Source organism: Acidipropionibacterium timonense (genome assembly GCF_900605005.1).
Classification (GTDB): Bacteria; Actinomycetota; Actinomycetes; order Propionibacteriales; family Propionibacteriaceae; genus Cutibacterium; species Cutibacterium timonense.
Window position 1 is genome coordinate 2,463,103 of the sequence record NZ_LR027558.1, and the last position, 57,671, is coordinate 2,520,773.

The window sequence follows — 57,671 nt, forward strand, 5'->3', positions numbered from 1 at the left end:
GTTGTTGGGCCTCCAGCAACCGACGCAAGGTCAAATCATTGTCAACGGGTACGACATCCCCCAGCATCCTCGGGCATGGCGACGCAATGTGTCCGCGGTGTCCCAGTCGGTGTATCTGTGGAACACGTCGCTGCGCGACCTCATCACGTTCGGCGCGCCACCTGACCAGGTGGATCCGAAACGGCTTTCCGAGGCTATCGAGAGAGCTCAGCTCAAGGCTTTCATTGACGAGATGCCTGAGGGCCTTGACACCATCGTCGGAGATGGCGGGACCCGCTTGTCGGGTGGACAGGCACAGCGAGTCGGCATCGCTCGAGCGCTCTACGTCAATCCGAGGGTCCTCATCCTGGATGAGGCGACGAGTGCTCTCGACAACGAGACCGAGCACGAGATCACCCGGACCCTCGACGCACTTCACGGTCAATTGACGATGATCATCATCGCGCACCGGCTCTCGACGGTGAAGAATGCCGACGAGATCCTCTTCTTCTCACGGGGCAGGCTCGCTGGTCGCGGAACGATGGCGACCCTGCAGGCCGAGAATGCCGAGTTCGCTCGACTCGTCGAGTTGGGCAGCCTTGACCTGGATGGGGAGACGAGCAGTGCCTGAAGCCGATCCCGTGGAGCGACCGGACTCGCCACCCCAAAGCTTCGCAGACTTGGGGATCAAGCACGTCGTGTTCGTCGCTCCACGACTTCCGGAGATGAGCGGCGGGTCCACCGCAATCATCAACCTGTCGCGCATCCTCGCTCGCCATGGGTTGCAGGTGGAGCACATCTCCGTCAAGCCAGGAACGCAGCGCCCCGAGTTCCACACCCACGCTCTGCTACCGCACCCGCAATGGCACAACGGTCCCGTGTTCCGAGGGGCCGGACGACTCTGGCGGCGGCTCCCCCTCGTGCTGGCGAAGAGGATCGAGCTTGCTCGGGCCCGCGCATGGCTTCGCCGTCGCCTCGGGGCATGTGGTTCCGACACCGCCATCGTGTACACGCACGTCCTCGCCAAGCGATTTGCTGATGAAGCCGGCGTCGCCCACCGTCAGGGCAAAGCGCTGGTCATTGGTCAGCATCACTCGCAATTCGAAAGTATCGACTTCGAACCCGGGCTCGCCGACCTCATCATGACGCATTACCAGGATGTCGACGCTTTCACGGCGCTGACCACCGAGGATGCGGACGAGTTCCGAAGCCTTGTCAGGGCGCCGTGTCTGGCTGCCCCCAATCCCTACTCCGCGCCGGCGTCGCATCCCGCACCCAGATCAAACGTCATGGTCACCGTGTCTCGACTCAGCGCCGAGAAGCAGATTGATCTGGTGGTGCGCGCCTTCGCCGACGCAACACGCGGCGAGAACGAGCCCGGATGGACTCTGGAGATCTACGGCGATGGCGACGAGCACGATGCCATTGCGGCAGCCGTCCTCGACACCGGATGCAGTGATCGGGTCACACTGAGGGGACCGACGACCGACCCGAGCGCCGTCTTCGCACGCAGCCGCCTCAATATTCTGGCCTCCCGCTACGAAGGGTTCGGGATGACCATCCTCGAAGCGGCGTCCTGCGGGACGCCGACCATGGCGTTCAACTGTTCCCCCGGGGTCCGGTCGCTCATCACGTCACCGGACGAGGGTTTCCTCGTAGAGGACCGCACCGAGGCCGGTCTCAGTGCTGCCCTTCGCGCCGTGATGTCCAAGCCGGAGGAACTCGACCGCATCGGCGGCAACGCTCGCCGCACGATCCCGCCTCGATTCTCCCCCGAGAGAATCACCCAGGACTGGTTCAGGATTTTCTCCGCAGCACAAGCGGAAAAGCTCGCACGAGTCCGTCCTTAATCGACTCGATCCTGGGAAGCGGTGACCACTCGGCGACTGCTCGATCCACATCCGCCAGAATGGCATTGGGATCCCGTGGCTCCCGGCGCACGCCGAACGCCGAGTAGTAGTCATCGAACTTGTAGCGGCCACCGTCGACAGACTCCGACGGCTCCATCCACGCATTGGGTACACCGAGGGAATCGGCCACGATGAGGCCATGCAGGCTCGATGACATGACCAGACGGCAGGCGGCGATCCGTGAAACGACCGTCTCGACCGGGGCCAACGGGCTGATGACCTCGACCCCGTGGGCCTGGCGCAAGGTCATGACCCGTGCGCTGTCCAACTCCGTGAAATGAGGAATGAGGCCGACGACCGAGGAGCTGGTAGAACGGCTGACCCCCCCCCGAAGCGCTCGGTCGACCAAGAGCCCCGGGTCGCCGAGCGCGACGGGCCCACGGACCTGGCTGCTCAACCTCTCGTACGACAACATCCCGCGGACCGCTCGCACACGCACCGGCCCGCCGCGCCAATCCTGTCCGGGCCTGATGAAACCGGAACCCCAGATGAACGGACGCTCCTGTGCCAGATCCTCCACCCCTTCCAGCAAGGAACCGACGGCCACGAGATCGGCGGCGTTGATCCCCGAGTGCTTGATCGTCAGGCCGAAGAGCTGGGACACCAGGAGTGGGGAGAGCTGATCTCCGAAATTGGCGTTCGGTGCATCGGCGCCCGCATAGGCGAGGCGCACCCGAGCAAGGCGCCACATGACGTCCCTCGGAAGGTTCTTCCTCAGGGTGGCCTTGAGCACATCAGCTCCCTTCGGCAGCGCGGTCGAGAACATCTGTGAATCGTCGCTGAAATGCGTTCACATCATAGGTGCGGGAATGTTCGACGACTGCCTGCCGGAGGGCCGATGTCTCGTCATCGTCAAGCGCGGCGACACGGCGTGTCTCCGCCATGAGCTCCTCGACCGTCGACCATCTCCTCAATCCCGGGACCCCCAGGGTCACCTCGCGCGGGCCGGCCGTGTCGATGACGACCGGTATGCATCCAGCCGACATCGCCTCGACGGTCGTGATCCCGAAGTGTTCCTGAGTCTGAGGATCCTGATCGGCGGACTCGCCGAATCCTTGGGCGTGCCAGTAGATCGAGGCCTCGCTGTAGCGACGCCGAAGCTCTGCGAACGAAAGATTGGTATCGATGATTGCGGGCAACCCTGCGGCCCGGTCCCGCAGAGACTGCAGGACACCCGCGTTGCTCGGAGGACAAGCCCCGACGATCCGTAGAGCCCACCCCGCCTGGTGCAGGTCGGTCATTCGAGAGAACGTGTCGACAAGGACGTCCAACCGCTTGTTCGGGACCCCCGGAACGACCGGTTCGATCCTTCCGACCGCGAGGATCTCCTTGGATCGAGGGACCCCTGCCTCACTCATGGACTCACACGGCGGGGGCACGACGATCGATGGCAGGCCCCAACGTCGAAGAATGTGCTCGGACGTGAACTCGGAGTTGGCGCAGATGATGTCGTAGCTGCGAAGTATCGCGGTACGGTCGGCACGCGTCCCTCGGATGGCGCTGACGACGTCCATGTACAGGGTCCTCGCCCGACCAGCGTAGGCGACGTCGAGGCGGTGCGGGAAGTGACACACGTAGATGCCGTGGCGTCCCACTGGTGGCATCTCGCTTCGGAAAAGACAATTGACGAAGAGGTCCGGTCTGGAACGGTGCATGAGGTGCCGCCACCATCGTTCCACCACGAGATCGGCCACGGCCCGCGGCAGGATCCGCCGCATCCGCCGGGCCTCCGGCAGCCGGACGAGCTCGATCCCCTGCACGTCCATTCCGAAGTGCGATTCCAGCCATGCGCTACGCACCTCGCCGGTCGACGCCAAGTGGACCGACCATCCCGCGTCCCGCAGGTGGACGGCAACCGCCAGCGCATAGCGTTCGGCTCCTCCGCCGGCGGCCATCGTGGGCATGAAGACCACGGCCGAAGCCACGTTTCGTCGGTCGTCAGTCATCGGCGTCGACTCCTGCCAGCGACGGCGGCGACCCAGTAACGCTCGACCGGGGGCAGACGCTCCGGGTCCGTGAGGCGACCTTGTGGATCCATGATCTGGGTCTGGCTCTCGTAGGCGGCACATCGAGAGGCTTTCCATGGCCTGTCGCTTTCGACCGTGAACGCACGAAATGGCAGACGCCAGCGAGAACAGACGTGACGCACCGCCTCATCTGCCCGATGACTCCACAAGTACGGGAGATCCTCCATGAGGATGACCGTCAATCCTGGATGTCCAGTGGCTACTGAAAGACAGGTGTCCCGCACCGCAACGTGATCAGGATTGACGGCGAGCCCTTTCGCCTGCGCCTTTCGGCGTCGATGCTGATATGACTCGTGTTTGGCTCGACGAAGGATGTCAATCAACGCTGCGCCACCGTTCCATCTCAGGTCTGCCTGATGCTCCATGCGCGGCGCACCCTCTACGGCAAAATCCGAGGAAGCACACGCTTGCTGCATCCCGGACGAGAAACGAAGCCCGTCAAGGACCCGGCGTCCAGCCTTGGCCCGCTCGATCGCGACGTCGAGCACGGTCAATCTCACGCTAACGCCGGCGCAGGCTGGCAGGACGATGATCGGATCCTGTCCCTCATGACTGGAAATCCAGGCCTCCACGGCGTCCGACAAGGACGTCAGGTCGCCCCGCCGTCGTTGTGGCGTCGTGTGGGGACCCTCCAGACAATCCAGATGACGCACCCGAGCGACGTCAGCCAGGGCTTCGATGTCCTCACCCCGCCTGCGCACTGACAGCTCGTGCGAGTTCCGCGCCCCGCAACGACGCTCCCAGTCGGTCGTCTGAGGAGGCTGCGGCTCGCCTGCGAACACCGTCCAGACCTCCGGCCTCGTTCGCCGAATCACCTCCGATGCGCTGAAGACGGCATCGTCCAGATGCGGAGACAGCACAAGGATCGGGCGCCGCACGAAGGAATCCATGGGGTCCTCGGCCGTCAGTCCGACCCCCAGGCGAGGGGCGAGCGGCCTCCGCCGCGCGACGATGTCGACCCAGCCTGCACCCTGCCCGAGGCGCACAGCGGCTCGGGTCGTGAAACCACTGCGGGCCACTGCAGACGGCGTCACCATGGCCCTCACCCCGGCCACGGGTAGTCGGGCAAGATCGACCCACCATCGCGGGTGATTCAGGTGAGGTGAACTGTCCCACAGATCATGGCGCTCGCACAGTGCCATGTGCATCCGCCCCGAGTCGAACCCACGACGGAACAGCCCGGCCGACGTCGACCGACCACGCTCGGCCAACCGAATTCCCGGTACGATTGCGACTCGAAATCCGGATCGCACAGCGCGCACCGCGAAGTCATTGTCCTCAGCGCCGGGAAAGAAGGACTGGTCGAATCCCTGCAATGACAGAGCGACATCCCGACGCATGGCGCAGGCACCACCCATGAGTACCGGATAGTTCGGATCCACCGGCACTGGGCTTCGATCGCGCTTCGACTCATCCTCGCCCAGAATCTCCCACACGTGGTCAAGGCCCCGGGCAAACTCGGACTCGGCGACGAGACGGCTTCCACCGGTGGCCACGTCGACGTCATCCAGCGATTGATAGGCCGATGCCAGGAAGTGGGGTCCGACACAGTCGTCAGCATCACACATCGCGACGCGGTTCGCTCGAGCCTCACGCAACCCCACATTTCGGGCGTAGGACGTTCCCGGCTCAGCCATGGCTCGCACCAGTCTCAGCCCGCGAACCCGTCCCGACATCTTGTCGATGATCCTGTCCGGGGGGTCGCTCGACAGATTGTCGACGACAATGACCTCATGGTCTGGAGCCCCGATCTGACGGGACAACGCCTCAAGCTGGAGTTCAAGGGTGCGGTTTCCGTCATGACAGGGGATGACAACCGTCAGGTCAGGCACGAGAATCACCTCGGATCACGGCCGCAACTCGCTCAGCAGGCTCTGTCATGCCGAGATCGAGCTGCGGTGTCGGTTCCTCTCCCCATCGACTCAATCCGTAGCGGCGCCAGAAATCAAGTAGCCACGGGTGCGGGCGTGGATGGTGGACCCAGGCCGGAACACCGTGTTGTGCTGCCTCCAAGGTCCCGGTGGAGAAGATGGACACGACAGGTCGCCCGAGCTCGGCCAGGCCGGTCGCGCCGTCATTGAAGCGCACGCCTCTACGCCGCATGAGGACGTGCTGCGCCTTCGACAGCGCATCGCCCTCGTTCGGGTGCGGACGATACTCCGCACCTGTGCTCCGGCAGAACCCTTCATAGATCACCTGTTTCTCCCACCGAGGTATCTCTATCCCGTGAAGCTGACCAAGCATGACAGGGCGATCTGTCACCAAAGCTGACGGCTGGCGACTTGCATCCCACAGCATCTGGGATCCGCAGACCTCGTAGCTCACCGTCGCTCGGCCGGCCGTCTGGAACTGTCCATCATCCTCGCTCCACGAAAGGAACACGTCGCCATCGACCAGCGGCGGCGCCCAAGGGGTCAGGAGGCCATGCTGCACGACGATGTGCCGGAGATCCCGCTTCGCCACCCAGGGCCGCACGGCTCCCGCCAACGCGTTGTAGGCACCGAGCGTCACCACAGTGTCGACAGAGGCCGGGATTGCCTCTCCGACCTCCCAAGGCACATGATGGGCCACCGGTGAGATCCCTGGAGTGTCGGTGAACGGGGTGAGGATCGCTGTCGTGGACGCATCGAGATAGCGCAGTGGTGACACGAGGGCAGACCGACAGCTGGGCGTCAGCTTGTCGAGGATGACCAGCGCCTTTGGCTCACTCGACGGCAGCCACAGGTGCGCCGCGGGCGGCGCTTCGCGGCGCCTCGACAATGACCGGAACGTGTGAAGCGCGCGTCGCGCCCGTGCCCGGCGCTGTTGGTCCCGGCTCCAGGCCTCGAGATCAGTGGGAAACCTCAGCCCAGCGGTCGCCACGTCGTTCACCACAGCCTGTCGAGAACCGCGACACGGTGATCCATCGTGTGCTCGGCCAAGGTCCTCGCCAGCGCCGCAGCACGCATCTTCGCCATGCGCGTCCTGTCGACGACGACCCTGCGACACAAGTCGACGGCCTCGTCGGCACTGTGCTGCACCAGGACTTCAACGCCCGGCTCGTAGAACTCGTCGACATCATCCCGATCGACGATCTGCACCGCACCGACACCGCAGGACTCAAAAGTCCTCATCGTGAAGCCGCTCTGTTGACCGTGGATGTTGAGCGTGGCGAGGGACTCACGCATGATTCCGTAGGCATCCGCGCGCGTGACATCACGTCCCCCAGGCACGGGCGGGGTGGTCCAGCGCCAAGTCCGAATTTGGTCAACCGGATGGCTCGACCAGTCCCGTCCGTACGCTTTGACGGGTATTCCGTGAGAGAGAAGGTGCTCCAGAAGGGCCTGCCTGGCCGGATGGCGCGCGCCGACGAACGTCACTGCTCCATCTGGCCACCGTCCTGACGACGGGGTGTCCGCGTCGTATGCCAGAGGAACATGGGCCGCCCTCACCCCGTGCTGTGTCAACGCGACCGCATCGGCCGACGAGTAGGTGGCGATCGTCGCCACGGACGCCACGTGGTCGATATCACAGGTCATCGCCCGCAGCTCGTCGTACAACCAGACGACGCTTTGGCACCGTGCGGAATCGAGCGACTCCCAGTACGCATCGCCGAGCACGTCACCGCGCACGGTGAGGACTGCGTCCGGCTTGACCTGCCTGATCCTGTCGACAGCCCGTCGCGTCACGACCTCGGTCGACAGGTGGTGACCGTTTCCTACCAACTTCGCAGGCAGCTCGTATCGCGCCTTGTTCCACGCCTTTTCCCACTTGGAACCCGAGTCATAGGCGTGAACCACGACGTCATAACCTCGCCGGGAGAAACTCCGACCAATGGCTTCACCGTAACCGTGGAACTCCGGGGCGACAACAAGCAACCTTCGACTCACTGACCCGCCTCCTCATTGCGGTGACCGTCAATGGCTTTCGCCGGGATACCGGCCACCGTGGCCCCGGCGGGGACGTCCCTGGTGACCACGGCACCAGCCGCGACCGTCGCGCCATCGCCGATGGTCACCCCGCCCAGAACGACAACGTTCTGGCCCAGGAAGACATTGTCACCGATACAGATTGGCCCCGTCCCGTGCACGGTGTGCCGATCGCCTCGACCGTGGTCCGTCGTCGACACCATGACGTTGTCGGCGAGCACGCAACCAGATCCGATCGAGACAGGGTCGATCGAGTGGACATGACAGTTGTGGCCAACATAGCAACCCGCCCCGATGGCCACCCAGGAGCAACGATCCTCAGCTGCCAACCAGCACCCGTCCCGAATGAGGACATTGTCACCGACAAAAACCCTGTCGACACCGTGGAGAAGGCGCGGGTCCATGATGACAGTGCCACGTCCGATGTGCCCGAATGACGCCCGAAGTAGTGGCATCACCATTCGTGCTGCGTGGTACCGCGCCCCACCGACCCCTTCAACGAGCTTGCGAACCGCACGCATGGATTCACCACCCCTTCGAGACCGAGGCATCAGGGAAATGCGTGACACCGCCTCGCGAGATTGACGATATTGAATCTCCTTGCGGCGAACCCACCTCTCCAGCAGCGTTCAGCGGCACGGCAGCAGATTGCCACGACCACCGGTGAACCTCGGCGCTCGTCGCCGAAAGGGGCCCCCCAAGATGTTCCCGCAGCGCCGCACCCAGAACAAGGAAGGACGGCACGGTGAAAAACACCTCACCAAGCTTCCACGCACACACAAGGACGACCGCTATCGCACCCTCGAGACAGGTCGCATCCCATGAAACCGTCTTGGAATTGAAGACCCCCGCTCCAAGAATAATGAAAAGAATGAGAATGAACGCGAACAACGGCCATCCCCCTTCCACTCGCAACGCAGCATAGGAGTCATGGAACCAAATCGAACGATCGGTGTAGACATCGACCCAAGCAGTGTTCAGTCCAGATCCATACCATGGCGTCGTTGCAAGCTTCTCCCTAGTGGCAGCATCGATCATCGACCGGAACCAGTCAGTGCCAGTCCGGTCAGCGAATACGCCAATGCGCGCATAGTGGCCCTCGACATATGTCAGCATCCAGACCAGTCCACCGATACCAGCAGTCCGGACCCACAGATCAGTCCTGTTCCGAATGAGCACCCAGACGATCCCGACCGCGAAGGCCGACATGGAAGTCCGGGACCCCGTGAAATACACAGCAGCCCCGAAAACGAGAGCGGCTGATGTTCTCGTGAACACCGAACGGAAGAGCGAGAGTGCAGTCAATCCAGCAATTGAGTACCATAGTCCGGCAACATTCTTGTCTCCAACGACCCCCGTGAGAAATCCTTCGTAGTCCGCACTACGAAGAGCCGTAAAATTGAAGGGGATGTTGAGGAAGACGAGAGAAAACGAGAAGCCCGCGACAATTGACTTCCAATTAAACCGGCCCTCCGCCAGGATCATGGCGAACCAGAACAGCATGAACCACCTGAGCCCCCGCTGCATCCACGGCAGCCCGTGCCCGACCGACAGGCCAACGACATAGGCGAGCATGAGAAGGTAGGACGCGACGATCGCGAACTCTCCCCGAACCCGGACCTTGGGTCGAATGAGCAGGGACACAACGATGAGGAAGGCCAGCAACGGCGCCTCGAGCGGAAAACGACCAACTTCATGGCGATCAAAGAGCAGCACGATCCCCAGCAGGAACTCCGGGACCCTCGTCTCCTGGGCGATCTCCTGAGCTCGAGCGGCCGCCTTGTGCAGTCCGACTCCCATGCGGGACTCGGCATCCTCCTGGGGGGTCGCCTGCACAGCGTCCGTCATGATCATCGTGCTCGTCGTCGCGGGAGCGAGGATGACTTGTGCCGGGGTGCCTCGACGTCGTCGTACGGATCATGCTCCGGAGGCACCACGGTCGCCGCCTGGGCTTCGTTCGTGGGATCGCTGGACTCGTAGGTGTAGTACCCCTTCTTGTAGTAAGAGTGGTACCCGTAGGTGCTCGCGCCGTAGCCGTACATGACGTCACCCATGGCCTTGCGCGGCGCCTTCGTGAGCACCGACCCCAACAGGGTGGCCTTGACCTGCTCGAGTCGCGTGCAGCACACCGTGAGCTGTTCCCGATGGGTCTTGCCGACCACGCTCACCAGGAGGACGCCGTCGGCGTAGGCGCCGAGCAGACCGGCATCGGTCACCGCGAGAATCGGCGGCGCGTCGAGGATGACGAAGTACCCCTGTCCGGTGAGCTCCTTGATGAGGTCACCCATGCGTCGCGAACCGAGCAGCTCGCTGGGGTTCGGGGGGACCCGGCCGGCGGTGAGCAGGCGCAGGTGGGGCACATCCGTCTGGACCATGGCGTGGTCGATCGCCACGTCGCCAGCCAGGACCTGCGACAGACCGGCGCCGGAATCGATGCCGAAGGCCTTGTGCTGCATGGGGCGGCGCAGGTCGGCGTCGATGAGGACGACCTCCTCTCCCGACTGGGCCATGACGACGGCCAAGTAGGTGGCGATGGTCGACTTCCCGTCGCCGGGGTTGGCCGAGGTGACGACGACCGCTCGGGGCGGGTTGTCGACGTTGGCGAACCGCAGGTTGGTCCGCAGCTGCCGGAACGACTCGCCGGTGAGACCCGTCAACTCGAGGGTTCCGGACTCGCGCTGCTCGGCCAGGTTCTTGTCCTCGGGGATGATGGCCATGACGCCGGCCCCGGTGAGCTCCTCGACGTCCTTCTGGGAGCGGATCTTGACGTCCAGCTGACGGCGAATGATCGCGATGATCGCACCGACGACGAGACCGACGAGCAGGCCGAGAGGTCCGTAGGTGACCAGACTGTTGGTCCGTGGCGCGCTCGGCAGCCCGGCGGACTCGTACCCGAGCACGTGGATCGAGGTGAGCTTGGACAACTCGGCGTCCGACTTGGTCGTGTCCCCGCCGGTCTGGCCGTAGGTCTCCATCCGCAGGGCCTCCGAGATGAGCGCCTGCAGGCCGGCGTTGGCCAGATCCTGCGCGTTCTTCGCCGTACTGCCCGTGGCCTGGACGTTGATGAAGGAGGTGTCCTTGACCGCCTCCCCGGTCATCGTCCCGTTGGCCGCGGCAGGATTGCCCATCTTCTGAAGGTCGGCCTGGGTGCGCTTGGCGACGGCCTGGGTGCCGATGAGCGTCACATAGGCGGACGCTCGCTGTTGCGCCACCGAGTTGCCCGACAGGGCACCGCCGACCGAGGCGGAGTCACCCGCGACGACCATGCCAGTGGCCGTGGCCACGTAGGTCACCGGCCGGGTGAAGACGTACACCATGGCCGCAGCCGCCCCGACGAGCGCGCATACCAGGAGAATGACGAAATTTCGTCGCAGGATTCGAACGAGATCGACGACTGTCACGCGAAAGTTCTCCTCAAGGTCCCGTTGGGTGACGGCACGGATGCCTCAACGCAGTGTACGGCAGCTACACCACGCGGAACGAACCGTCACGACCACGAGTCCCCCTCGGACTCCACGAGTCGGAGGAGATAGTCCCCGTACCCCGACTTGCGGAACCCCTGCGCCCTGTCGACGAGCTCCTCGTCGGACAGGAAGCCCCGCCGCCACGCCGCCTCCTCCGGGCACCCCACCTGCAGGCCCTGCCTGGCCTGGATGACGCGCACGAAGTTGCCGGCGTCGTTGAGGGAGTCGAAGGTTCCGGTGTCGAGCCATGCCGTGCCACGCGGGAGCTTCTCGACCTGCAGTTCGTGCCGGTCCAGGTAGACCCGGTTGATGTCGGTGATCTCGTACTCCCCCCGCGCCGAGGGCTCTAGCGACCGCGCGATGTCGACGACCTGCTCGTCGTAGAAGTACAGCCCGGGCACCGCCCAGTGCGACCGGGGATGCTCCGGCTTCTCCTCGATGGAGAGCGCGTACCCATCATCGTCGATCTCGACGACGCCATAGGCGCGGGGGTCGGCGACCTGGTACCCGAAGACAAGTGCTCCGTCGAGATCGGTGGCCCGCGCCAGCAGACGTCGCCCCAGCCCCGGGCCGGAGAAGATGTTGTCACCGAGGATGAGGCAGGACGGCTCCCCACCGACGAAGTCGGCGCCGATGGTGAAGGCCTGGGCGAGCCCCTTGGGCTCGGGCTGCACGGCGAAGGAGATCGACACCCCGAACTGGGATCCGTCACCGAGCAGATGATGGAAGGCGGCGGCCTCGTGCGGGGTCGTGATGACGAGGATGTCGCGGATACCGGCGAAGATGAGAGTCGTCAGCGGGTAATAGATCATTGGTTTGTCGTAGACCGGCATGAGCTGTTTGCTCGTGCCGAGAGTGATGGGATGCAGCCGCGAGCCCGTTCCGCCGGCGAGAATGATTCCGCGCATGCCGCGATTGTCTCAGATTCCCGGCACTGCGCCGGTCACCTTAGACTGACCTCGTGCGATCACTTCTCGTCACCGGCGGCGCAGGTTTCATCGGCAGCAACTTCGTCCACTGGGTCCTGGACAACACCGACGCCTCGGTCACCGTGCTCGACGCCATGACCTACGCGGCCAACGAGGGCTCACTGGCCGACCTTCCCGAGCACCGGTTCCAGCTGGTGCGCGGAGACATCCGGGACGCCGCCCTCGTCGACGAACTCGTCGCCCGGACTGACGCCGTCGTCCACTTCGCGGCCGAATCGCACAATGACAACTCCCTCGAGGGCCCCGAACCCTTCATCACGACGAACATCGTGGGGACGTACACGATCCTCCAGGCCGTGCGCAGGCACGGCGTCCGACTTCACCACGTCTCGACCGACGAGGTCTATGGCGATCTGGACCTCGACGACCCGGAGCGGTTCACGCCGACGACGCGCTACAACCCGTCGTCGCCGTACTCGGCGTCGAAGGCGGCGTCCGACATGCTCGTGCGCGCCTGGGTGAGGTCGTTCGGCGTCGAGGCGACGATCTCGAACTGCTCGAACAACTACGGGCCACGTCAGCACGTCGAGAAGTTCATTCCGCGCCAGATCACCAATGTCATCGACGGCGTCCGCCCCAAGCTCTATGGCGCCGGGCTCAATGTGCGCGACTGGATCCACGTCGACGACCACAACTGCGCGGTCTGGACGATCCTCGAGTTCGGGACGCCGGGTGAGACCTACCTCATCGGCGCCGACGGCGAGAAGAACAACCAGGAGGTCATCGAGCTCATCCTCGAGCTCATGGGACAGCCGACCGATGCCTACGACCACGTCGCCGACCGCGCCGGGCACGACCTGCGCTACGCCATCGATTCCACGAAGCTTCGCCAGGAGCTCGGGTGGGAGCCTCGGTACACCGACTTCAGGGACGGCCTGGAGGTGACGATCCGGTGGTACCGCGACCACGAGAGCTGGTGGCGTCCGCAGAAGTCGGCCACGGAAGCCAAGTACGCCAGGAAGGGACAGTGATGGCCGAGCTGTCCATCGACACCACCTCCATTCCCGGGCTCCTCGTCCTCCACCTACCCCTCCATGGCGACCATCGCGGCTGGTTCAAGGAGAACTGGCAGCGCGAGAAGATGACGGCCCTCGGCCTGCCCGACTTCACGCCGGTGCAGAACAACATGTCGTACAACGACCAGGCTGGCGTCACCCGCGGCATGCACGCCGAGCCCTGGGACAAGCTCGTCTCGGTGGCCTGCGGGCGCATCCTCGGGGCCTGGGTCGACCTGCGCGCCGGGCAGAGCTTCGGGCGGGTCGTCACCGTGGAGATGGGCCCGGAGACCGCAGTCTTCGTCCCCCGCGGCGTCGGCAACGGGTACCAGGCCCTCGAGGACGGGACGACGTACACCTACCTCGTCAACGAGCACTGGTCGCCCCAGGCCAAGGAGTCCTACACCTTCGCCAACCTGGCCGACCCGGCGCTCGGCATCGACTGGCCCATCCCACTCGAGCGAGCCGAGCTGTCGGCCGCGGATCGGAGCCACCCCATGCTCACCGAGGTGACGCCGTTCCGGCCGGCCAGGACCGTCGTCATCGGCTGTGAGGGCCAGCTCGGCACCTCCCTGCGTCCACTGCTGCCGGACGCCGAGTTCCCCGGCTACGACGAGATCGACCTCACCCGACCCGAGACCATCGACGGCTATGACTGGGACGGCGTCGAGACCCTCATCAATGCCGCTGCCTTCACCGCCGTCGACGCCGCCGAGGACCCCGCCAACCTGGCGAGGGCCTGGGCCATCAACGTCACCGGAGTGCGTCACCTCGTCGAGGCCGCACGCCGCCATCGACTCACCCTCGTCCACATCTCGAGCGACTACGTCTTCGACGGCACCCGCGAGATCCACACCGAGGAGGAGCCCTTCGCCCCCCTCGGCGTCTACGGGACGACGAAGGCCGCGGCGGACGAGCTCGTCGCCACCTGGAACCGCCACTACATCCTGCGGACCTCCTGGGTCGTCGGGCGGGGCCGGAACTTCGTCGCGACGATGGCCGCGCTGGCCCGACGCGGCGTCAGCCCCAGCGTCGTCGACGACCAGTTCGGCCGCCTCACCTTCTCCGACGACATCGCCGCCGCCATCGTCCACCTCGTGAGGACCGAAGCGCCGTACGGCGTCTACAACATCTCGAATGAGGGCCCCACGCAGTCCTGGTACGACATCGCCACCGAGGTGTTCCGCCTCGTCCAGGCCCCGGGTACCGTGACGCCGGTGAGCACGCAGGAGTACTACGCCGGCAGGACGATGTCGCCTCGCCCGGTCCACTCGACCCTCGACCTGAGCCGCCTCGAGGCTGCCGGGTTCACTCCCCCACCAGCGTCGACCCGGCTGCGTGAATACCTCGACCAGTGGCTGAGCGAGCAGGAGCAGGGATGAAACTTGCCGCCCTCGGCTCGGTCATCGAGGTCGACCTGTCCGGCACCGGGCTCGACCACGACGCCGTGCGCACGGCCTGGAGTCGATGCCTCGTGCCCGACGACACCCCGTGCGACCATGACGTCCTCATGCCGTCGACGAGCTCGATGTCGTCGCTCACCCAGGAGATCACCCGCGCCTTCATCACGACGCAGATCGGCCACCTCCTCATGTTCCACGCCGGGGCCGTGTGCAATCCCGACACGGGCGCCAGCCTCGTGTACATCGCCCCCGGCGGCACCGGCAAGACGACCCTCACCAGACTCCTGGGCACACGCTACGGCTACCTCACCGACGAGACGGTCGCCGTCGAGCCCGGCACTTGGCGCATCCTGCCCTACCCCAAACCGCTGTCGTTCCGAGTCCCCGGGAAGGCCGGCAAGGATGAGATCTCGCCCGATGAGCTCGGCCTGGTGCGAGCGCACCCCGAGCCGCACGTGGCCGCGATCCTCCTCCTGGATCGGTCAGAACAAGTGGTGAACGCGTCCGTCACTCCGCAGTCTCTCATGGATGCAGTAACCTTCATCTGCGGACAATCGTCGTCGCTGTCCGCACTCGGTCACCCTCTCCACACGCTGGCGGACCTGTATCACGATCTCCAATCGATTTCAAAAGTGACATATACAGAAGCGGCGGATCTCATGCCAATGGTCAATCAGTGGATCGGAAGTCGACCATGATTGTCCGACGAGCAAGAATTGACGACTCGCTTTCGACACCCGATGGCGTATTACTCCTCATCGGAAATGATCTCATTCGTCTCAGCGAGCTGCCATCAACAATATGGAGCCTCGTGGGCGATGGAATCGACTTCTCGCTGCTCTGCACTGAAATCGAGGACATTGTCGATCCACCAGCGGGTCAATCAACTATCCAGGCTCTCCGTCAAATGCTCGAAAGCATGGAGGAAGCGAATATCATAATGCTTGTGGATCGCCAATAACCACATAGGATCACGATGATGAACACGACATCGCTCCGCAAATTGATGATGGCGCCACTCCGTCGCCATGGACGAGCCGTACTCTGGGTACGTGACGTGCCTTACGGGCTGGGAAACTGGATGTATTTCTGGTTGTGGGCACATCGGCAACGGTCCCATGGAAAAGTCGCGTGGGCACTTGAAAGCGAGTCTGCAGAGGGGAATCTGCGCTTGTTCCCAACGATGCGCGAGTTGACCCTGCCCCGCAACCGACTCCGAATCACGGACCAACGCTTCACATACTTTCCGACTGACTTCGGATCCGATTTCACTAGCGCAGAACTCGAGTCCTTCATTCGCACGATGGTCCTCCGCTCAATCCCATTCTCGGCCGCCTTGGCCCAAGTTCCGCGCAACGAGAAGCGAGTGGTCATCAATGTGCGGCGCGGCGACTACTACTCAGTTCCATACAATCGGGGGATGTACTCTTTCGATATCCAAGAGTATATCAAGGTTGCGATCCAACGAGCCCTGGATCAACAAGACATCCCATCGATTCATCTCGTCTCAGACGACATCCCATGGTGCCAGTTGCGCCTTGGCTGGCTCAATCAGATTGCACCCACCACATACGAGAGCACGTCACGGACAGTCCTGACTGACCTCGCAGCAATCGCAACCGCGAACCGGCTCATCCTGGCTAACTCAACATTTTCCTACTGGGGTGCATATATATCCAACATTCTTCATTCCAACTTCGACACCGTCATTGCACCGCGCTTCCACTCCCGAAAATCGGCAAGTACCAGCGCCGGGCAACTTGACCCGCGGTGGACAATCATCGAGAATATTCCGGGTGGCTGGGACTCGTAGCCGGGGATATCCGGACCCGGCACTGGAGCGCCGCCAGTGTCGGGCGCGTGCGCGCATCGCATCATGGCAGGTGACGACATGGAGGTGAAGGTCGTGCAGACCGCTGACGTCCCGCTGACGTGCCGGGTGCAGCTCACTCACGGCGTCCTGCAGAAGATGGCCGACGCCGCCGGCATCGACATCCTCTTCGTCAAGGGACCGGCCGTCGACACGGCACTCCTGCAACACCGTGAGGTGGATGGCTCCGACGTCCCCATCCCCCGCCACTCCACCGACGCCGACGTCGTCGTGCGCCCGGCGCAGGTCGAACTCTTCCAGCGCTGTCTGCTCCACCACGGATGGCGGCTGGTCGCCGACTTCGACGACGGCTCCCCTTTCGGGCACGCCGCGAACTACTGGCACGACCTGCTCGGGTACATCGATCTTCATCGACGCTTCCCAGGTATCGAGATGCCCGCGGAACAGGCGTTCACGGCCATGTGGACCTCACGTCACACGACCCCGATCGCCCACGTCGCGTGCACCGTCCCCAGCGTCGACGTGCAACGCCTCGTCCTCCTGCTGCACGCCGCCCGCTCCGGCAGTCCACGACACCCCGACAAGGTGCGGTGCTGGGACGAGGCGACGGCCGCCGAACGCGACCGTGTCCGGCGGCTCGCTCGCGAGATGGACGCCGAGGTCGGCCTGGCTGCCGCCATCGGCACCCTCGAGGAGCACCGGGACGCCCGCACCTACGACCTGTGGCGCCAGTTCTCCACCGGCGACACGAGCCGCATCCGCGAGTGGCGTGCCCGGATCAAGGCCGCCCCGAACCGGCGGGAGGCGGCTCGGGTCGCCCTGCACTCGCTGCGCCTCAACCAGCCGCACCTGAGGATGGACCTGGGTCACGACCTCACTCGGGGCGACATCCTCCGTGGCTACGTACGCAGAACGAATCGCGCCGTCGATGAACTGTCGCGAATCATTGGCCGTCGGGTCCGTCATTGGTCGGGAAGGAGGTCCCGATGAGCTGGCACCCGGGCCCGATGATCGCGTGGACCGAGGACGGTTCCGGGTATGTCGTCGCGACCAGTCCCGACACGCTCATCTATCATCTTCATGACAGCGCCGCCGTCATCTGGGAAGCCCTGACACAGTCGGATTCCGGGTCGGACGTCGTCGCCCGTGTGTCCGCGGCCACCGGGCTCACGGTCGAGGACGTGGGCCCCGACGTCCGCACCTACCTGCAGCGGCTTCTCGACCTCGGCATCGTCGTCCATGACCCAGGGAGACCCGATGACTGATCGAACCCGCATCCACTTCGTGTGCACCGCGAACATCTGTCGATCCCCCTACTGCGAGGCGCGAGCCCGGTACCTCTTCGAACCCGACCTCTTCGAGTTCTCGAGCTCCGGCATCCAGGCGACGACGGGACGCTCGATGTATCCCGAGATGCTCAACCAGCTCAAGGCCCGGCAGCCACGCATCAGGGTCGGGTACTCGGCGCCCACCACGGTGCGCTCCCTGCGCGACGCCGACCTCATTCTCGCCATGACGATCGACCAGCGCGACCGCATCATCCTTGAGTGGCCCGAGACGATCACGCGAACCTTCACGCTGCCGCAGTTCGCCGCGGCTGCGACGATCATGACCACCGAGGACCACTCCATGCCGCCCGCCGAGGTCATCCGGGTCGCCTTCGCCAATCGTGGCGCCGCCGGCATCGCCCCGGACATTGAGGACCCCTATCTCAAGGGCGAGGCCGCCGCCCGGCGATGCGCCGATCTCCTCGACCACTACCTCACCGACATCCACGTGGCGCTGACGCCCAACTCCACGAATGAAGGTCGCAGATGACGACGCTCGACGTGCTCGTACCCGCTGGCGGCGGGCCGGGGTGGGGACCGATTGACCGGCTTACTGAGCTCACGACGCGATATTTCCACGGAATCCATCATTATATTGAGTATCATACTGGGGCAAACAGGTCCTACGCGCTGATGTCCCTCATCCCACGACGACATGCCCGAGGTCGCGATCTTCTCGTGCTGGCACCGATGCCAGGCCAGCTCAACCACGCCGTGATTCCGTCACTTCGGTACGCCTACGACCGGGTTGCAGGCTGGGTCATTGACTCGTTCCAGTTTGACCAGATTCCACATGCCGCCAAGCAAGCCCGAACGTTCGATTGGATGTATGTCACTGACTCGGCCGATGCCAAGATGTGGTCCCAACGTGGCGTCACCGATGTGCGCACCCTCGAGTGGGGCGCCGACTGCTTGTCCGCGGCCCACATGGACCGCGGGAAGGACTGGGACGTCCTTCGAGTCGGACGCCAACCACATGCATGGGACGATGACGCCATCGTGCGCGAGCACATGCAACTTGCTGGCATCGGATATCACGGTCGTCCCGCAGTCGGGCCCTTGTCACTGCATGCCCAATTGTCACGGTCGAAGGTCATCGTCGCCTTCTCGAATCTCGTCAGCCCTGCCGACTACACGAGCAAGACCGTCGAATACCTCACCGGCCGCTGGACCGATGCCCTGGCGCATGGCTGCCTGTGTGCCGGGGTCGTACCGGACACCGCACCGGCCAGACATCAGGTGCCGGACTTCGCCCGGATCGACCTCAATCCCTTGAACGTCGAGGCCTCCCTCTCCCGCCTCCACACGGCCTTGGACGGGTGGACGCCGGAGCTTGCCGGACGGATCAAGGCGCACGCGAGGGAGCACACGGACTGGCGCTATCGGCTCCTGGACATCGCCCATGACCTTGATCTGCCCACAAGTCACCTCGAGGACGACATCGCCACCCTCCGAGCGCTCCCCCTCAATCCCTGAAACCCTCGACCTGCGCCACGCGCTTCCCGCGCATGGTGGGCCTTGCCGACGCGGCTCGGTAGACTCGCACGGGTGGCGTCACCGAGGCGCCGCACGTCGCACACGCCCGAGGAGCGCCGAGAGGGGGACCCGTGGGATTCCTGGACAGGGTCGAGAAGTCCATCGAAGGAGCGGTCAACGGTGTCTTCGCCCGCGCCTTCAAGGGCGAGGTCGAACCCGTCGAGATCGCCGGACGCCTGCAGCGCGAACTCGATTCCGAGGCCCAGATCCTCACCCGCGACAAGAGACTCGTGCCCAACGACTTCGTCGTCCGACTGTCCTCGCACGACTACGAGCACCTCGTGCCGTACACCAAGACCCTCAACGCCGAGATCGTCCCGGCCCTGCGTGACCACGCCACCGAGCGTCGCTACGTCTTCAACGGCCCCATCCACATCCGCTACGACCTCGACGAGACCCTGCCGACGGGCCGGTTCACCGTGACGAGCGGCTCCGACGACGAGGACGTGGCCAGCACCCAGGTGCGGCCCGCCCAGCTCGTCCTCGAGGTCAACGGCGTCCGCCACCCCCTCACCCCGCCCGGCCTGGTCATCGGTCGTGGGTCCGAGGCCGACCTGCGGATCAACGACCCCGGCATCTCCCGGCTGCACGCCCGGATCCATGTGTGGCCCCAGGACGAGGGCGTCGGGGTGTCCATCGAGGACATGGGGTCGACGAACGGCGTCACGGTCGACGGCGTCAAGGTTCGGACCGCCCACCTGGAGGACGGGTCACGCATCGAGGTCGGGTCGACACGCATGCTCGTCCACTCACCGACGGGACTGTGACGTGAGCGAGTTCCTCGTCGCCGTCCTGAGGATCGCCTACCTGGCCGTCCTGTGGATCTTCATCCTCGTCATCGGAAACACCATCCGGTCCGACATCTTCGGACATCGGGTGGCGCGCGCCGCCGCTCCCGGCGGGGCCCCCGCTCCGTCGCGCCGGTCCGGCCGTGGTCGTCCCGAGGAGCCCCGCACGCTGAGGGTCATCTCGGGCAGCCGGGCGGGGCTCGTCGTCCCCTTGGAGGGTCGGATCATCGTGGGCCGTGGCGGGGACGCCACCATCGTCATCGACGACGACTACGCCTCGACCCATCATGCCGAGCTCACCCAGGGAGTCGACGGCGCCTGGTTCGTCGAGGACCTCGCCTCGACCAACGGCACCTACGTCAATGGGACCGCCATCGAGGAGCCGACCCGCCTGGGCGTCGGGGACGAGGTGCGCATCGGTCGAACCGTCATGGTCATGACGGGTCGGGAGTGACATGACGTTCTCCCTCGACACCCGTAGTCACTCCGAGGTCGGACTGGTCCGCAAGAACAACCAGGACTCGGGGTACGTCTCGCCGACCATGCTCGTCGTCGCGGACGGCATGGGCGGAGCCGCGGCCGGCGACCTCGCCTCGACGGTCGCCGTCCACCACGTAGCCCGCGCCGACGCGCACCGCGAGGGCGAGGACATGCTCGAGACCCTGGCGGGAGCCGTCTCGTCGGCCAATGACGAACTCGCCGACCTCGTCGCCTGGGACCACAGCCTCGACGGGATGGGCACGACCTTCTGCGGGGCGATGTTCTCGGGCACCCAGCTGGGCGTCGTCCACATCGGCGACTCACGCGCCTACCTGCTGCGTGCCGACAAGCTCACCCGCCTCACCCACGACCACTCGTGGGTGCAGTCGCTCATCGACGAGGGCCGGATCACGCCCGAGCAGGCGGCCGTCCACCCACACCGCTCCCTGCTGCTCAAGGTGCTCAACGGGCAGACCCAGCACTCCCCCGACACGTCGATCGTCGACGTCGAGGTCGGCGACCGCATCCTCTTCTGCTCCGACGGCCTGTGCGGTCTCGTCGACGATCTCACCATCGCCCGGTCGATGAACCTCCCCGACCTGGACGAGGTCATGTCGACCCTCGTCGCACGGGCCCACGCAGCAGGCGGCACGGACAACATCACCGTCGTCCTGGCCCAGGTGGTGCCTCAGTCACCGGCGCTCGACGCCGCTGCGGGAACCATCATCGGTGCAGCCGCGACGACGCGGATCCCCGAGCACGAGGTCACCGCCCAGATCCCCCTTCCCGAGGAGGACTGGCGTCCCGAGGAGGAACCCCGACAGGTGCTCTTCGACTCCGAGGCCGAGGAGTCGATGAGGTATGCCCCCATCGACTCCAGGTCGCGACGTCGGGTCCGCCCCTGGCTGCTGGGTCTGACCGGGCTCATCATCCTGGCAGTGGCCGGGATCCTCGGCGGCCGCGCCTACTTGGCGACGCAGTACTACGTCGGCGCGAACGGTCCGACCGTCGCGATCTTCCAAGGGGTGTCCGACGACCTGCCGGGAATCGACCTGCACCACGTCGTCCAGACGAGCGACGTCCGCGTCGCCGACCTGCCGACCTACTACCGCTCGCGAGTGACCTCGACGATCACGGTCTCGTCCGTGCAGTCAGGTCAGGCGACGATCGACGAGCTGCGCAAGGGAGCCGATCGGTGCCGCGCGGTGCGGGCCGCGCGGGCCAGCACCTCCGCCTCCCCGACGCCGTCCGCACCGGTCTCCCCGACGGCGGGGCCGACGACCCCGAGCCCATCGTCGACCCCGACCGTCTCCCGCTCGGGAACCGCCCGCGCGTCCGGCACCCCGAGCCCCTCGGCATCCACCACCCCGTCCCACGTCACCCCCACCGCCACCGCCTCCCCGGAGGTTCGGCTTCCGAGCGTCGAGGCGGCTGACTGCTCATGAGCACCGCCGTCCCCGACACCGTCATCGTCCAGCCCAAGCGCCGCTGGACCGAACTCTTCCTGCTCCTCGTCGCCTGGTCACTGGGCTTCGGCGGCTACCTCCTCACCGAACTCAACATCCACGGCACGGTGCCGTCCCGCTGGCATCTCGTCGGCGGCGTCACGCTGGCAGTGCTGGTCGTCTGCCACCTCGTCGTGCGTTTCGCCCTGCCCTGGGCCGATCCGGTCATCCTGCCGGTCGTCGTCGCCCTCAACGGCATCGGGCTGGCGATGATCCACCGCATCGACCTCGTCCACGACCCGGCGAGGCACCGGGTCGAGACCCAGCTCATCTGGACCCTCGGTGGCATCATCCTGTGGGCGCTCACGGTGACGCTGCTGCGCGACTACCGCAGGATGCAGCGGTTCCCGTACATCCTCTTCATCGTCGGTCTCGTGCTGCTGCTCCTGCCCCTGGTCCCCAAATTGGGCATGGAGACCCTGGGCTCGCGGATCTGGATCCACATCGGCCATTACACCTTCCAACCGGCCGAGATCGCCAAGGTGCTGCTCGTCGTCGCCTTCGCCGCCTACCTCGTCGACAAACGGGACGTCCTGTCGGCGGCCGGACGCCGACTGCTCGGGATCACCTTCCCGCGTGCCCGTGACCTGGGCCCCATCGCCGTCATGTGGATCGCGTCGATGCTCGTCATCGTCTACGAGAACGACCTGGGCACCGGCATGCTCTTCTTCGGCATGTTCGTCGTCATGCTCTACGTCGCGACCGGGCGGATCGGCTGGGTCATCCTCGGCGGCCTGAGCTTCGCGGTGGGCGCCTGGGCGGCCATGACCTTCGTCGGCCACGTGCGGGTGCGCGTCGACGCCTGGCTGCATCCCTTCGACCACTTCGACCAGAACCGCCAGGTCATCCAGGCCCAGTACGGCATGGCCTGGGGCGGGCTCGCCGGGCGAGGCTGGGGGCTGGGCCGACCGGGCCTGGTCTCCCTGTCCTGGAGCGACTTCATCGCCTCGTCGATCGGCGAGGAGCTCGGCGTCACGGGACTCATCGGCATCATCCTCCTGTACGCCATCCTCGTCGCCCGCGGTCTGCGCGCAGCCCTGGCCTGCCGTGACGACTTCGGCAAGCTGCTGGCGGCCGGGCTCTCCCTCGTCTTCGCCCTGCAGGTCTTCGCCATCATCGGCGGGGTGACACGACTCCTCCCCCTCACGGGTCTGACGACGCCGTTCATGAGTCAGGGAGGTTCCTCCCTCATCGCGAACTGGGTCATCATCGGCATCGTCATGGCGATCAGCCACCAGTCGCGACGCCCCGATGGACAGACCGTCCCCGCCGACGGAGGTGACCGGTGAACAAGCCCATCCGCGCCCTCTCGGTGCTCGCCGCGCTCATGTTCTTCGCCCTCCTGGCCAACGTCACGTATTCGGCGGCCTTCCGCCAGGCCACCCTCAACAACGACTCGCGGAACCAACGGGTGCGCGATGCCGAGTTCTCGCAGAATCGCGGCGACATCCTCGTCGGGTCCACGGCCATCGCGCGGACCGTCCCCTCGACCGGCCAGTTCAAGTACCAGCGCACCTACCCGAAGGGCGCCGAGTACGCCCCCGTCACCGGGTACTACGCGTACTACTACGGCCGGACGATGCTCGAACAGACCCAGAACCCGCAGCTCACCGGCACCTCGGACTCCCAGTTCCTCTCGCGGATCACCGGGACCCTGTCCGGCCGCAAGCCCCAGGGCGGATCGCTGCTGACGACCCTCAATGCCAAGGCCCAGGACGCCGCCTGGAACGGGCTGCAGGGCAAGACCGGCGCCGTCGTCGCCCTGGACTACACGACCGGCGCGGTTCTGGCCATGGCGTCGAACCCGTCGTACGACCCCAACGCCCTGGCCACCCACGACCTCAAGGCGTCGCAGAAGACCTGGGCAGCCCTGCTCAAGGACTCCTCGAACCCGCTGGCGAACCGCGCGACCCGCGAGATCTACCCGCCCGGCTCGACCTTCAAGCTCGTCACCGCGGCGGCAGCCCTCCAGAACGGGTACTCGCCCGACACCAAGGTGGACTCCCCGTCCTCGTGGACCCTGCCGCAGACGACGACCGCGCTCACCAACGAGACCGACTGCGGCGGCACGAAGGTCACGCTGAACCAGGCCCTCGACGTCTCGTGCAACACGGCCTTCGCCAAGATCGGCGTCGCCCTGGGCCAGGACAAGTTGCGTGAGCAGGCCGCCAAGTTCGGGTTCGGGACGACGGCCAACTCCGACGTCTCCATGGTCGCCTCACGCTTCCCGGCCGACCTCAACACACCACAACTGGCGATGAGCTCGATCGGACAGTACGACGTGGCCGCCTCCCCGCTCCAGATGGCCATGGTCGCCGGGGCCATCGCCAACGACGGCGTCCTCATGCAGCCCTATCTCACCGGCTCGGTGCGCGCGGCGAACCTGCAGACGGTGTGGCGTCACCAGGCCACCGAGCTCTCCCGTCCCATGACGAGTCAGTCCGCCCAGGAACTCCAGAAGATGATGGTCTCGGTCGTCCAGAACGGAACCGGCACCGCGGCGCAGATCGACGGGGTCACCATCGGCGGCAAGACCGGCACCGCCCAGACATCCAAGGACCGACCCCCGTACGCGTGGTTCGTCGCCTGGTCGGACAATCCCCATGTGGCCGTCGCCGTGTTCATCGAGTCCTCCGACACCGCACGCAGCGAGATCGCCGGTGGACGGCTCGCCGCCCCCATCGCCAAGGACGTCATCGAGGCGATGAGATGAAGACCACGACACCATCCCGCACCACTGCCCAGCAGACCCCAACGGACCCCAGCAGACCGACCCGACGACCCGCACGACCCACGAAGGAGCCCCTCGATGAGTGATTCCGCCACCTGGCTCGGGGGCCGTTACGAACTTCTCAGCGTCATCGGACGCGGTGGCATGGCCGAGGTGTGGAAGGCCCGCGACCACCGCCTGGGACGCGACGTCGCCGTCAAGCGGCTGCGGGTCGATCTGGCCAGCGACGACACCTTCCAGGCGAGATTCCAGCGCGAGGCGCAGTCAGCCGCCGGGCTCAACCACCCGAACATCGTCTCGGTCTACGACACCGGGGAGACGACTGACCCGACGACGAAACTGCCGGTGCCGTACATCGTCATGGAGCTCGTCGAGGGGCACACCCTGCGCGAGGTGCTGCACGACGGCCGCAAGATCCTGCCGCGTCGGGCGCTCGAGTTCACCGAGGGGGTCCTCGACGCCCTCGCGTACTCCCATGCCGCAGGGATCATCCACCGCGACATCAAGCCGGCCAACGTCATGCTCACCCACGACGGCACCGTCAAGGTCATGGACTTCGGCATCGCCCGGGCCGTCGCCGACACGTCCGCCACGATGACCCAGACGGCCGCCGTCATCGGAACCGCCCAGTACCTGTCGCCCGAGCAGGCGCGAGGCGAGACCGTCGACAACCGTGCCGACATCTACGCCACCGGCTGCCTCCTGTACGAACTGCTGTGCGGCCGTCCACCGTTCATCGGCGACTCGCCGGTCTCGGTGGCCTACCAGCACGTCCGAGAGATCCCGGCGCCGCCGTCGAGCCTGGACGCCGAGATCACCCCGGCCATGGACGCGATCACCCTCAAGGCCCTGGCCAAGAGTCCCGACGATCGCTACCGCACCGCCAAGGACATGCGCGACGACATCTCCCGCGTCCTGTCGGGCCAACAGCCCCTGGCCCTGCTCGAGCGCTCCGAGGTGGGGCCGAACAGCGACGAGGAGAGCACCCGGCTCATTCCGGCGACCTCGGCGGTGGCGGCCGCGTCGAACCCGGCGCAGAACACACCGACCCGCACCGCCACCACCAGTGACAGCCCAGCCCGGACCGCCCCGGACGAAGCCGGCGAGACGGAACCCGAGCGCCCGCGCCGGCGTCGATTCCTGGTGCTGTGGATCGTGCTGGCGCTCCTGGTCCTGTCACTGCTCGGCTACGGCGTCTACCGCGTCGTCGACGCCAACCCGTCGGCGCCCTCGTCGACCGTCCAGATGGTCAAGGTGCCCGCCGTCAAGGGGCTCAGCGCCGACGGCGCGACGTCGACCCTCGAGAACTACGGACTGCGCACCAAGGTCGTCCACGTCCGCCAGGCCGCGGACACCGCCAATCAGGTCGTCTCGCAGAGCCCGGTGGCCGGCTCCTCGGTGGCCAAGGGGTCCACCGTGACGATCACCGTCAATGACGGCCCCAAGCAACTCACCATCCCGTCCGGCATCGTCGGGATGACCGAGGCCAAGGCCAAGGAGGCCCTCAAGCAGGCCGGGTTCGCCGACTCCGCGATCACGACGAAGGCCGACGACCCCAAGACCGAGTCGACCACGGCGAAGAAGGGCGAGGTGACCGCCGTCTCTCCCGACGCCGGCTCGACGGTGGACGACGGCACGACCGTGACCCTCACCATCGCCACGGGAACCTCGATCGTCCCCGACCTCACCGGCCAGACGGTCAAGGCCGCCGAGCAGGAGGCCCAGGCGGCCGGGTTCAAGATCGACGCCGCCGGGGCGAACTCCGACGATCTCGTCACCGCCCAGTACCCGTCGGCCTCGACGATCGCCACCCGTGGCACGACGATCTCGCTGACGACTCGGCAGACGACCACGACGACGACCACGACGACGACCATCCGGGAGACGCCGTCCGCGTCGGCGTCACCGTCGGAGTCCTCCAGCGCCCCGGCGCTGGGACCGTCGAACTCGGCCTCGGCCACCCCGCGCTGACTGGGTGCGAAGAGTCATGACCCTCCCGGGCGATGGCCCGGGAGGCCGATGGCGTGCTCCCGCTCAGTGGCGCGCCGACATGAGAGGAGCCATCCCGGCGGCTCGCGTCGGGGCGTCGACGTCACCGCAGTCGGCGAGCCAGTGGGCGAGCATCTGATGGCCGTGCTGGGAGAGCACCGATTCAGGGTGGAACTGCACCGCCTCGACCGGCAGGGTCCGATGCCGCAGCGCCATGATGACCCCCGAGTCGGTCCAGGCCGTCACCTCGAGTTCGTCGGGTACCGTGCGCGGGTCCACGGCCAGGGAGTGGTACCGCGTCGCGGTGAGCGGGTCGGGAAGTCCCTCGAAGACGCCGACGCCGCTGTGGTGGATGGCGGAGACCTTGCCGTGAAGAATTTCGGGAGCGCGCCCCACCGTGGCGCCCCAGGCGACCGCCATGGCCTGTAGGCCCAGACACACCCCGAAGATCGGCACGGTGCCCGGATGGGTGCGCAGGAGGTCGATGCAGACGCCGGCGTCCTCCGGCTTGCCCGGGCCGGGAGACAGGAGGACGCCGTCGAATCCGGTGGGCCAGGAGGAGTCGGTGAAGCGCGGATCATCATTGCGCCAGACCTCGACCGTGGCCCCGATCTGTCCGAGGTAGGACACGAGGTTCCACACGAAGGAGTCGTAGTTGTCGACGACGAGGATCCTGGCTGTCATGGAGTGATCCTCCCATGGTCGACCCGCGCTCGCGGCCGTCCTCGTCGGCGTGGAACGGTCAGCGCGGGACGGGAGTGGCCTTGTCGAGGGTGAGGGTTCCCTTGAACGCGGGCATGGTCATGACGCCCTTGCCCTGCACCGACCAGCCGAGCTGGTAGGCGGTGACGTACTCCTTGTAGATGCGGACCGACTCGGAGCTGTCCAGGGCATGTCGCATCGCGTCGACGTCGCCGATCGCGGCGATCCGGTACGGCGGGGCGTAGGGGACGCCGTGCAGGACGACGGTGTTCCCCACGCACTTCACCGCGGTGGTCGAGGTGACGCGCTGCCCTTGGATCGTCATGGCCTCGGCACCACCGGACCACAGCGTGTTGACGACCATCTGGATGTCCTGCTGGTGGACGACGAGCATGTTGGCGTCGACGCCCTGGGGGTTGACGCTCAGGGGGGCGTCGTCGAGGATGATCTCGAGGGCCGGTCCCTTGACCGCCTGGAGCCCGGCGCCGGGGGCCAGGGCCGATGACGTGGCATCGGTCGACGGATTCGCCTGGGCATGACGCGACAGCTGGTCGATCTGCGCCCGCAGGGCCGCGGCTTCCTTGGAGAGCTTGTCGTTCTGGGCGGCCTGTTTGGCGACGACGTCGGCCAGGTCGGCGTTGCTGTCGGGACGCAGGTCCTGACCGCGCGAGTTCACCGCAGCCGTCGTCATCATGAAGCCGGCCAGGGCGACAACTGCCACCGACGCCACATGGCGCAAGGGATGATGCAGCCGCGGCCGGCGCACCTCCTCGGCCATGGCGTCCTCCCCCGTCGGTCCGCGTCACCGCCGCCGAGGTCGAAGCCCGCGACGACGTCAACTAGGCTAGCCGTTGCCACGTCAGCCGCAACACCGTCAACGAGGAGAGTTCCCGTGCCCGAATCGAAGGTCCGCGCGTCCGCCAGGAAGAAGGCACAGGTCAAGCACCAGCACGAGATCGACACCGAACGCGCCAGGAAGGCGGCCAAGGCCGTCGACCGGTCCTGGGTGCCGTGGGTCTTCGTCCCGGTCGGCGTCCTGGGTGTGCTGTGGCTCGTCGTCTACTACATCGCCGGCTACCAGATTCCCGGGATGAGCGCCCTGGGCGACTGGAACATCCTCATCGGCATGGGGCTCATGGCCGCGGCGTTCATCATCGCGACGATGTGGAAGTGATCACCGCTCCGGCTTGAGCAGCGGGAAGAGGATCGTCTCGCGGATCCCGGCATTCGTGAAGAGCATGATGAGTCGGTCGACGCCGAGCCCGAGACCTCCCATGGGCGGGCAGCCGAACTCGAGGGCCTCGAGGAAGTCCTCGTCGAGCTCCATGGCCTCCGGGTCACCGGCGGCGGCGGCCAGCGACTGCTGGGTGAGCACCTCGCGCTGAACCACCGGATCGACGAGTTCGGAGAACCCGGTGCCCCGCTCCATTCCGCCGATGATGAGGTCCCAGGCCTCGACCATGCGCGGGTCGTCGCGATGCGGTCGTGCCAGCGGTTGGGCGATCGCGGGGTAGTCACAGACGAAGGTCGGCTGGAGCAGCGTCGGCTCGACGATCTCCCCGAAGAGCTCCATGACGAGCTTGCCGGCGCTCCAGCCGTCGTCGTATGCGATGGACTTCTCGTCGGCGATGGCTCGCAGCTCCTCGACCGTCGTGTCGAGGGTGATCTCGCGGCCGAGCTCCTCGGACAGTCGCGGGTACACGTGCACCCACTCCCACTCGCCGTCGAGGTCGATGACGCCCTTGTCGGTCTCGATCTGGTGGGTGCCGACGGCGTCAGCCGCCCTCATGATGATCGCCTTGATGACCTCGGCGATGGTGAACTGGTTGCCCCAGCTCTGGTAGGCCTCGAGCATCGTGAACTCCGCCGAGTGGTTGGAGTCGATGCCCTCGTTGCGGAACACTCGTCCCATCTCGTACACCCGATCGGTCCCACCGACCATGGCGCGCTTGAGGTACAGCTCGAGGGCGATGCGCAGGCTCATGTCGATGTCGAAGGCATTGAGGTGCGTGTTGAAGGGCCGGGCTGCCGCCCCACCGTGGACGAGCTGCAGGGTCGGGGTCTCGATCTCGAGGAATCCCATCTCGTCCAGGCTCGTGCGAATGGCGCGGGTGACGGCGGCGCGGGTGCGCACCATCTGACGCGACTCCTCCCGCACGACGAGATCGGCGTAACGCCGACGCACCCGGGACTCCTCCGACAGGTCCTTGTGCAGGGTCGGCAGCGGACGAAGGGCTTTGGAGGCCATTCGCCACTGCGAGGCCATGACGGACAACTCGCCGCGCCTCGACCGGGCGACATGGCCCCTGACCCACACGAAGTCGCCGAGGTCGACGTCGGACTTCCAGGCAGCGAGGGCGTCGTCACCCACCTGCGCCTTCGACAGCATGACCTGGAGCCGCTCACCGTTGGAGGACTCGGTGAACCCGTCCTGCAGGGTCGCGAAACACAGCTTGCCGGTGTTGCGCACGAAGATGACCCGGCCACCGATGGTGACGACGTCGTCCTCGCGCTCCTCGCCCGGCTCGAGCGTCAACTCGCCGTCGTCGCCGGTGTAGGCGTCGCGCACCTGCTGGAGCGTGTGGTCGCGCAGCAGATCGACGGGGTAGGCCTGACCGCCCTGGTCGATGATCCGGGCACGCTTGTCGAGGCGCACCTGCATCTGCTCGGAGACGTCGGGGGCGGTGTTCTGCTGCTGGTCGGTCACCCGAACAGCCTACCGAGCCGGGACGTGCGAGTTCGACACAGACTCGTCCCGGGGCTTGAGGGATGGCCCCGTGTCCGCATGCTGCGGATCGTCCCTCGGTCCTGCGGATTGGCTGATAGAACTGCTGCTACTTGACTGATAGAACCCCCGCCGTCGCGTGGAGCCGTACATACACTCCCAACGCGGCAGCCATCTTGGACGGGTCAGGGCCGCCACGTCAGGACTCGACGTGCGGCGCCCCGGCGATCCAAGAGTTCATGCGCGAGCTGGAGCCGGGACTGCCTCACGGCGTCTTTCGCATGTTCGACGCGCTCCGGATCTGCACGTCGGACGATCTTCTCCAGCCGGCTGCCAATGGAGTGATCCATGGGATCGAATCGCCTGCTGTCCAGGTCCTGAGACGCGCAGACCAGCGCTTCATGGTCATGGAATTTGAACGAACCACCTGGAACACTCGGCTCCAGCGTGGCCCACGCCGCAGGGATGCCCAGCGCATCGGCGACGATGAGTCCATACAGTGAGGTCGTCAAGATCGCGTCACACGCGGCAATGTCATGAATGACCTGCCGAGGAGGCTTGCGCACATCAATGAGCCTGGCCCCCGAACGCACGTGTCCCAAACTGTCCACTGCAGGATTGGCGCGGTGCCAGATGTGTGCAACGATCCCGACACGTGCCTCCCTCGCCTGCCGGGAACCGACACACTCTGCGGCCAATAGTCCCGGGTCGCCCAGTGGCGTGTCACCGGGAAGATCTCCCGCGTCTCTCGTGAGCGGACCGCGAACGAGAAGCACCCTTGCTCTCTCAAGGTGCAGCCGTCGGTCATCACCAAAGCACATCCCAGAGCCCCAGATCCAGCCATCGAATCCTTGAGGAACGTGATGGATGATGCTCCCCGCGCCGAACAACTCGGAAGCATCCGGGCCCGCCAGAATAGGCGCAATCCCCGAACTCGGTAGAAGCGTCGGCGTGAACAGATCTCCAAAATTGGGCTCACCAGTCCACCAATAGGAGGCAACCGGGGAATAAGATCTCATCACGCCACCGTTAGACAACACGCTCAAGCGTCGCTGAACATCTCTGGGCGCTTGACCCCTGATCTTGGACACGCTGATTCCAGCACGGCGCTGGGGAAGCGAGAATTCAAGGGATGGCAAGGAAGAACTACACGGACGAGTTCCGGCAGCGGGCGGTGGACTTGTACGAGTCCACGCCCGGNTGGGCGCTTGACCCCTGATCTTGGACACGCTGATTCCAGCACGGCGCTGGGGAAGCGAGAATTCAAGGGATGGCAAGGAAGAACTACACGGACGAGTTCCGGCAGCGGGCGGTGGACTTGTACGAGTCCACGCCCGGCGGGACGTTGAAGGGCATCGCAGCGGACCTGGGTATCTCCCGCGGCGCGCTGCGGGAGTGGGTCGAGAAGCATGGCTCGGGCACGACGGCCCACAGCATGTCGCCGCCCACGTCGGGTCGGTCAGAGTCCCAGGCAGCGCGGATCGCGCGGCTCGAGGCCGAGCTGGCCCAGTCGAGGGCGGAGAAGCTGAAGCTCGAGACGGAGCGGGACATCCTCCGTCAGGCGGCGAAGTATTTCGCCGGGGAGACGAACTGGTGAACCGCTTCCAGTTCGTCGCCGACCACAAGGACGCCTACGGCGTGAAGCGGTTGTGCGAGGTCATCGAGATCGCGAGGTCATCGTTCTACGCCTGGCTCGCGGCGGCCCCGGGACGGGCGGCGAGAGCGGCCGAGGACGCGGCCCTCGCCGCGCGGATCCGGGTGCTGCAGGACCCCGCCCAGGGCGGCGACCGCGCCTACGGGGCACCGCGGATCACCGCCGACCTCAACGACGGCGTCACCGCTGCCGAGCGGGTGAACCACAAGCGGGTCGCCCGGGTGATGCGCGCGCATCAGCTCGCGGGGATCCGGCTACGCCGGCGGGTGAAGACCACGATCCCGGACCAGTCCGGACGCCGCTTCCCCGACCTGATCGGGAGGGATTTCTCCATCGGCGAGCCGAACCGCCGGTATGTCGGCGACATCACCTACCTTCCCATCGCCGACGGGTCGAACCTGTATCTCGCGACCTGCATCGACCTCGGCTCCCGGAAGCTCGCGGGTTGGCAGATCGCAGACCACATGCGCACCGAACTCGTCGAGGATGCACTGCGCGCCGCGGCCCGCGACCGCGGGACGCTGGCCGGCGCGATCTTCCACAGCGACCACGGCAGCGTCTACACCTCGAAGGCCTACGCAACCCTCTGCGAGCACCTGGGCGTGACCCAGTCCATGGGTGCGGTGGGCACGAGCGCCGACAACTCCCTTGCGGAGAGCGTCAACGCGACGCTCAAACGCGAACTCCTCGAAGGCGCTTCAGCGTTCCCCGACCAGGCCACCGCCTACCGGGCCGTGTTCGGTTGGGCGAACCGCTACAACACCCGACGGCGCCACTCCGCGATCGGCCACATCAGCCCGAGCACCTACGAAGCCGCCTACGCGGCGACCGCGTCCGCTACCCTCACGGAAGCGGCATAACCGAACCGACACCGTGTCCACGATCGCGGGTCAAGGCCCCTGACTCCATTCCGCACCACCCAATCTGGTCGCCACATGTCAGAGTCCTCCCCAGCGCCCGGAACACATCGTCAATCGGCCGCGAACAATACATCCATCCACCGTGCCACAGGAGAAGCACAGGGTAACCACGTGTGCAGACGCCGAGCCACGAGCATCAACGCCAGCCTTCTGGGACATCACGACATGACCCGCCGCCATGATCAGTGGCACCGTCATGCTTCCTCACGGAGGCGATCACCGACCCACGACGGACGGCCCGACGGCTTGGTGGTCCGAGCCACGAAGGACAGCCCGTCCGTCAGCCACCCCGAACCGCACCGCCCCCAGGTCCGCGACGACGGCGTCCGCCTCCACCTCATCGCGTCGTGTCGTCGTCAACAGCCCCAGCGTCGCGCAGCCGGCTTCACGGCCCGACACCAACCCCGCCACGGAGTCCTCGACGACGAGGCAGTCCGCAGGCTCGACCCCCAGCAGCTCGCACGCCCGGAGCCAGGGCTCGGGATCGGGCTTGCCGTGGTCGACGTCGGTGCGCGTCACCGTCACTGCGGGCACCCGGAACCCGACGACCTCGGCGCGCAGGTCGAAGAGGTCCCGGTCACACGAGGTGACGATGGCGCAGGTGGCGTCGTCCAAGGCCCCCAGCGCCTCCCGTGCACCGGGCAGGGGGACGATGCCGTCGGTGTCGGCCAACTCGAGGGCACGGATCCGCGCCAACGCCTCGGCCTGACGCTCCGGCTCGATGAGGCTGTTGATCTTCTCGATGACCGGCACCCCATGACTCACCGCCAGTTCGGACACCCCGTACTCGGCGGTCCACGTCGCCCAGGAACGCGTCACCGATGGAGTCGAGTCGACAAGGGTTCCGTCGAAGTCGAACAACACCGCCGCGAAGGTCCGTCCACCCAGTCCACCGAGGTCGCCGTCAGCCATGACTCGACCTTATCGGTCGACGACTATGATCCGCCCCGGAGCGACGCCCACGACGAGCGAGCCCGGCGACGAGGGGATCATGACGAACTCGACCATCCAGACCCAGCTGGCCCACCGCACCATCCGCCGGTTCACCGCCGATCCCGTCAGCCCGGAGGACCTGGCCAACCTCGTGGCCGTCGCCCGCCAGACGGCGTCCTCCAGTGGCGCGCAACTCAGCTCGGTCATCCGCGTCACCGACCCCACCCTCAAGACGCAGGTCGCGACGATCTGCCGTCAGCCCTACGTCGCGGAGGCTCCCGAGCTGTGGATCACCTTGGTCGACGCCGCCCGGGGCGCCCGCGTCGTCGCCGCCAAGGGCTACGACGAGACCCGGGTCGCCACGATGGACGTCTTCTTCCAGGCCGCCACCGACGCCGTCCTCCTGGCCCAGAACGTCGCCACGGCAGCCGAGTCCCTCGGTCTGGGGACGTGTTTCCTCGGCTCGATCCTCAACGACCCGGCTGCTCTCATCGAGCTGCTCGGCATGCCGCCGCGGACCTTCCCCGTCCTCGGCCTCATGGTCGGCCATCCGGCTCAGGCACCCCAACTCAAACCACGGATGCCCATGGACCTGCGCCTCTTCGAGAACCACTACGTCGACGCCGGGGACGGCGTCCTCGACGACCTGGCAGAGTACGACGCCCAGCTGACGACCTACTACGACCTGCGTGACGCCAACCGTCGCGTCGACTCGTACACCGAGCAGCTCACCCGACTGCTGCTGCGCGATGATCCCGAGCGCAACGGCCTCCTGCGCGTCGTGAGTGACCAGGGCTTCGACCTGGCCCTGTGACTCTGGCGACACCGTGACTCGCCCGACACCGTGACTCGGGCGGCCTTGCCACTCAGGACACCTTGAGTCCCAATCCCTCGATCCGGGTACGGGCAGCGTCCGCGATCCTGCCGAGGGCCTTCTCAAAGCTCCCCGACCCCAGGAACTTCCCCTTGACCGACGCCCACGCCCCGGCGACGACGGGCCAGGCCGGCGAGGGGCTCGAGTCCTGGGCGATCCTGCCACCCAGATCGGACAGCGTCGACATGACGTCGTCGTCCCCGAAGACGTCCGACCAACTCGACGGCGTCGTCAAGGAGTCGACGGAGGCCGCCGGGACCAACCCACGTGGCGCCAGCAGGCTCGTGTCCTCGCCGATGACGTCGGCGAAGGCCAGCGCCTGGTCCGGGTGCGCACACCCCGTGAGGACGACCCACGACGACCCGGCGTAGGACGCCACCCGCCCCTCACCCGTGCCCTTCCCCTCACCTCCGCTCGGCAGTGCACTGACCGCCCAGCGGTGGCCCGTGGCCCGAACGGCCTCGAGAAGGTCCGGGATCTCCCCGGGAGCCCCGATGTGCCCGACGACCTTGCCGGAGGAGAAGGCCGAGGTCGTCGCGTCGGCGTCCCACCCGTGGGTCGACGGCAGACCACCCGCCTGGACGATCCGTCTCCACCCGGACGCGAAGGCGACCGCCTCGGCGGTGTCGATGCCGATCTGCCAGGTGGTGTCGTCGACCGCGCGGAACCACGGGCACCCGCAGGCGTCGCACAGGGCGGCGTACCAGGCGGCGTCGTCGATCGGCACATCCGTGAGGGCCAGCCCGGCGGTCCTCAGTCTGGTCGCGGCGGCCTCCATCTGCTGCCAGGTCGTCGGCACGTCGACGCCGGCCTTCGTCCACGCGTCGACGTCGTGGAAGAGCACGAGCGGCGACGAGTCCAGGGGGAGGCCGTAGGTCCGCCCGCGATAGGTCACCCGGGACATGGGGCCGCGGGCGTACGAGTCGCGGTACTGCTCCGCGGTCTGGGTGACGTCGTCCAGCACGCCGGCCTGCGCCAGGCCGGTGACGGCGGTGTTGGGAACCTGCGCCAGGCACGGTCCTCGCCCCGACCTGGTGACCCGTCGTAGGTCGGCGAGGTAGGCGGCGGTCGTCGTCGGGGCATCATGAATCGTCACCGTGGCCCCGGGGTGGCTGCGACCGAACTGGTATGCGGCCTGCGTCAGGGGAGGCATGCCCTCACCCCCGCGAAGCCTCTGCCACACGACGAGGCCGTCATCACTGGACGGGGAGGGGTTCGACGAGGTCCTCAGGGATCCGCAGCCGGCGAGCAGCCCGACCGCAGTGAGGGCGAGGAACTGCCTCCGGCTACGCCTGCCCGCCACGACCGCACCTCCGACCACGTCTGCGCCGTCATCGACGGCCCGCCACGGGCCGAACCCTACCGTCGACTCCGAGCCCGATCGGTGAGGTCAGGCTGGAATTGTCGGTGGGGAGCAATAGTGTTGCCGCCGTGACACGCCCCGTCACGCTCGGCCACCTCAGGGAGTCACCGTGCTCGTGAAGCTCGTCAACCGGTACATCGGCCGGTACTGGCCCCAGATCGTCCTCATCCTCCTGCTCCAGGCGGGGGCTCAGCTGGCCTCCCTGTACCTTCCGACGATCAACGCCGACATCATCAACAGAGGCGTCGTCACCCTCGACACGGGCTACGTCAAGTCGCGGTCGGCGCTCATGCTGGCCGTCGCCGCCACCCAGGCCCTGTGCCAGGTCATCGCGGTGTACTTCGCCGCCCGCACGGCCATGGGTTTCGGCCGAGACGTCCGCGACGCCGTCTTCAGCCGTACCCTCGAGTTCTCCAGCCGTGAGGTCAACCACTTCGGCGCCCCGTCCCTCATCACCCGCACGACGAACGACGTCCAGCAGGTGCAGATGCTCGTCTTCATGACCTTGGCCATCCTCATCGGCGCGCCGATCACCATGGTCGTCGGTGTCGTCATGGCCCTGCGCGCCGACGTCGGACTGTCGTGGATCATCGTCGTCGCCGTCGTCGTCCTGGGAATCATCGTCGGCGCGATCGTCGCCACCATGGGGCCGCTCTTCCGCACCATGCAGAAGCGGATCGACGACCTCAACCGCGTCGTCCGGGAACAGATCACCGGCATCCGGGTGGTACGCGCCTTCGTCCGCGAACCCTACGAGTCGCGCCGGTTCGACGTCACCAACAGTGAGCTGCGTGACATCCAGATCAAGGTCGGCCGTCTCATGGCCCTCATGTTCCCCGTCGTCATGCTCGTCATGAACCTCTCCCAGATCGGGGTGTTCTGGTTCGCCGCACCACGCATCGACTCGGGCGAGCTCCAGGTCGGCGCGCTGGCGTCGTTCACCAACTACCTCATGCAGATCCTCATGTCGGTCATGATGGCGACGATGATGATCATCATGTGGCCGCGCGCCGCCGTGTGCGCCGACCGCATCAGCGAGGTCCTGGCGACGACGTCCAGCGTGGAGACGCCGACCGACCCGGTGACCGAGCTGCCCGTGCGCGGGTCCCTCGAGTTCCGCGACGTCGAGTTCACCTATCCCGGCGCCGCCGAGCCCGTCCTGTCGGGGATCACGTTCCGGCTCGAGAAGGGCACGACGACCGCGGTCATCGGCTCCACCGGAGCCGGCAAGTCGACCCTGGTCAACCTCATCCCGCGGCTGTTCGACGCCACCGGCGGGCAGGTCCTCGTCGACGGGGTGGACGTGCGCCGGCTCGCCCCAGAGACCCTCTGGAGCACCATCGGCCTCGTCCCGCAGAAGCCCTACCTCTTCAGCGGGACGGTCGCCAGCAACCTGCGCCAGGGCAGGCCCGACGCCAGCGACGAGGAACTGTGGCAGGCTCTGCGGATCGCCCAGGCCGACGACTTCGTCCGGGCCATGGACGGCGGGCTCGAGGCGTCCATCGCCCAAGGAGGGACGAACGTCTCGGGCGGCCAGCGACAACGACTGTCCATCGCCCGGGCGCTCGTGCGCCGCCCCGACATCTACGTCTTCGACGACTCCTTCTCCGCCCTCGACGTCGCCACCGACGCCCGACTTCGGGCGGCCCTGACGACAAGCGTCACCGACGCCGCGGTGCTCATCGTCGCCCAGCGGGTCTCGACCATCCGTCACGCCGACCAGATCCTCGTCATCGACGACGGCCGGCTCGTGGGCCGGGGCACCCACGAGGAGCTCATGGACGGCTGCCCCACCTACGTCGAGATCGTCAACTCCCAGCTCTCCGCCGAGGAGGCCGCAGCATGAGCCGCTACAAGCCGCGTCACGCCCAGGAGTCCATGTCGAAGGACGAGCAGGCCGCCATCGCCCGCCAGTCCTCGCGTCGCGGCGGCGGCCATGGCCCGGGAGGGGGCCACGTCGCCGAGAAGGCCGTGAACTTCGGGCCGTCGCTCCGTCGCCTGTTGGGCACCCTGAGGCCCTTCCGGTTCGTCCTGGGGATCGTCGTGGTCGTCGCGGCGATCTCGGTGGCCCTCAACGTCGTCGGTCCGAAGATCCTCGGCCGGGCCACCGACGTCATCTTCGGCGGGGTCCTCACCACGCAGATCGGCAACCGCTACCCCAGCGCCAAGGGCATGACGACCGACCAGCTCATCGCCCAGCTCAAGGCCGCCGGTCAAGGTAACTCGAAGATCCTCGACATGCTCGGTCAGTACCCGGGCCTGCGGATCGGCGACGGCATCGACATGCATCGCCTCGGCGTCATCATCTGCATCGCGCTGGCCTGCTACGCCCTGTCGGCGATCCTCATGTTCCTCCAGGGATTCCTCCTCAACACCGCAGTCCAACGCGCCATGTACGACATGCGCCGTCAGGTGTCCGACAAGTTGGAGCGACTGCCCCTGAGCTATTTCGACAAGCAGCCACGCGGCGAACTCATGAGCCGCATGACCAACGACATCGACAACGTCGCCCAGACCCTCACCCAGACCCTGCAACAGCTCCTCAACGCCATCCTCATGGTCATCGGGGTGCTCATCATGATGTTCTGGGTGTCGCCACTGCTGGCGGTCATCAGCATCGTCGTCATCCCGGTGGCCGGGGTGGTCGCCGCCCTCATCGGCAAGCGGGCCCAGGTGCAGTTCGCCCACATGTGGAAGGCCACCGGTCAGCTCAACGCCGAGGTCGAGGAGGCCTACGCCGGGCACGCCCTCGTCACCGTCTTCGGACGCCGTCAGGCCGTGGCCCGCAGTTTCCACGACCGCAACGAGGAGCTGTACCAGGCGTCCTTCAAGGCGCAGTTCGTCTCGGCGACGATCCAGCCCGTGATGTTCCTCATCGGCAACATCAACTACGCCCTCATCGTCCTCATCGGCTGTCTTCGCGTGACCCAGGGCCAGATGCCCCTCGGCGACGTCCAGGCCTTCATCCAGTACTCGCGGATGTTCACCCAGCCCATCACCCAGATCGCGTCGATGGCGAACCTCCTGCAGTCCGGCGTGGCCTCGGCCGAACGGGTCTTCGAGGTCCTCGACGCCGACGAACTCTCGGCGGACGGAACTGACGTCCTGCCGCCGACCCGCGGGCATGTCGAGTTCGAGCACGTGAGGTTCTCGTACTCCCCGGACAAGCCGCTCATCACCGACCTGTCCCTCGTCGCCGAACCCGGTCAGACCGTGGCCATCGTCGGGCCGACCGGGGCCGGCAAGACGACCCTGGTCAACCTCCTCATGAGGTTCTACGAGATCGACGGCGGCCGCATCACCCTCGACGGCATCGACACGCGCACCGTCCCGCGGGCCTCGCTGCGATCCCATGTCGGGATGGTCCTCCAGGACACCTGGCTGTTCTCGGGGACGATCCGCGACAACATCGCGTACGGTCGCCCGGACGCCTCCGAGGAGGACATCATCGGGGCGGCGAAGGCCGCCTACGTCGACCGCTTCGTCCATTCCCTGCCCGAGGGCTACGACACCGTCATCGACGAGGAGGGCTCGAACGTCTCGGTCGGCGAGAAGCAGCTCATCACCATCGCCCGGGCCTTCCTCGCGGCGCCCGACCTGCTCATCCTCGACGAGGCGACGAGCTCGGTCGACACCCGAACCGAGGTGCTCGTGCAGGAAGCCATGAACAACCTGCGGTCGGGGCGGACGAGCTTCGTCATCGCCCACCGGCTCTCGACCATCCGCGACGCCGACCTCATCCTCGTCATGGAGCACGGCGACATCGTCGAACAGGGTTCACACGCCGAACTGCTCGAGCGACACGGCCACTACTACGACCTCTACCAGGCGCAGTTCAATGCGGCCGTGGAGGAGTCGCCGGCCGGGGCGTGAGGCACCCGCTCACCGCCTCGTCCCATCGACAGCTCGAGGGCGTGGGCAGCGTGCCGGGCCACGCTACCGGTGGCCGCCATCGCGATAACCGTAGCAATACGAATTGTCGATGAGTGCGTGAGAGGAATAGACGAGCGACAGTGGGGCGAGCACCTGGGTGAGCAAGCTGTACCAAGGAACGGGATATTCTCTGTCTAACCCGAATGGATCGGTCGCGGGATGCATCGCAAGAAGCGGCTCGAAATAATTCAGCCGCCGCTCCACCGCATCCGAACCATCGTCGGCATCGTCGTGTGCGGTGTCGTCGTCGAAGGCGCTGCCCTCATCGTCAACGCCCTCGTGTGAGTCGCCCCACAGGAAGTAAGGATCATGCACATCACCCGACGTCTCGCGGCGACGGTCGCCGCGCTGAGCCTCCTGGCCGCAGGATGCTCGAGTCAGCCCGCCGCCGAGTCGGCTGAGTCGGCTCCGCCGCCCGCCTCGACGATGCCGGCGGCCTCGACCCCGTCGTCGGCTTCGACGGCCCTTCACGGCTCCGAACCGTTCCCGGGGACTGGTTGTGCTCACGTCGACCACGTCGACACCACGCCGGTCACCGAGGCGCCCAAGACCCGCTGGATGGACTTGCAGGGGATCAAGCTGCCTCTCACCGAGGCCGGCCCCTTCGTGGTCGACGGCTACAAGCAGGAGTGCTTCGCCCCGAGCCTCAAGGGTGCCGTGGCCGCGGCCGCGAACATCGGCCTGCGACAGTTAGTCGGTGACCCCGCCATGACGTGGGCCTACGAGCACAACTCCGAACCTGCCTGGCCCGGCGAGCACACGACCGTCGGCCACGTCGAACTGCGTCGGTTCCGTGTCGCGAAGGTCTCCGCCGACGGCACCCATGTCGTCGTCTACCTCGCCCTCGTCGTGAAGTATGAGGGCGACATCATCGAGGCCGGGGTAGCCCTTCCGGTCGTGTGGACCGGCACCGACTGGAAGACCGACCAGAAGGCTGATCGCGCGAACACCAAGAACAACACCACCGTTGAGCGCGTCACGGCCGACTACCTCCAGTGGAGGGAGGCCACACAATGATTGCCCAGCTTGTGGGAGGACTCCTCATTCCCCTGGAGAGTGACGACAAAGGGGCTCTTCAGGATCCAGGGTGTAGTTGTGACTTGACTGTGTGAGAGTCTGCTGTAGTTGGCCTGTGGGGCCGGGGTGCGTGGGGGGAGGACCCTGCGCGAGGATCGGAGTGTCTTAAGTCCCGTCCTCGTGAATCGCAAGGTCCTCCATGAACCACGCTACCTTCGGCGCCCCCGACCTGACCACATTCGCCCGTCTGGACGAACTCGGTCTGGAGGTCACCGGCCAGCTGATCAGTGACGAGGAGACGGTCCTGGCCTGCCGGGTCGTCGCCCCCGACGACTGGTGCCACTGGTGCGGATGCCAGGGGGTCCCTCGTGACACGGTGATCCGCCGGCTGGCCCATACCCCGATGGGCCACCGGCCCACGATCCTTCAGATCCGGGTGCGCCGGTACCGGTGCACCGGCTGCGGACACGTGTGGCGCCAGAACACCGACCAGGCCGCCCAGGCCAGGGCGAAACTGTCGCGGGGAGGGCTGGCCTGGGCACTGGAGGGCCTGGTGCTCGATCACCTGCCGGTCTCCCGTATCGCCGCTGGTCTGGGGGTGGACTGGACCACCGCCAACGATGCGGTGCTGGCCGAGGGCACCCGCCGGCTCATCGACGACCCGCACCGCTTCGAGGGCGTGGAGGTCATCGGGGTCGACGAGCACGTGTGGCGCCACACCAGCCGTGGTGACAAGTACGTCACCGTGATCATCGACCTGACACCGAGACGCGACGGCACCGGGGCCTCCCGGCTGCTCGACATGGTGGCGGGACGTTCCAAGAAGGTGTTCAAGACCTGGCTGGCCGGCCGCGACCAGGCCTGGCGCGACCGCATCCAGATCGTGGCGATGGACGGGTTCACCGGCTTCAAGACCGCAGCCGCCGAAGAACTCCCGGCCGCGGTCGAGGTCATGGATCCGTTTCACGTCGTGCAGCTCGCCGGCGACCAGCTCGATGTCACCCGCCAACGCGTCCAGCAGGACACCACGGGCCATCGGGGCCGGGCGGGCGACCCCCTGTTCGGGGTCAGGCTGACCCTGCACACGGGCCGGGACCTGCTCACCGACCGGCAGGCCGCCCGCCTGGAACAGGTGTTCGCCGCCGACGCCCACGCCCCGGTCCAGGTCACCTGGGCGGTCTACCAGGAGATCGTGGCCGCCTACCGCGCCGAGAACCGTGCCGAGGGCAGACGCATCATGGCCCACCTCATCGACGCGATCGCCACCAAAGTCCCGAAGGCCCTGCCCGAAGTCACCACTCTGGGCCACACCCTGAAGAAGCGGGCCGACGACATCCTGGCCTACTTCGACCACCCCGGGACCTCGAACGGGCCCAGTGAAGCCATCAACGGCAGACTCGAACACCTCCGCGGCATCGCCCTGGGATTCCGCAACCTCACCCACTACATCACCAGATCACTCCTGGAGACCGGAGGATTCAGACCCCGACTACACCCTGGATCCTGAAGAGCCACTGGACNCATCAACGGCAGACTCGAACACCTCCGCGGCATCGCCCTGGGATTCCGCAACCTCACCCACTACATCACCAGATCACTCCTGGAGACCGGAGGATTCAGACCCCGACTACACCCTGGATCCTGAAGAGCCTGACAACCCCCGACCTCGGCGGCGGACGTGTGTAGGTGGCTGGGTACGTGCGGTGCCATCGATGGTTGGAGCTTCGGGTGTCAGGCGTGACCGATGGGGGTCCAGTGGTAGCGCTGCGACATCATCGGGGATCGTGAAGGTGTCCCCGGTGACGGTGTGGTGGGCGGCCAGGGCGGGTCCGATCATTGCTTCGATGAGGGGTTTGGTCTGATCCCATGGTCCTACCTGGGTGCTGGCGTTGTAGGCCGCCATCTCGATCTCGGGGACGACGAGCCGGTCCGGGACGGTGATGGTGTTGAAGCTGTAGCTGGGTCGAGCGAGGACCCGGCCGAGGGCGTCGGTGACGTCGTGGGGGTCAGGATGAAGCCACGTCGCAATGAGGGCGAGATCGATGAGGTCGCGGCGGCGGGTCGACATGTTCCCCGAGTGCAGGGTGTACATGGCGGTGGTTTTCTCGGCGGTGTGTTCAGCCAAGGGGATGAGGGGGATCCGAGGCCAGTCGTCGAAGCGTGTGAGGTCGAGGCGCGGACGGAGACCGAGGACGTCGGGCGAGAACTCGAAGGCCGGTGTGAGAGCCACATCCAGGCCGATGTTAGGCATCTTGCGCCACTGGCCACGCCTGTCGGTGATGAACGGGGTGATCTTGGCGCGCAGGAGGTGTCTTGTCGGACCCACGGCGCTCCACCCGTCTCGCAGTTGGAACCGGAGACAGTCATCAATGGGTGTCGGCTGGCCGATCAGGGAGCGGATGTGTTCGACGGCGGCGTCCACGCTAGTGGCGAGGATCGTGGCATCAATGTCCTTGGTGAGTCGGGATTGGTGAGGTAGCCGCGCCATCATGGCCTGGCCACCTTTGAGGACGAACTGGTCGTGTGCACACAGCCGTGCTACGAGTCGTTGCATGACCCAGACGTGGACGGCGAACTGGCGCTCTTCTACGTTGTCGAACGTACGGGCGGACGCATCGGCCAGGGCTGCTCGTATGGCGTCACCGTCGCCATACGCGGGTCGGTTCATGCCACTTTCTCCAGGTAGTAGGGCAGGGATTCTTTGACGGCGTCGGGGCCCATGACCTCGCAGACGCGGTCGATGGTCCAGCCGTGTTCTTCGACGAGTTCGAGCATCCATCGGGAGCGGTGTTCACCGTCCATGAGACGCATGTGGCCCAGATCGTAGGTGGTGCGTTCGAGGGTGGTGACCGGTAGTCCGTCGATCCAGCACATGTCGTCGGGGCTCAGGCGATCGACGTGGACGGTGTATCGCTGAACGTGGCGCGAGGTGGGCCGGGTCAGGTGCGACTCCATGGGAAGGTCCCACGCCCCGTGGAACTCGGCAGCGGTGTAGTGAGAGAACACCCCCACCGGAATCGGGTCGTTCAGCTTCTCCTGCGTGAACATGGCTGGCTCCAACGACTCCCAGATGACACGGTGCCACCCGTGCATGGTGTCGAACAGCGCCGGCACGTAATAGACCCCCCTCTGCGCGACGGCCAGAATGGTGTCGTCGGCGAGCATCCTGGGGATGCTGGAGGGGTTGATGCCGTAGCGCAGGAGCTGCTGGCGGGTGACGACTCCGTCCTGGCGGGCAGCCAGGTCGACGGTACGGGCGTAGTCCTTGAGCGCCGTCATGACACCCCCTCTTTTGTCGGATATGGTAATAGTGTAGCCGGTTGGGGGTTGCTGGGTGTCATCTGGCCTTCGCGACTTTTTCAGTGGGCTGGGCGATGATGGAGGTAGTACCTTGATCTAGGAGCAGCCATGGGCCGACGAGTCCTCACGGTCACGGAGATGACCTTCCACCAGGCGCGGGTTCACAACGGTGAGACTCGGGCGCCCTCAGACCTCGACGGCGCGGATCTCCTTGAGGTGTTTCACGACTGGGTCACCGCCATTCCCGAGGAGGATCAGTCGTTCGCCAAGCAGCAGACCTACGTGCGTGTGGAATCTGTCATCCGAGTAGGAGCTCGTGTCGAGTTCCTCGATCTTCGTGTCGGATCGTATGGCGAGCCCGGTGAGGTGCGAGACATCAAGACCGGCACGGTCGTCCACACGATCACCGACGACGAAGCCCCGGTCGGCTCAAACCGCGCGTTGTTGTTCGTTCCTCTGGTTGGCGAACGCGCGTATTTCTTGGCTGAGGAATCTTCGAGGGGGTCCGCGGGTGGTCGAATCATGGCGATGTTCAAGCACCACTTCTCGACGACAATGGACACCGTCACCTTGGTCACGAGCAAGGCCGTCGAGGCAGAGAGCTGGCTGGAATTGGCGAACCTGACAGAGGTGGAGGTGCGCACGACTGGCAAGAGCGTGGACGTGGCCGACGGCCCTGACGTGAAGGTCGGACGTGTTTCGTACCTCGCACGGCCTGAGCGTGGACTGAAGTTCTTCCCGCGTCGGCTCCTTGGGCGACTCACTGATCAGGATGTTCTCAAGCAGATAGTCTCCGTGCAGGACCTCGACCCTTCGCACGAGGTCTATGTGACGATGCAGCAGGGGGGCCGCTCAAGGAAGTTCCTTCTCGGCGATGAGTCTGGCCCCGCCATCCGCGAGTTGCTGTCCGCTGCCGGGGACCCGCCGCTGCCCGACAACGAACTTATCAGCCGCTGCACTGATCGCGTGTCGAGGCTTCTTGAACGGCAGGGCGGCCAGTGGAATCCAATCTGGAGCAATCGGCCGAGGGAGTGATGCAGCATGGGAAAGTCATCGCTGTGGCGAGTCCCCGCTGACCATTTCCGTACGCTTTACGACTCCAGGACCAACAAACCCGACTGTCGAGCGTGGATTGCCCAGACGCTGGTGCCGGTCATGCTCGGCGTCGTATCTGGGGTCAGGGGTGCGACGTTGAAGGATGTCGGCGGGCCGGTCGCCGGTGTCTCAATCGTGGCCGGTCTGCTGTTCTCGATGTCGATCTTCCTCTTCCAGCTCCGCACGACGCTGAGCCAGGACAAGCGGTTAACAGAGACTGATTTCCGTTTGGTCGACGAGTGCATGGCCAACACGTTGTGGGCTATCGTCTGGGGCCTGGCGCTCACGCTCTACCTCGTGGTCATGGGCGCAGGCGAGTGGATGGACCGAGGCGTGCTCCGCACGACATGGACAGGCGTCGCCATCGCCGCAGGTACACACTTCCTAATCGTGATCATGATGTGCCTCAAACGGCTCCGACGGGCGTATGAGCGCATCGCGATGAAACGCCAATAGGTTTCGCGCAAGAATGGAGCCCTTGTTGCAGGCTTCGCGCGGCGCAGCTCTCTCGACGCTCCTGACGATCTCCTGGGCCCGGGCCGGGCTCTGTGTCCCGATGAGGTGTTCATGAACCTGGTCTTGCGGGGCCGCCGCGCTCGTGACGCTGTCCCAACAACGCGACCTTGCGTCGTCAGTATTGATCGAGTGGCCGGCAGCCAAGAGAACCGGGTGTTTGCTGTCGCAACGGACAAGCAGCTCGAGGCGTTCTGCGGGCATTCGATGATCGTCGACCCCCAGGGCACGGTGCTAGCTCGTTCCAGCCTGGACACCCGTTTGTCATCAAAGCCGAAGGGGCTCTTCCCAATCAACGGTGTAGTTGCTGCTTGAAGCCGCCGGTCTCGAGGAGGCTGCGGGCGATGTAGTGGGTGAGGTTGCGGAAGCCCAACGCGATGCCGCGTAGGTGCTCGAGTCGTCCGTTGATGGCCTCGGTTGGGCCGTTGGACGTGCTGGGACGGTCGAAGTAGGCCAGCACGTCCGCGGCGCGCTTGTTCAGCGTCCGGCCCAGTCGAGCGACCTCGGCAAGACCGGCCGGAACACCACGGGCCACGGAGGCGATCAGCGCGCTCATGGTGGCCTTCCCGGCAGTGCGGTCGGGGTCGCGGTAGGCGGCGATCATGCGCTGGTAGACGCTCCAGGTGACCTCGACCGCGACATGACGCTCATCGGCGAACAAGTCAGCCAGCCGGACCTTCTGGCGGTCGGTGAGCAGGTCGGCGCCGGTGTGCAGAGTGCGTCGGGCCCTGTACAGCGGGTCACCGGCGCGGCCCCGTCGGCCGAAGATGTCCTGCTGAGCGCGTTGTCGGCATTCGTCCAAGGCGTCGGCGGCCAGGTGGATCACGTGGAAGGGATCCATCACGGCCGTGACGTGCGGGATCTCCTCGACCACGGCCGTCTTGAACCCGGTGAACCCATCCATCGCGACGACCTCGACCTGTTCCCGCCACGCCTCGTCGCGGCTGGCGAGCCACGTCTTGAAGGCGGCCTTGGAACGCCCTTCAATCATGTCCAACAGCCGCGCAGAACCGGTCCCATCCCGCACACCGGTGAGGTCGATGATGACGGTCACGTACTTGTCCCCGCGGCGAGTGTGACGCCAGACGTGTTCGTCCACGCCGAGCACCTTGACGCCATCGAAACGGGTGTTATCGCTGATCAGGCGCCTGCGTCCTTCGTCCAGGACGGCGGTGTTGGCGGTGCCCCACGCCACCCCGAGCGCTTGCGCTACGCGACTCATCGACAGGTGTGCCACCACGAGTCCTTCGAGCGCCCAGGCCAGAGCTGTCTTGGTGAGCTTGCACCGTGGCGCTGCCGCGGCGTTGATGTCTTGGCGCCACACGTGCCCGCAGCCAGTGCAGCGGTAGCGACGCAGCCGGACCTGCAGAATCGTCGGGCGCCATCCCAGCGGAGCATGGGCCAGTTCCCGCACCGCGCAGTCGCGCACGCGCCCTTCGCAACCGCACCGTCGGCACCAGCGGTCATCGGCGACGACGCGGCAGGCCAGCACTGCCTTGTGCGGAAACAAACACTGACCGACTGCTTGTAGGCCCAGGTCATCCAGGCCGGTGACGGTGGTCAGGTCGGGGTCGCTGAAGGTAGCATCGAACACGTCGAGGTCTTTCGGATGGCTGTGTGAGAACTTCCATCCTCGGAAGACCTCGACGCCTATCCCGGCAGCGACACACCCACCCCGGCCCGCTCAGGTGAACACGGCACCTACACCCTCGTCTGGGAAGAGCCGGCAACGGTCACGGTGGCGGACAGCACGGGTCCCTGTCCGCCATCAGGGGCGAATGACCGGCGCATTCAGAATGCTGGCGACGGGGAGTTGCCTTGTCACATCGACAGCTCGATGATCCGCAAGATCTCGTCGTGGGTGAGGACGATGGGGTTCCCCTTCATCGACGACGCCCCCGCTGCAGCGTCAGCCAGGTCGTCGACCGCATCGGACCGTAGGCCGAGTGCATCCAGACCCGGCACCTCGAGGACGGCGGTGAGCGCACTCACCCATTCGACGCCGTCCATGGCCGTCGCGCCGCCGTCCCCCGTGAGGACCCGCCCGATCTCGTCATACCTCGCCAGCGCGGGATTGTCGGGGTCTCGTCGACGCATCGACTCGACATTGACCCGCATCGACGCGGCCAGCACCGCGGCGCAAATCGTGCCATGGGCGGCACCGAGCAGACCACCGAGGGGAGCCGCCAACCCATGAGCGGCTCCGAGCTTCGCATTGACCAGGCTCATACCGCCCAGCAGCGAGCACAGGCTCATGTCGGTGCGCGCCTCGAGGTCTGACCCGTCGGTCCAGGCACGCCGCAGCCCCGACGCCGCCCGCCGCATCCCCTCGGTCGACAGCTGGTCGGTGAGGGGGTTGGCCCGGTGCGAGACGTAGGGCTCGATGTTCTGGGTGAGGGCGTCGAACCCGGACGACGCCGTCACCGATCTCGGGCACCCGACGGTGAGCTCCGGATCGACGAGAGCGATCGCCGGCATCATCGCCGGGGAGCGCAAGGAGGCCTTGTAGTGGTGCTCGGGAGAGATGATCGGCGCGTTCGCCGTGACCTCGGCCCCCGCTCCCGACGTCGTCGGGCAGGCGATGACGGGCACCGACCGGGGCGCCAGCGGCACGCCTCTTCCGACGACCTCGAGGTGGTCGAGCACCGTGTGCTCGGGCGCGGTGCGGTCGGGCACCGTGTCATCAGGGCCGTCGTTGCCGAGCATGATGCCGATCGCCTTGGCCGTGTCGATGGCCGCTCCCCCACCCAGGGCGACGACGACGTCGGGTCGCAGTTGCCGCGCCTTCTCCAACGCCTCCTCGACCTGCGGAACCGTGGGTTCGCCGGGGGCGATGACGTGGAGGCGCTCGGCCCCCAGGGCCTCGATGACCGGCAGGTCTGCTCCGTGCCGGCCGGTGACGACGACGATCCGGGGTCCGAAGCCAGCAGCCAGGTCCGGCAGCTGGGCGACGGTCCCCGGGCCGAAGACGACGCGACCGGCGGTGGTGAAGGTGAACTCCATGACGACTCCTCGGGCTCGAACTCGCCCGCCCATTGTCCCGCCACCGAGCCGGCCACGTCAGGTGGGGCAGACGGCGGGGCGTCGCCCGTTCATTCCCGACCCACCGGGCACGTGCTCAGGCCCGACCCACCGGACAGGCGCTCAGGCCTGGCGCAGCGGGGCCAGGGCGTTGGTCCACGCGATGACGGCGTCGAGGGTCGCCCGGAGCCCGGTGACGAGGTAGTCGTGCGGCGTGAAGGTCGTCATGTTCTCGAAGTCGGTGGCGAAGTTGATCGCGACGGTCGGGGCGACGTCAGCCAGCTTGAGGTTGGCGACGACGACTCGCAGGTGCTCGACGCAGCGCACCCCACCGTTGGCACCGTACGACACGAAGCCGACGGCCTTGTTGTTCCACTCGGCATGCAGGTAGTCGAGGGCGTTCTTGAGGGCCGCCGGGATGCTGTGGTTGTACTCAGGGGTGACGATGACGAAGCCGTCGAAGCCGGAGACAACCTCCGCCCACCGCTTGGTGTGCTCATTGCGGTACTGGCCCATCGCCGGGGGCAGCGACTCGTCGAACAGCGGCAGGTTCTGCTCGGCCAGGTCGACGATCTCGAAGGTCGCGTCGGTGCGGGTCCGGGCGTTCTCCAACACCCACCGGGCGACCTGGTCGCCGACGCGACCGGGCCGAGTGGAGGCGAGGATGATGCCGATGCGAGGGGTGGTGGTCATGGTCGATCCTTCATATGACTGTTCAACAGTTGATACGTCACCTGTCTATCACGAGGTCCGGCCCCGCCGCGACCACGACCGATGGCGGCCCGTGCCTCACGGGCACCCCTGCACCTGACCGGCCACCCACCCGGCCGACTGGTAGAGGACGCCGACGAGCCCGGCACCGCCGGCAGCGCCCGCCGAGGCCGCCACCACCGTCACCGGTACCGGGACGCACTTGTCCATCCACAATCGGGTGCGCGTGACGTGGGGCTTGTCGGTGAGGACGACGACGTGACGCCATCCGTACGTCGCAACCAGTCGACGCAGGGTCGAGGCCTCCCCGCGGGTCGTGTACGGGTCGGGTACCAGGCAGATGACCTTCCAGTCGGGCGAGGGGTCACAGAAGTCCTTGCGGTACTGCGTCCCGGTTCTCGGGTCGACGCTGATGGTGACGACGAGGGTCGATGCCCCGGTCTGCTTCATGAGAGCCCGCGCCTGGGCCATGTGGTCGTCGGCCGGCCCGATGGCGTAGACGGCGTCGACGCCGGCGGGAACGTCGTCGATCCGAGGGTGCAGGACCCCGACGGCCAAGGGGATCTCGACGGCCAGCAGGACGACGAGGGCGACGGTGACCCCGATCCACCATCGTCGTGCGTTCCCCCGTCTCACGGGACCATCCTTCCCGACGCGAGCAAATGCCCCGATCGGCTCCGCGCGCGGGCGTCCACGACGCACCGTTCCACAGGGCGGCACGGTAGGGTCACAGGGTCATCAGGACACCGCCGCGGCCGGCCCCCAGCCACGGTTCGACACCACAGAAAGAGACCCATGGCCGAGGTCAGGACCCGCGAGGTCACCTCCAGCACCGACACCCAGATGGCCCAGGACCAGACGAAGGTCCTCCATCGAACGCTCAACAGGTTCGACATCGTCTTCCTCATCGTCAGTGCCGTCGTCGGGCTCGAAATGCTCGGATCGGTCTCCGCGGAGGGTCCTCAGACCTTCACCTGGCTGGTCTTCCTCATCATCGTCTTCCTCATCCCCTACTCCCTCATCTTCGCCGAGACAGGGTCGGCCTTCGTGGGCGAGGGCGGGGTGTACCTGTGGACCCGACGGGCCTTCGGACGGCCGGCGGCGGCCATCGCCTCGGCCTTCACGTGGATCACCCAGCCGGTGTGGGTCGGTGGGTCGATGTCCTTCCTCAATGCCGAGGCGGCGCGCGACCATCTCATCCCCTTCTCCCCCGGATCGGCCGCCGACTACATCTTCAAGCTCGTCTTCATCTGGCTGACGGTGCTCGCGGCGATCCTCTCGCTGTCCCGCGCCAAGTGGATCCCCACGGTCGGCGCCTTCTTCAAGATCACCTTCCTGGCCGTCTTCATCGGCACGGCCATCGCCTACGCCGTCGAGCACGGCGTCCAACCCCTGGCCGCGGGCAGTTTCTCACCGACCCTGGAAGGATTCATCACCCTCATCCCGCTGCTGCTCTTCGCCTTCCTCGGGTTCGAGTCCGGCTCGAGCGCCTCGGGCGAGATGAAGAACGCCCAGCATGACGTGTCGGTGTCCGTCTTGCGATCCTCGGCGATGGCCGGCGTCTTCTACCTCATCCCGGTCCTCACGATCATCCTCGTCCTGCCGCCCTCGTCCATCGACGGCGTCTCCGGCCTCCTCAAGGCCGTCGACACGGTCTTCAGCGTCTACGGGCCGGCGTCGCACGTCATGATGGTGCTCGCCGTGGCACTGTTCACCCTGGCCAACATCGGACAGGGAGCCGCGTGGATGATCATGTCGGACCGCATGCAGGCCATGGCCGCGGCCGACGGCTCCTTCTTCGGCGGGTTCTTCGGCAAGTTCCACCGAACCCTCGGCACCCCGGTGCACGTCAACCTGCTGTCGGGCATCGTCTCGACGGCCTTCATGCTCGCCGCCATGCAGCTCACCGGCTCCAGCGCCGATCTCTTCAACGTCGTCCTCGGGGTGGCCATCACGACCTACCTCTTCAGCTACCTGCTCATCATCCCGGCCGCCGCCAAGCTGCGGCTGTCCGAACCCGACGTCGAGCGACCCTTCCGGGTCCCGGGTCCGAACTGGGTCTTCGTCGGGATGTGCGTGCTGACGACGGCCTTCGTCGCCTTCGGGTCATGGGTGAGCATCTTCCCCGGCACCCTGGAGGCCGCTCTCGGATTGCCGCACGACCTGTCGCAGGCCCAGGGGGTGCCGTACGCCGCCTTCGAGACCCTCACCCTGGGGACGATCGGCTTCATCGTCGCGCTCGCCCTCGTCGGGTACTGGCGGGGCGCCGGACTGCGTCGCACCAAGGCCGACGACGCCCCACTCGCCGACGGCGGGACGACCACGGCATGACGATCCACGACACCGACCCCTTCGCCGACCCCGTCGATCGGCCCGGACGTCGGCTGCGCGGCCGACTCGGCGGTCGGGTGACGATCTGGACCTCCGGAACCCTCGGGGACGACGCGGCAGGACTGACGATCTCGTCGATGATGGTCGCCGCCGGCGAGCCATGGTCCATCCTCGGCCTGGTCAACCCCGACTCCGACCTGGCCGACGCCGTCGCGGCGACCGGCCGGGTCTCGGTCAACCTCCTGTGCGGACCGGACGAGAACCTCGCCGACACCTTCTCCGGTGAGCTCCCCGCCCTGGGCGGTCCGTTCAGCCGCGGGGACTGGGCCGACTCGGACTTCGGGCCACGGCTGGTCGGGCGCACCTGGGCGGGCGCCACGGTCGAGTCCGTCCGTCGGATCGGGTGGATGGACGAGGTGCTCGCCAGGATCGACGCGGTCGAGGTGGGCGACGACGTCGGACCCCTGCACCATGTGCGGGGCCACTACGAGGTTCGGTGATACTGCTCAGCCCGAACGGACGGCGTCCCGCTCCTCGGGTGTGAGGAGCGTCGCGAGGGCGGTGAGCACTGCGGGACGGTCCCGGCCGGCCTCGTCGAGCACCTGGAGCATCTCGCCGGCGAGGAAACGCGCCTTGGTGCTGGCGGGACGGTAGAGCCAGGCCCGCTGTTCCTGACGGCGTCGCACCACGTGCTTCTTGGTGAGCCGGTCGAGCACCGTCATGACCGTCGTGTAGGCGATCTTGCCGTCGCGCACGAGCACCTCGTGGACGTCACGGACGGACATGTCGTCGGGCGAGGACCACAGCACCTCCATGATGCGGTGCTCGAGATCTCCCAGGACGGCCATGGCATGAAGTGTACCCACCCTACGACGTCACGTAGTAGGGGGTCGGTCCCAGCGCACCCCATCGGGTCCAGCCACACCCTCACCCCGAGGCACGGCACGGAGCCCACCCCTGGAACCCGACCCCGCCTCATCGCCACCACAGGGCGCCAACTAGAATCTTGCGCACGGTGTCGCATGGACTCCTACGCGCAGTCGTAGTAGGTTGCCGACCATGGACCAAGAACTGATCGCCCGATGGCAATTCGGGATCACGACGGTCTACCACTTCTTCTTCGTCCCGATCACCATCGCCCTGTCGATGCTCGTCGCTGTGATGCAGACGGTGTGGTTCAAGACCGGCCGTGACAGGTACCTCAGACTCACCAAGTTCTACGGCAAGCTCTTCCTCATCAACTTCGCCCTGGGCGTCGTCACCGGCATCGTGCAGGAGTTCCAGTTCGGCATGAACTGGTCGGAGTACTCGCGATTCGTCGGCGACATCTTCGGCGCCCCCCTGGCCCTCGAGGCCCTGCTCGCGTTCTTCCTCGAGTCGACCTTCATCGGCCTGTGGATCTTCGGCTGGGACAAGCTGTCCAAGGGTGTGCACCTGGCCACGATCTATCTCGCCGCCTTCGGCACGATGATCTCCGCAGTCTTCATCCTAGCGGCCAACTCGTGGATGCAGAACCCGGTGGGTGCGACGTACAACCCGACGACGGGACGTGCCGAACTCACCGATTTCGGGGCCGTCCTCACCAACCCGGTGTTCAAGGCCACCTTCCTGCACCAGATGTCCGCCTCGTACATGACCGCGGGCGGGCTCATCGCCGCCATCGCCTTCTGGCACCTGTCGAAGGTCGCCCGGGGACGCAAGGTCACCGACATCCCGGACGCCCACGAGGTCGAGGACGTCCACGCCTGGCGCTGGGCGACGAAGTTCGGCGCCTGGGTGCTCATCGTCGCCGGCCTGGGCATCTTCCTCTCCGGCGACTACCAGGGCAAGGTCATGACCGACGCCCAGCCGATGAAGATGGCCGCCGCCGAGGGAGCCTTCGACACCACCTCGGACTTCTCCATCCTCACCATCGGCAACATGGACGGCACCCAGGAGATCAAGGCGATCAAGATCCCCGGCATGCTCGGATTCCTCGGGACCGGCACGTGGGGCGCCGACATCAAGGGCATCAACGAGCTCAAGAACGTCAACCTCACCGAGTACACGTACACCCGCCGCGACGGCTCGCAGACGACCCTGCAGTCCTCGTACCAGACGGTCCTGCGCAAGAAGGTCGCCGCCAACGGCATCAAGCTCACGCCGAACGTGCCGGTCTCCTACTGGACCTTCCGGATCATGATCACCCTCGGGATGATCGCCATCGCGGCCGGCATCGTCCTGCTCGTGTGGGTCCGCGGTGGCCGCAACCCGGGCCGCACGAAACTCCTCGACATCTGCACCTTCCTCCTGCCCTTCGCCCCGCTGCTGGCCAACTCGTTCGGGTGGATCTTCAGCGAGATGGGCCGTCAGCCGTGGATCGTCGCCGGCGTCCTGCCGACGACCGCAGCCGTCTCCCCCGGGGTCTCGGCCGGTTCGGTGCTCTTCTCGACCATCGTCTACACCGCCGTCTACGGCGCCCTGGCCGTCGTCGAGCTGAGCCTGTTCATGAAGTACATGCGTGCCGGGCTGCCCGACGTCACCCCTGCCGCACCGACCACGGACGAGGATGCCCCCTTGTCCTTCGCATACTGAGGAGTTGAGCACAGTGTTTCCCGTTCTGGTCGCGCACTCCGCGCTGACACCGGTGTGGTTCATCCTCGTCGCGGTGCTGTGGATCGGATTCTTCTTCCTCGAGGGATTCGACTTCGGCGTCGCCATGCTGCTGCCCGTCCTCGGCAAGGACGACAAGGACCGCCGTGTCATGGTCAACACCATCGGCCCGACCTGGGACGGCAACGAGGTGTGGCTGCTCACCGCCGGTGGCGCCACCTTCGCAGCCTTCCCCGGGTGGTACGCGACGATGTTCTCCGGTCTCTACCTGCCCCTGCTGCTCGTCCTGCTGGGCCTCATCGTGCGCGGCGTCGCCTTCGAGTACCGCTCGAAGAACCCGTCGAGCACCTGGCGTCATGCCTTCGACTGGATGGCGACGATCGGCTCCTTCCTACCGACCCTCGTCCTGGGCGTCGGCTTCGGCAACTTCGTCCGCGGCCTGGCGGTCGGCCCGCACCCGACCCCCGACGGCGGCGTCGCCCCGCTGGTGACGACGAGCTTCTGGGGGCTCTTCACCCCCTTCGCCCTCGTCAGCGGCCTGCTCTTCGTCGCCCTCTTCTGCGCCCACGGAGCCGGTTTCGTCTCCCTCAAGACGACCGGTGACATCCACGAGCGCTCCGGCAAGCTCGCCACCACCCTCGGGTGGGTCGCGGCGGCGCTCATGCTCGTCTGGGCCCTCATGCTCAACCTCATGTACGCCCCCGGAGGCATCCGCAGCGTCCTCACGTGGATCCTCGGCCTCCTCGCCGTCGCTCTCGTGGCCCTGAGCGCCCTCCTGCAGAAGGGTGGACGCGACGGTCTGGCCTTCATCCTCAATGGCCTGGCCATCGCGGTGCTCATCGTGACGACCTTCGTCAAGATGTGGGTCAACATCGGGTTCCGCCCCTCGGGCATCGACTTCGACATGTGGATCGCCTCGTCGACCCCCTACACCCTCAAGATCATGACGATCAGCGCCTGCATCTTCGTGCCGATCGTCCTGGCCTACCAGGCCTGGAGCTACTGGGTGTTCCACAAGCGCCTGTCCCGGGCGTCCATCCCCGACGAGTCCGCCACCGCGTGACCGCCTGAACCCTCGCGGCCCCCGGAACGCCCAGTGCGCCGGGGGCCGCGTCACACCCGCGCGGGCCGCGAGGCCCCGACGTATTCTCGCTGCGGACGTGCCCCGACGGCCGCCCACGGAAAGGACGACGATGGCAGCACCCCTCGATCCGCGTCTGGTGCGTCGGGCCCGTGCGACCCTGCCCTTCCTCATCGGCCTGTGCGTCGTCGGGGTCCTCACCGCCCTGCTCATCCTCGCCCAGGCCTGGTTGCTGGCCTCCTCCATCTCCGCGGTCTTCGCCAGCCACCGACTTGACGGGCTGGCCCGCGCGGCGGCCCTGCTCACCGCGGTCTTCGCCGGACGCGCACTGCTCGCCTGGGCCCAGGAGTCCCTGGCTCACCGGGCGGCGGCGTCGGTGAAGTCGCAGCTGCGCCGCGATGTCCTGTCGGCCCGGCTGTCGCGTCCCACCGACGCGTCGACGCCGTCGAGCACGCTCATCACCCTGGTCACCCAGGGCCTCGACGCCCTCGACGGCTACTACTCCAAGTACCTGCCCCAACTCGTCCTGGCCGCGATCGTCCCGATCGTCCTGGCCGCCGTCATCGGCCTGGAAGACCTCACCAGCGTCGTCATCATCGTCGTGACGATCCCCCTCATCCCCCTCTTCATGGCCCTCATCGGATGGCGCACCGAGGCGGCCGTCGCCAAGCGCTGGAAGGTGCAGACCCGGCTGGCGAACCACTTCGCCGACCTCATGACCGGGCTGCCCACCCTCCAGGTCTTCGGTCGGGCCCGCGCCCAGCTCGAGGGTCTGCGTCGTACCGAGGGGGCCTCCCGGGCCGGGACGATGGCGACCCTGCGCATCTCGTTCCTCTCGAGCTTCGTCCTCGAGCTCCTGGCGACCCTGTCGGTGGCCCTCGTCGCGGTGACCGTCGGCTTCCGGGTCGCCGCCGGCGGGATGGATCTTCACACGTCGCTGTTCATCCTCATCCTCGCCCCCGAGGTGTACCTGCCGGTCCGCCAGGTGGGGGCTCTCTACCACGACGCCGCCGACGGCATGGCCGCCGCCGAGCAGGCCTTCGCGATCATCGGGTCCGAGGAGATGCCCCGGAGCGAAGCCGAGGAGGTGCCCTCCCCGAGGCACGCCGCCGTCGTCCTGTCCGGGCTGACCTTCACCTATCCCGGCACCGACTCCCCGGCCCTGCGCGGCCTCGACCTGCGCATCGATCCGGGACGTCTCGTCGCCCTGGCCGGGCACTCCGGCGGCGGCAAGACGACGGCCATCGACTGTCTGCTGGGGTTCCTCGAGCCCGATTCGGGGTCCGTGCGGGTCGGCGACGTCGAGCTGGTCGGGGCCTCTCCCGCGACGTGGCGCACCTGGCGCGAGCGGCTCGCGTACGTCCCGCAGGTGCCCGGGCTGCTGCGCGGCACCGTCGCCGACAACGTCCGGCTCGGGTGGTCCGAGGCCGACGACCGGCAGGTCCGCGACCTGCTCGACCGGTGCGGGGCCGCCGGCCTGGCTCTGGAGGACCGGGTGGACGACGACGCCGAGGGACTGTCGGCCGGGGAGCGACGCCGAGTCGCCCTGGCCCGGGCCCTGGCGCGGGTCGAACTCGGCGGGGCCGGGCTCCTCGTCCTCGACGAACCCACGGCGGGGCTGGACGCCGACACCGAACAGAAGGTCCTGGACACCGTCCGCGCGACCGGGGCTTCGGTGCTCGTGGTGAGCCACCGGCCGCAGGTGCTCGCCGCGGCGGACGCCGTCGTCACCTTGACGGGGGTGAGCGCATGACGACCTCGTCCCGCCCGGTCGGGTCGGCGACCCGCCTCGTCGGCCAGCTCCTGCGCGACGTGCCGCGTGGCCGCTGGCTGCTGACCCTGTCGGTCCTGCTGGCGGCGTGTGCCTCAGGGGCCTCGGTGGCCCTCATGGGGGTTTCGGCGTGGCTGCTCTCGCGGGCCGCTGAGATGCCGCCTGTGCTCTACCTGGAGGCCGCCGCCGTCGGGGTGCGGTTCTTCGGCATCTCCCGAGGTGTGTTCCGCTATGCCGAGCGGCTCGTCGGTCACGACCTGGCCCTGCGGATG

At 66.6% G+C, this 57,671-nt stretch carries 54 protein-coding genes and 2 pseudogenes (2 of these 56 only partly in view); 32 read left to right on the forward strand and 24 right to left on the reverse strand.

Annotated features, from left to right (window positions below):
* Positions 1–610, forward strand: the end of a protein-coding gene (locus tag E0E30_RS11615) for an ABC transporter ATP-binding protein (RefSeq protein WP_210115824.1). The gene continues 1,187 nt to the left of window position 1, outside the view; the window shows 610 of its 1,797 coding nt (coding positions 1,188–1,797); the start codon falls outside the window, past its left edge; the stop codon is at positions 608–610.
* 49 nt (positions 611–659) lie between these two features.
* Complete coding sequence (locus E0E30_RS11620) at positions 660–1,829, forward strand: glycosyltransferase (RefSeq protein WP_167853942.1); 1,170 nt, start codon at positions 660–662, stop codon at positions 1,827–1,829.
* Here E0E30_RS11620 and E0E30_RS11625 read toward each other — a convergent pair.
* From E0E30_RS11625 to rfbA, 10 genes and pseudogenes are all read right to left on the reverse strand, one after another.
* Positions 1,777–2,655, reverse strand: a complete 879-nt coding sequence (locus tag E0E30_RS11625) for a polysaccharide pyruvyl transferase family protein (RefSeq protein ID WP_130866409.1) — start codon at positions 2,653–2,655, stop codon at positions 1,777–1,779. The two genes, E0E30_RS11620 and E0E30_RS11625, sit on opposite strands and share 53 nt — an antisense overlap.
* Entirely contained in the window at positions 2,624–3,835 is a 1,212-nt protein-coding gene (locus E0E30_RS11630; protein ID WP_167853943.1) for a glycosyltransferase family 4 protein, read from the reverse strand. The genes E0E30_RS11625 and E0E30_RS11630 overlap by 32 nt, the downstream gene beginning before the upstream one ends.
* Positions 3,832–5,748, reverse strand: coding sequence for a glycosyltransferase (locus tag E0E30_RS11635; protein WP_167853944.1), 1,917 nt, complete (start codon positions 5,746–5,748; stop codon positions 3,832–3,834). Before E0E30_RS11635 ends, E0E30_RS11630 begins: the two co-directional genes overlap by 4 nt.
* Positions 5,741–6,787: a prephenate dehydrogenase gene (locus E0E30_RS11640; protein WP_130866412.1), complete on the reverse strand. Its 1,047-nt coding sequence runs from the start codon at positions 6,785–6,787 to the stop codon at positions 5,741–5,743. Before E0E30_RS11640 ends, E0E30_RS11635 begins: the two co-directional genes overlap by 8 nt.
* Entirely contained in the window at positions 6,784–7,785 is a 1,002-nt protein-coding gene (locus E0E30_RS11645; protein WP_130866413.1) for a glycosyltransferase family protein, read from the reverse strand. Before E0E30_RS11645 ends, E0E30_RS11640 begins: the two co-directional genes overlap by 4 nt.
* A gap of 29 nt (positions 7,786–7,814) precedes the next feature.
* Positions 7,815–8,027, reverse strand: a pseudogene (locus tag E0E30_RS13960) (DapH/DapD/GlmU-related protein); the annotation flags it as partial.
* A gap of 6 nt (positions 8,028–8,033) precedes the next feature.
* Positions 8,034–8,375, reverse strand: a pseudogene (locus tag E0E30_RS13965) (hypothetical protein); the annotation flags it as partial.
* Positions 8,350–9,678 (reverse strand): zinc ABC transporter permease, encoded by a 1,329-nt coding sequence (locus E0E30_RS11655; protein WP_130866414.1) that lies wholly within the window; start codon positions 9,676–9,678, stop codon positions 8,350–8,352. The pseudogene E0E30_RS13965 and the gene E0E30_RS11655, both read right to left, overlap by 26 nt.
* Positions 9,675–11,225, reverse strand: a complete 1,551-nt coding sequence (locus E0E30_RS11660) for a tyrosine-protein kinase domain-containing protein (RefSeq protein WP_130866415.1) — start codon at positions 11,223–11,225, stop codon at positions 9,675–9,677. The genes E0E30_RS11655 and E0E30_RS11660 overlap by 4 nt, the downstream gene beginning before the upstream one ends.
* Before the next feature lie 86 nt (positions 11,226–11,311).
* Entirely contained in the window at positions 11,312–12,196 is an 885-nt protein-coding gene (gene rfbA / locus E0E30_RS11665; RefSeq protein ID WP_130866416.1) for a glucose-1-phosphate thymidylyltransferase RfbA, read from the reverse strand.
* 53 nt (positions 12,197–12,249) lie between these two features.
* Here rfbA and rfbB point away from each other — a divergent pair, with 53 nt between their 5' ends.
* The 14 genes from rfbB to pknB all read left to right on the forward strand — a co-directional run bounded on the left by rfbB (position 12,250) and on the right by pknB (position 26,845).
* A complete protein-coding gene (gene rfbB / locus E0E30_RS11670) occupies positions 12,250–13,248 on the forward strand; it encodes a dTDP-glucose 4,6-dehydratase (protein ID WP_130866417.1) in 999 nt (332 codons plus the stop codon).
* Positions 13,248–14,654, forward strand: coding sequence for a sugar nucleotide-binding protein (locus tag E0E30_RS11675; protein ID WP_130866418.1), 1,407 nt, complete (start codon positions 13,248–13,250; stop codon positions 14,652–14,654). The genes rfbB and E0E30_RS11675 overlap by 1 nt, the downstream gene beginning before the upstream one ends.
* Complete coding sequence (locus E0E30_RS11680) at positions 14,651–15,373, forward strand: hypothetical protein (protein WP_130866419.1); 723 nt, start codon at positions 14,651–14,653, stop codon at positions 15,371–15,373. The genes E0E30_RS11675 and E0E30_RS11680 overlap by 4 nt, the downstream gene beginning before the upstream one ends.
* Before the next feature lie 605 nt (positions 15,374–15,978).
* Positions 15,979–16,488 (forward strand): alpha-1,2-fucosyltransferase, encoded by a 510-nt coding sequence (locus tag E0E30_RS13710; protein WP_245306685.1) that lies wholly within the window; start codon positions 15,979–15,981, stop codon positions 16,486–16,488.
* A gap of 78 nt (positions 16,489–16,566) precedes the next feature.
* A complete protein-coding gene (locus E0E30_RS11690) occupies positions 16,567–17,496 on the forward strand; it encodes a nucleotidyltransferase family protein (RefSeq protein ID WP_130866421.1) in 930 nt (309 codons plus the stop codon).
* Complete coding sequence (locus E0E30_RS11695; RefSeq protein WP_130866422.1) at positions 17,493–17,771, forward strand: PqqD family protein; 279 nt, start codon at positions 17,493–17,495, stop codon at positions 17,769–17,771. Before E0E30_RS11690 ends, E0E30_RS11695 begins: the two co-directional genes overlap by 4 nt.
* Positions 17,764–18,324, forward strand: coding sequence for an arsenate reductase/protein-tyrosine-phosphatase family protein (locus E0E30_RS11700; protein ID WP_245306599.1), 561 nt, complete (start codon positions 17,764–17,766; stop codon positions 18,322–18,324). Before E0E30_RS11695 ends, E0E30_RS11700 begins: the two co-directional genes overlap by 8 nt.
* Positions 18,321–19,310 carry a hypothetical protein gene (locus E0E30_RS11705; protein WP_130866424.1) on the forward strand — a complete coding sequence of 330 codons (990 nt, stop codon included), beginning with the start codon at positions 18,321–18,323 and terminating at the stop codon, positions 19,308–19,310. Before E0E30_RS11700 ends, E0E30_RS11705 begins: the two co-directional genes overlap by 4 nt.
* Positions 19,311–19,441: 131 nt before the next feature.
* Entirely contained in the window at positions 19,442–20,137 is a 696-nt protein-coding gene (locus E0E30_RS11710) for an FhaA domain-containing protein (protein ID WP_130866425.1), read from the forward strand.
* 1 nt (position 20,138) lies between these two features.
* Positions 20,139–20,612: an FHA domain-containing protein FhaB/FipA gene (locus tag E0E30_RS11715; RefSeq protein WP_130866426.1), complete on the forward strand. Its 474-nt coding sequence runs from the start codon at positions 20,139–20,141 to the stop codon at positions 20,610–20,612.
* Position 20,613: 1 nt separating this feature from the next.
* The gene (locus tag E0E30_RS11720; RefSeq protein WP_130866427.1) at positions 20,614–22,083 is read left to right on the forward strand and encodes a protein phosphatase 2C domain-containing protein; all 1,470 of its coding nucleotides are present in this window, start codon (positions 20,614–20,616) and stop codon (positions 22,081–22,083) included.
* Positions 22,080–23,432, forward strand: a complete 1,353-nt coding sequence (locus tag E0E30_RS11725; RefSeq protein WP_130866428.1) for an FtsW/RodA/SpoVE family cell cycle protein — start codon at positions 22,080–22,082, stop codon at positions 23,430–23,432. Before E0E30_RS11720 ends, E0E30_RS11725 begins: the two co-directional genes overlap by 4 nt.
* The gene (locus E0E30_RS11730; protein WP_130866429.1) at positions 23,429–24,856 is read left to right on the forward strand and encodes a peptidoglycan D,D-transpeptidase FtsI family protein; all 1,428 of its coding nucleotides are present in this window, start codon (positions 23,429–23,431) and stop codon (positions 24,854–24,856) included. The genes E0E30_RS11725 and E0E30_RS11730 overlap by 4 nt, the downstream gene beginning before the upstream one ends.
* 96 nt (positions 24,857–24,952) lie before the next feature.
* A complete protein-coding gene (pknB, locus tag E0E30_RS11735; RefSeq protein WP_130866430.1) occupies positions 24,953–26,845 on the forward strand; it encodes a Stk1 family PASTA domain-containing Ser/Thr kinase in 1,893 nt (630 codons plus the stop codon).
* Positions 26,846–26,908: 63 nt separating this feature from the next.
* Here pknB and E0E30_RS11740 read toward each other — a convergent pair whose 3' ends face one another.
* Both E0E30_RS11740 and E0E30_RS11745 read right to left on the reverse strand, forming a co-directional pair.
* Positions 26,909–27,547 (reverse strand): aminodeoxychorismate/anthranilate synthase component II, encoded by a 639-nt coding sequence (locus tag E0E30_RS11740; RefSeq protein ID WP_130866431.1) that lies wholly within the window; start codon positions 27,545–27,547, stop codon positions 26,909–26,911.
* A gap of 58 nt (positions 27,548–27,605) precedes the next feature.
* Positions 27,606–28,343 (reverse strand): DUF881 domain-containing protein, encoded by a 738-nt coding sequence (locus E0E30_RS11745; RefSeq protein WP_130866432.1) that lies wholly within the window; start codon positions 28,341–28,343, stop codon positions 27,606–27,608.
* 114 nt (positions 28,344–28,457) lie between these two features.
* On the opposite strand from E0E30_RS11745, the gene E0E30_RS11750 reads away from it, so the two are divergent.
* Positions 28,458–28,739, forward strand: a complete 282-nt coding sequence (locus E0E30_RS11750) for a cell division protein CrgA (RefSeq protein WP_130866433.1) — start codon at positions 28,458–28,460, stop codon at positions 28,737–28,739.
* Here the strand turns inward: E0E30_RS11750 and lysS are convergent, their stop codons facing one another.
* Positions 28,740–30,227, reverse strand: coding sequence for a lysine--tRNA ligase (gene lysS, locus E0E30_RS11755; RefSeq protein WP_130866887.1), 1,488 nt, complete (start codon positions 30,225–30,227; stop codon positions 28,740–28,742).
* Between the two features lie 248 nt (positions 30,228–30,475).
* Complete coding sequence (locus E0E30_RS11760; RefSeq protein WP_130866434.1) at positions 30,476–30,856, reverse strand: hypothetical protein; 381 nt, start codon at positions 30,854–30,856, stop codon at positions 30,476–30,478.
* Positions 30,857–31,560: 704 nt separating this feature from the next.
* Between E0E30_RS11760 and E0E30_RS11765 the strand changes: the two genes are divergently transcribed.
* Positions 31,561–32,804 (forward strand): IS3 family transposase gene (locus E0E30_RS11765; protein ID WP_411913989.1). Its coding sequence is split into 2 segments (ribosomal slippage): positions 31,561–31,873 and positions 31,873–32,804, totalling 1,245 coding nucleotides; the frame shifts between segments, so codons are not numbered across the junction.
* Between the two features lie 276 nt (positions 32,805–33,080).
* Here the strand turns inward: E0E30_RS11765 and E0E30_RS11770 are convergent.
* Positions 33,081–33,776 (reverse strand): HAD-IA family hydrolase, encoded by a 696-nt coding sequence (locus tag E0E30_RS11770; protein WP_130866435.1) that lies wholly within the window; start codon positions 33,774–33,776, stop codon positions 33,081–33,083.
* Between the two features lie 79 nt (positions 33,777–33,855).
* Here E0E30_RS11770 and E0E30_RS11775 point away from each other — a divergent pair, with 79 nt between their 5' ends.
* The gene (locus tag E0E30_RS11775) at positions 33,856–34,611 is read left to right on the forward strand and encodes an NADPH-dependent oxidoreductase (RefSeq protein WP_167853947.1); all 756 of its coding nucleotides are present in this window, start codon (positions 33,856–33,858) and stop codon (positions 34,609–34,611) included.
* 52 nt (positions 34,612–34,663) lie between these two features.
* Here E0E30_RS11775 and E0E30_RS11780 read toward each other — a convergent pair whose 3' ends face one another.
* Positions 34,664–35,974: an ABC transporter substrate-binding protein gene (locus E0E30_RS11780; RefSeq protein WP_130866437.1), complete on the reverse strand. Its 1,311-nt coding sequence runs from the start codon at positions 35,972–35,974 to the stop codon at positions 34,664–34,666.
* A gap of 169 nt (positions 35,975–36,143) precedes the next feature.
* On the opposite strand from E0E30_RS11780, the gene E0E30_RS11785 reads away from it, so the two are divergent.
* Together E0E30_RS11785 and E0E30_RS11790 are read left to right on the forward strand one after the other, a co-directional pair.
* Positions 36,144–37,880, forward strand: coding sequence for an ABC transporter ATP-binding protein (locus E0E30_RS11785; protein ID WP_130866438.1), 1,737 nt, complete (start codon positions 36,144–36,146; stop codon positions 37,878–37,880).
* A 32-nt stretch (positions 37,881–37,912) separates the two neighbouring features.
* Entirely contained in the window at positions 37,913–39,907 is a 1,995-nt protein-coding gene (locus E0E30_RS11790) for an ABC transporter ATP-binding protein (RefSeq protein ID WP_130866888.1), read from the forward strand.
* A gap of 63 nt (positions 39,908–39,970) precedes the next feature.
* Here E0E30_RS11790 and E0E30_RS11795 read toward each other — a convergent pair whose 3' ends face one another.
* Positions 39,971–40,282 (reverse strand): hypothetical protein, encoded by a 312-nt coding sequence (locus E0E30_RS11795; RefSeq protein ID WP_130866439.1) that lies wholly within the window; start codon positions 40,280–40,282, stop codon positions 39,971–39,973.
* Between E0E30_RS11795 and E0E30_RS11800 the strand changes: the two genes are divergently transcribed.
* Together E0E30_RS11800 and E0E30_RS11805 are read left to right on the forward strand one after the other, a co-directional pair.
* Positions 40,277–40,984 carry a hypothetical protein gene (locus E0E30_RS11800; RefSeq protein WP_130866440.1) on the forward strand — a complete coding sequence of 236 codons (708 nt, stop codon included), beginning with the start codon at positions 40,277–40,279 and terminating at the stop codon, positions 40,982–40,984. The two genes, E0E30_RS11795 and E0E30_RS11800, sit on opposite strands and share 6 nt — an antisense overlap.
* Positions 40,985–41,183: 199 nt before the next feature.
* Complete coding sequence (locus E0E30_RS11805) at positions 41,184–42,491, forward strand: ISL3 family transposase (RefSeq protein WP_130866441.1); 1,308 nt, start codon at positions 41,184–41,186, stop codon at positions 42,489–42,491.
* A 120-nt stretch (positions 42,492–42,611) separates the two neighbouring features.
* Here the strand turns inward: E0E30_RS11805 and E0E30_RS11810 are convergent, their stop codons facing one another.
* Together E0E30_RS11810 and E0E30_RS11815 are read right to left on the reverse strand one after the other, a co-directional pair.
* Complete coding sequence (locus E0E30_RS11810; protein WP_167853875.1) at positions 42,612–43,652, reverse strand: nucleotidyl transferase AbiEii/AbiGii toxin family protein; 1,041 nt, start codon at positions 43,650–43,652, stop codon at positions 42,612–42,614.
* Positions 43,649–44,263, reverse strand: coding sequence for a type IV toxin-antitoxin system AbiEi family antitoxin domain-containing protein (locus E0E30_RS11815; protein WP_130865001.1), 615 nt, complete (start codon positions 44,261–44,263; stop codon positions 43,649–43,651). The genes E0E30_RS11810 and E0E30_RS11815 overlap by 4 nt, the downstream gene beginning before the upstream one ends.
* A 129-nt stretch (positions 44,264–44,392) precedes the next feature.
* Here E0E30_RS11815 and E0E30_RS11820 point away from each other — a divergent pair, with 129 nt between their 5' ends.
* The 3 genes from E0E30_RS11820 to E0E30_RS11830 all read left to right on the forward strand — a co-directional run bounded on the left by E0E30_RS11820 (position 44,393) and on the right by E0E30_RS11830 (position 46,207).
* A complete protein-coding gene (locus E0E30_RS11820) occupies positions 44,393–45,319 on the forward strand; it encodes a hypothetical protein (protein ID WP_130865000.1) in 927 nt (308 codons plus the stop codon).
* A 6-nt stretch (positions 45,320–45,325) separates the two neighbouring features.
* Positions 45,326–45,835, forward strand: a complete 510-nt coding sequence (locus E0E30_RS11825; protein ID WP_130864999.1) for a hypothetical protein — start codon at positions 45,326–45,328, stop codon at positions 45,833–45,835.
* A gap of 111 nt (positions 45,836–45,946) precedes the next feature.
* The gene (locus E0E30_RS11830; protein ID WP_130864998.1) at positions 45,947–46,207 is read left to right on the forward strand and encodes a nitrilase-related carbon-nitrogen hydrolase; all 261 of its coding nucleotides are present in this window, start codon (positions 45,947–45,949) and stop codon (positions 46,205–46,207) included.
* Here E0E30_RS11830 and E0E30_RS11835 read toward each other — a convergent pair.
* The 4 genes from E0E30_RS11835 to E0E30_RS11850 form a co-directional block, all read right to left on the reverse strand.
* Entirely contained in the window at positions 46,185–47,486 is a 1,302-nt protein-coding gene (locus tag E0E30_RS11835) for an ISL3 family transposase (protein ID WP_130864997.1), read from the reverse strand. The two genes, E0E30_RS11830 and E0E30_RS11835, sit on opposite strands and share 23 nt — an antisense overlap.
* A gap of 227 nt (positions 47,487–47,713) precedes the next feature.
* Positions 47,714–48,895 (reverse strand): iron-containing alcohol dehydrogenase, encoded by a 1,182-nt coding sequence (locus tag E0E30_RS11840; protein ID WP_130866442.1) that lies wholly within the window; start codon positions 48,893–48,895, stop codon positions 47,714–47,716.
* A gap of 141 nt (positions 48,896–49,036) precedes the next feature.
* Positions 49,037–49,606, reverse strand: a complete 570-nt coding sequence (locus E0E30_RS11845; protein WP_130866443.1) for an NADPH-dependent FMN reductase — start codon at positions 49,604–49,606, stop codon at positions 49,037–49,039.
* A 96-nt stretch (positions 49,607–49,702) separates the two neighbouring features.
* Complete coding sequence (locus E0E30_RS11850; protein ID WP_245306601.1) at positions 49,703–50,260, reverse strand: hypothetical protein; 558 nt, start codon at positions 50,258–50,260, stop codon at positions 49,703–49,705.
* A gap of 159 nt (positions 50,261–50,419) precedes the next feature.
* Between E0E30_RS11850 and E0E30_RS11855 the strand changes: the two genes are divergently transcribed.
* The gene (locus E0E30_RS11855; RefSeq protein WP_130866444.1) at positions 50,420–51,955 is read left to right on the forward strand and encodes an APC family permease; all 1,536 of its coding nucleotides are present in this window, start codon (positions 50,420–50,422) and stop codon (positions 51,953–51,955) included.
* On the forward strand, positions 51,952–52,455 hold the full coding sequence (locus E0E30_RS11860; protein WP_130866445.1) for a flavin reductase family protein: 504 nt from the start codon (positions 51,952–51,954) through the stop codon (positions 52,453–52,455). The genes E0E30_RS11855 and E0E30_RS11860 overlap by 4 nt, the downstream gene beginning before the upstream one ends.
* Positions 52,456–52,461: 6 nt before the next feature.
* Here E0E30_RS11860 and E0E30_RS11865 read toward each other — a convergent pair whose 3' ends face one another.
* Positions 52,462–52,803: a BlaI/MecI/CopY family transcriptional regulator gene (locus E0E30_RS11865; protein ID WP_130866446.1), complete on the reverse strand. Its 342-nt coding sequence runs from the start codon at positions 52,801–52,803 to the stop codon at positions 52,462–52,464.
* Positions 52,804–53,014: 211 nt separating this feature from the next.
* On the opposite strand from E0E30_RS11865, the gene E0E30_RS11870 reads away from it, so the two are divergent.
* From E0E30_RS11870 to cydC, 4 genes are all read left to right on the forward strand, one after another.
* Positions 53,015–54,529 carry a cytochrome ubiquinol oxidase subunit I gene (locus E0E30_RS11870; RefSeq protein WP_130866447.1) on the forward strand — a complete coding sequence of 505 codons (1,515 nt, stop codon included), beginning with the start codon at positions 53,015–53,017 and terminating at the stop codon, positions 54,527–54,529.
* Between the two features lie 13 nt (positions 54,530–54,542).
* On the forward strand, positions 54,543–55,610 hold the full coding sequence (gene cydB, locus E0E30_RS11875; protein WP_130866890.1) for a cytochrome d ubiquinol oxidase subunit II: 1,068 nt from the start codon (positions 54,543–54,545) through the stop codon (positions 55,608–55,610).
* Positions 55,611–55,740: 130 nt separating this feature from the next.
* Entirely contained in the window at positions 55,741–57,381 is a 1,641-nt protein-coding gene (gene cydD, locus E0E30_RS11880) for a thiol reductant ABC exporter subunit CydD (RefSeq protein WP_130866448.1), read from the forward strand.
* Positions 57,378–57,671, forward strand: the start of a protein-coding gene (gene cydC / locus E0E30_RS11885) for a thiol reductant ABC exporter subunit CydC (protein WP_130866449.1). The gene runs 1,326 nt beyond the window's last position; only the first 294 of its 1,620 coding nucleotides appear in the window; it begins with the start codon at positions 57,378–57,380; its stop codon lies beyond the right edge, outside the window. Before cydD ends, cydC begins: the two co-directional genes overlap by 4 nt.

Bases quoted from the DNA above. Each gene is read 5' to 3' on its own strand.
- E0E30_RS11625 (WP_130866409.1), bottom strand. From the start codon at position 2,655: ATGTTCTCGACCGCGCTGCCGAAGGGAGCTGATGTGCTCAAGGCCACC.
- E0E30_RS11630 (WP_167853943.1), bottom strand. From the start codon at position 3,835: ATGACTGACGACCGACGAAACGTGGCTTCGGCCGTGGTCTTCATGCCC.
- E0E30_RS11655 (WP_130866414.1), bottom strand. From the start codon at position 9,678: ATGATCATGACGGACGCTGTGCAGGCGACCCCCCAGGAGGATGCCGAG.
- rfbA (WP_130866416.1), bottom strand. From the start codon at position 12,196: ATGCGCGGAATCATTCTCGCCGGCGGAACGGGCTCGCGGCTGCATCCC.
- E0E30_RS11675 (WP_130866418.1), top strand. From the start codon at position 13,248: ATGGCCGAGCTGTCCATCGACACCACCTCCATTCCCGGGCTCCTCGTC.
- E0E30_RS11680 (WP_130866419.1), top strand. From the start codon at position 14,651: ATGAAACTTGCCGCCCTCGGCTCGGTCATCGAGGTCGACCTGTCCGGC.
- E0E30_RS13710 (WP_245306685.1), top strand. From the start codon at position 15,979: ATGGTCCTCCGCTCAATCCCATTCTCGGCCGCCTTGGCCCAAGTTCCG.
- E0E30_RS11690 (WP_130866421.1), top strand. From the start codon at position 16,567: ATGGAGGTGAAGGTCGTGCAGACCGCTGACGTCCCGCTGACGTGCCGG.
- E0E30_RS11695 (WP_130866422.1), top strand. From the start codon at position 17,493: ATGAGCTGGCACCCGGGCCCGATGATCGCGTGGACCGAGGACGGTTCC.
- E0E30_RS11700 (WP_245306599.1), top strand. From the start codon at position 17,764: ATGACTGATCGAACCCGCATCCACTTCGTGTGCACCGCGAACATCTGT.
- E0E30_RS11705 (WP_130866424.1), top strand. From the start codon at position 18,321: ATGACGACGCTCGACGTGCTCGTACCCGCTGGCGGCGGGCCGGGGTGG.
- E0E30_RS11720 (WP_130866427.1), top strand. From the start codon at position 20,614: ATGACGTTCTCCCTCGACACCCGTAGTCACTCCGAGGTCGGACTGGTC.
- E0E30_RS11725 (WP_130866428.1), top strand. From the start codon at position 22,080: ATGAGCACCGCCGTCCCCGACACCGTCATCGTCCAGCCCAAGCGCCGC.
- pknB (WP_130866430.1), top strand. From the start codon at position 24,953: ATGAGTGATTCCGCCACCTGGCTCGGGGGCCGTTACGAACTTCTCAGC.
- E0E30_RS11740 (WP_130866431.1), bottom strand. From the start codon at position 27,547: ATGACAGCCAGGATCCTCGTCGTCGACAACTACGACTCCTTCGTGTGG.
- E0E30_RS11745 (WP_130866432.1), bottom strand. From the start codon at position 28,343: ATGGCCGAGGAGGTGCGCCGGCCGCGGCTGCATCATCCCTTGCGCCAT.
- lysS (WP_130866887.1), bottom strand. From the start codon at position 30,227: ATGCAGGTGCGCCTCGACAAGCGTGCCCGGATCATCGACCAGGGCGGT.
- E0E30_RS11770 (WP_130866435.1), bottom strand. From the start codon at position 33,776: ATGGCTGACGGCGACCTCGGTGGACTGGGTGGACGGACCTTCGCGGCG.
- E0E30_RS11775 (WP_167853947.1), top strand. From the start codon at position 33,856: ATGACGAACTCGACCATCCAGACCCAGCTGGCCCACCGCACCATCCGC.
- E0E30_RS11790 (WP_130866888.1), top strand. From the start codon at position 37,913: ATGTCGAAGGACGAGCAGGCCGCCATCGCCCGCCAGTCCTCGCGTCGC.
- E0E30_RS11800 (WP_130866440.1), top strand. From the start codon at position 40,277: ATGCACATCACCCGACGTCTCGCGGCGACGGTCGCCGCGCTGAGCCTC.
- E0E30_RS11805 (WP_130866441.1), top strand. From the start codon at position 41,184: ATGAACCACGCTACCTTCGGCGCCCCCGACCTGACCACATTCGCCCGT.
- E0E30_RS11810 (WP_167853875.1), bottom strand. From the start codon at position 43,652: ATGAACCGACCCGCGTATGGCGACGGTGACGCCATACGAGCAGCCCTG.
- E0E30_RS11815 (WP_130865001.1), bottom strand. From the start codon at position 44,263: ATGACGGCGCTCAAGGACTACGCCCGTACCGTCGACCTGGCTGCCCGC.
- E0E30_RS11820 (WP_130865000.1), top strand. From the start codon at position 44,393: ATGGGCCGACGAGTCCTCACGGTCACGGAGATGACCTTCCACCAGGCG.
- E0E30_RS11825 (WP_130864999.1), top strand. From the start codon at position 45,326: ATGGGAAAGTCATCGCTGTGGCGAGTCCCCGCTGACCATTTCCGTACG.
- E0E30_RS11830 (WP_130864998.1), top strand. From the start codon at position 45,947: ATGAACCTGGTCTTGCGGGGCCGCCGCGCTCGTGACGCTGTCCCAACA.
- E0E30_RS11840 (WP_130866442.1), bottom strand. From the start codon at position 48,895: ATGGAGTTCACCTTCACCACCGCCGGTCGCGTCGTCTTCGGCCCGGGG.
- E0E30_RS11845 (WP_130866443.1), bottom strand. From the start codon at position 49,606: ATGACCACCACCCCTCGCATCGGCATCATCCTCGCCTCCACTCGGCCC.
- E0E30_RS11855 (WP_130866444.1), top strand. From the start codon at position 50,420: ATGGCCGAGGTCAGGACCCGCGAGGTCACCTCCAGCACCGACACCCAG.
- E0E30_RS11860 (WP_130866445.1), top strand. From the start codon at position 51,952: ATGACGATCCACGACACCGACCCCTTCGCCGACCCCGTCGATCGGCCC.
- E0E30_RS11865 (WP_130866446.1), bottom strand. From the start codon at position 52,803: ATGGCCGTCCTGGGAGATCTCGAGCACCGCATCATGGAGGTGCTGTGG.
- E0E30_RS11870 (WP_130866447.1), top strand. From the start codon at position 53,015: ATGGACCAAGAACTGATCGCCCGATGGCAATTCGGGATCACGACGGTC.
- cydD (WP_130866448.1), top strand. From the start codon at position 55,741: ATGGCAGCACCCCTCGATCCGCGTCTGGTGCGTCGGGCCCGTGCGACC.